We start from the raw sequence: 57,671 nt of genomic DNA, 5'->3' as shown, positions 1-57,671 counted from the left end.
CTTCTTCTGACAGAGAGGCAACCATGCCGGCCATGACGGCGTTATTTCGGCCTTGAGCGCCACCAGAGGTCATTCCCAACTTAAAATCTTTAAGTTGCTTCAAAAGATATTTTTCGTGCTGGCCTGCCAAAACTGGGTTTGCAGCGATGAGGCTGTTACCATCAGCGCCATGACAAGCTGCGCAAGTGGCTGATTTTGCTTTACCTGCTTCTGCATCACCCTGTGCATAGACGGTAAAACTCGCAAGTAAGGTGAGTAATAGCGCTAATTTCTTCATGACATTCCATTTATAATTATCAAGCTTCCAATACCACGATGCTCGCGCCATCATGATACAATCATTGAGCAAAAACCGAGCACGGATATTTTACACAATTTCACATAAAAGTAATCAGTCGACTACATAAAGTCGAGACGGAGTTAACAGTGAATCCTTCACTCAACTATCGCAATACCCACTTTATTACCAGTGCACCGGACATTCGTGCCCTGCCAGCTGATACCGGGATCGAGGTTGCCTTTGCAGGCAGATCGAACGCGGGTAAATCGAGCTCTATTAACAGACTATGTGATCATAAGGGTCTGGTAAAGGTGAGTAAGACACCAGGTCGCACTCAATTAATTAACCTTTTCAAAGTGGATGAGGGATGCCACATCGTTGACTTACCTGGGTATGGCTTTGCGCAAGTCCCCCTGGAAATGAAGAAAAAATGGCAAAAATCCCTTGGGGAATATTTGCAAAAACGTGATCAGCTCAAGGGCTTGGTGGTGCTAATGGATATCCGCCACCCACTGAAAGAGCTCGATCAGCAACTGATTTTCTGGGCGGTAGATTCGAACCTTCCTGTTCTTGCTCTGCTCACCAAGTGTGACAAGCTGAAAAGCGGCGCACGTAAAGCAGAGCTGGTGAAAGTTCGTGAAGCAGCAAAAGACTTTGGCGGCGATGTGGAAGTCGAACTCTACTCATCACTCAAAGGTGTTGGCGTAGATAAGCTGCGCAAAAAACTTGATGGCTGGTACTTCCCATATCATGAAAGCGGTGTTGAGACTGACGTTGAAGACAGCGCTGACGCAGTGCCAGCGGACGTTGATTCTGCGGAATAAGCACGCCAAATAAAAACCCCACCTCATGGGTGGGGTAACGGGAGAGAAATAGGAGGTTTTTTTATTCGTTATAGAATCAGTGTCAGCAATGATTCTCATCCTCGCAAGTCCACACCACCCGCATCACCTGTTTTTTTGCCTTACTTAACAGACAGCTAATTCATTCCGCCTTTTAACCTTATGATTCATCATGTTTTTAGTTATCCAAAAAAATCTTATTTTTTTAAAAGAATTATCATGATTCAAACATGTTTTTTGGCTACAGAATTACTGGAATTGAGTTACAGAATAAAAGGTAAAAAAATGGCCGAACTGAGAGTCAGATCGGCCAGAATCAACATGGAGATGCACTGTCTTAAACACTACCGCAGTGAGTCTCTACACATTAAGAATAAGAAGCAGTGGTTATTATAGCGTCAACATTGATAATTTAAAGTAATTACTCTAATTTTGTTTACTCAAAGACAACAACACACAGAAAAACAAGACTAAATCATTGTTATTTAATCAATTAAAGAAATAGAAAGAGACGAATGAAAGGTTGGATTCGCCACATAAAAAATGCCCCGGTCGATATACATCGACCGGGGCTGCTGAATCAGCTAAATCCAATAACGTGAAACAAAAGGTCTGAAAGATAGAACATCTTACCTCTGTACCCTACGCGAATAACTGTATACCAAATGTTCGATTAAGAAAACCCTTTACGTAATTTTTTTTCATAAAATTATAAAAAAGAACACGAGATGTATTCATCTTGTTTCATTGGGTCGAAAAAAAAGCCCACTATCGTGGACTTTTTTCGCGTTAAATTTTAAGTGTTTACCAATTCAACATCGCTAAGTCGCCCGGTTTTAGTGGGCTTGGTCCCAGTTAATACCGCTACCTGATTCAGCAATCAAAGGCACTTCAAGCATTGCCGCCGACTCCATGAGCCTGCAAACCATCGCTTCTACCTCAGGCAGGTGTTCGGTATCGACTTCCAACACCAATTCATCGTGCACTTGCATGATGAGAGAAACACGTCCTTCAGGCTGCTGCTGAATCCAACTATCTACAAAAATCATCGCACGTTTAATGATATCAGCCGCCGTACCTTGCATCGGTGCGTTAATCGCCGCACGTTCCGCTGCTTTACGGCGCATACCATTGCTTGATTTGATCTCTGGCAGGTGTAATCGACGTCCAAAGATAGTTTCAACATACCCTTGCTCCGCCGCCTGCAAACGTGTGATTTCCATGTATTGCTTCACGCCAGGGTAGCGTTCAAAATAACGCTCCATGTATTGTTGCGCTTCACCGCGTGGAATCCCCAACTGCTTCGCGAGACCGAATGCACTCATGCCGTAGATCAAACCAAAGTTAATCGCCTTCGCACGTCGACGCATTTCAGACGTCACATCCGAAATATCAATGCCCATCACTTCTGCAGCAGTGGCACTGTGGATGTCTTTACCATGTCGGAATGCATCAATTAACGCTTCATCACCCGACAAGTGCGCCATGATACGCAGTTCGATTTGAGAGTAATCGACAGCAAGAATGGTTTTACCTGCAGGTGCAATGAAGGCTTGGCGAATGCGACGACCTTCTTCATTACGAATTGGAATGTTCTGCAAGTTAGGATCGGTTGAAGACAAACGTCCTGTCGCTGTTACTGCTTGGTGATATGACGTGTGAACACGCTTGGTGGCTGGGTTCACCATCTTCGGCAATTTGTCAGTGTAGGTGGATTTTAGCTTCGCCAATCCACGGTATTCCAAAATGCGTTTTGGTAGTGGGTAATCCAACGCCAGCTCTTGCAACACTTCTTCATTGGTTGAAGGTGTGCCTGACGGTGTTTTTTTGATGACCGGCAGCCCCATTTTTTCAAACAGAATGGCTTGCAGCTGTTTTGGCGAGCTGAGATTAAACTCTTCACCTGCCAGTTCAAACGTCTCTTTTTCAAGGACGGCCAAACGTGCTGCAATTTCTATCGATTGCTTGCCAAGCATGTCGCTATCAATCAACACACCGTGGCGTTCAATACGCGAAAGCACAGGCACTAACGGCATCTCATATTGCTCGAAAATGGCTTTGAGCTTGTCATCACCATTGAGATGGACAATCAACGCAAGGTGCAAGCGCAACGTCACATCGGCGTCTTCCGCAGCATACGCAGCCGCCTGCTCCAGCTCAATTTGGTTGAACGTTAGCTGCTTTTTACCTTTACCCGCAATGTCTTCAAAGCTGATGCACTTATGCTGCAGGTAACGCGTGGCAAGGCTATCCATATCATGACGGCCAGCCACACTGTTATACACGTAAGATTCCAACATGGTATCGAACGCAATACCCTTCATGTTGATGTCGTAACGCGCCAACACACTGGCATCGTATTTGAGGTTTTGACCTACCTTCAATGCGCCAGCATCTTCCAGCCAGCCCTTCATTTCAGCAATCACCCAATCACGATCCAATTGACTAGGCGCATCAAGGTAATCGTGAGCAACGGGGACATAAGCCGCTTCACCCGGTGCAATGGCAAAGGAAAGACCAACCAAGTTAGCTTCCATGTAATTCAGGCTGTCTGTTTCGGTATCGAAAGCAACCACATCAGCGGCGCGCAGTTTGTCCATCCACGCGTGGAACGCTTCTTCGGTCAATACCGTGTCATATTGGCTGCGATCGATAGCAGCCGCAGAGAATTCAGCGTCTTTCGCGGCAGCGGTTGATGAAGTACCCGCAGATGCAGAAGAAGAGGCACCAGCCGCGACGGAGTCAATACCAGCATTGCCGCTTTGCGCTTCTGCAAGCCAACGCTTGAAGTTCAATTCTGTAAACAGCGTCACCAGCTTTTCGTTATCAGCGGTGCCATTGATCAACGCTTCAGGGCGAGCAGGCAATTCACAATCCAGCTTAATGGTTGCTAGTTCATAAGACAGGTAAGCATGTTCACGGTTGTCTTCGAGCTTTTTCGCCATGGTTTTAGAGCCACGGAAACCTAAGCCTGCAATTTGGTCAAGGTTGTCATACAACGTATCCAAACCACCGATGCCCGCGATCAAGGCCGTTGCTGTTTTTTCACCCACACCAGGAACACCCGGAATGTTATCGACTTTATCGCCCATCAGTGCGAGGTAATCGATGATGTGCTCAGGGCCGAAGCCGTACTTATCATGCACACCCTGTGGATCCATGATGACATTGGTCATGGTGTTGATCAGCGTGACGTTTTCATCAACCAGCTGCGCCATGTCTTTATCGCCCGTACTGATCAAGATCGGCATACCCGCCGCCGAACCTTGTGTCGCGAGCGTACCGATCACGTCGTCCGCTTCCACGCCTTCGATCACCATCATTGGGAAGCCCATGGCTTCAATGATCTCGTGCAATGGCGCGATCTGACCGCGAAGATCATCCGGCATTGGCGGACGATTCGCTTTGTACTCACTGTACATGTCGTCGCGGAAGGTCTTTCCTTTGGCGTCAAAAATCACCGCCACATTTGATTTTGGGTACTGCTTCACCAAACTGCGTAGCATGTTGACTACGCCATACACGGCACCCGTCGGTTCACCTTTTGCATTGGTGAGATTAGGAGAAGCGTGGTACGCGCGGTAAAGGTAGGAAGAGCCGTCGACCAAAATCAACGGGTTTTCAGGATTCATGGCCATAACTGTCTTAGCTAACCGGAAAATGATGGATAGGTAAGGATGCCATGACTAAGGAAATCTGTTAACCCACGATTGAGAGATAGTTACCCAAACATCCATAAGTTGAAGGATTCAGCGTACTTTACACCCCATAGTCAGCGAGAAAATGGTTTATACCCAAACAACCTAAATCCTGCATCCTCAGGTCGTTTGGGTATAAGTGGCCGATTGGCTTAAAATTAATGCTGGAAATTCACACAGTAGGCCGAAAAGGACGACCATTTAAAACCCTACGTTGAGTTATACAACACACGCCGTTCTGTGGATAAGTTTGTTGGTATTTATTTTTAACGTGTTAGATCGCTTGTGTATATTTATAAAATAAGAAAATTAATTCCTTATTTTATAAATAGTTAACACCAACACTTTGATCGTGATCAGGATCGTGATCAGATCATCGACTGTGGAAAAAGAAATTATTCTTCTCTCAACTCGACGAAAAACCAAATTTTCGTCCTGAAATGAAAGGATGTGATCTCGTTGCATTCAAATACACATCGCTTTGCTCATAATCTGAACTTCTTTTGATGATTAGATAGGCATCATTCCGCTGCCACTCTTTTCGATTATCCACTGATACGAGGTGCTGAGAATGAAAAATATTGCCGTGATTTTATCCGGGTGTGGTGTCTTTGATGGCACAGAAATTCACGAAGCGGTGCTATCCCTCCTCGCGATAGAGCAAGCTGGCGCGAAATGGCATTGCTTCGCACCGGATATTGAAAAGCGTCACGTGCTTAATCATCAAACAGGCGAAGAAAGCGGCGCACCACGGAATGTGCTGGAAGAATCGGCACGCATTGCGCGTGGCGAGGTGCGCCCTCTCTCTACGCTAGATGTTCGAGAATTCAATGCATTGCTGCTACCGGGCGGTTTTGGTGTGGCAAAGAACTTGTGTGATTTCGCCGTCAATGGCACGGCAATGACAGTACAAGAAGACGTATTGGCGGCATGTAAAGCCTTCGCTGAAGCAGAGAAACCGGCAGGCTACTTGTGTATTTCTCCCATACTGATCCCTGCGATCTATGGCCCTGGCGCTAAAGGCACCATAGGGAATGATCCTGAGACGGCTGCCGCATTCAATGCGATGGGCGGTGAACACATCCAATGCCCTGTCGATGACTTCGTTTTGGATCAAAGCCGTCGTGTGCTTTCAACCCCTGCTTATATGCTGGCTAACAGTGTCAGTGAGGCGGCGTCAGGCATTAACAAATTGGTCGCGAAATTGGTGGAGTTGGGATAATTCGAACTCAAGGGGTAAAAGAGGTAAGCCAAAAAGAAAAAAGCGACGCCGGAAGGGGCGTCGCCTGCATCAGGGTAAACTGCTAGAAAAGGCGCAGTCTAATGCAAATACATATACTGGAAGCAATGTGAGCAATGTCGTGTGCCCCTCAGCGAAGATATCGCGTTTCGCCTTAGGACGAGATAATAATAACCATTCTCATTATCATCTGACAAGCCCTTTCGTTCAATTTTTCTTCAGTCTTTAGTTAGATGTGATCTTTTTCACAAAATGTAGGCGGTACTGCGCCAATTCATCTTTCTTTTCTAAATGCTCTATGTGGTAGTGATTATTCAGTAACAAGCACAGCATGCCCGCATAGCAGTTGCGAGACTTCACGCGAATGGTTTGGTAGCCATGGTTTGCCACCCAACGCTCCTGCGCATGCAGTAAGCCTTGTGCAATGCCTCGACGACGCCCTTGCTTAGTCACACCGCCGATCCAGCTATAAAAGCAATCGTCATCCAGTTGATAGCCAAGTTTAACGCCAACCAATTCGCCATCGTCGTCAGCCACCAACACAAGACATGCTTTGTCGCCTATGCGCCGTTTAAGAGATGCTAACGTTTCAACACGCGCGAACTCTTCAATTTTCCCGAGCACGTTCACGGCTTCTGCCAGCGTGCCTTCTCGAATAATCATGGTAAACATCCTCATTACAAAAGCGTCCAAGCGCCCGTCTAGCGAGTATAGTTATTCCGACGTGACACGATATGTTTCGGAGCAATAAAGCCCCAGCTCCAAACCTGGAGCATAAAAAAAGCCGATCTCCCGATCGGCTCCTCTTCCCTCAAAACTGTGTGTTTGCGTTAGACGCGGCTTGAACTCGGCTGCTCAATCGCAACGCTCGCCTCCACCTTGGTGATCCGACTGACAACATAATTCAGCAGCACACCGTACATCGGCACAAACAATCCAAGGCTGATCACCAGCTTGAATGCGTAATCCACCAGCGCGATTTCTTTCCAGTTTTCCGCCATAAAAGCATCAGGACTGTTGTAAAACGCAATGGCAAAAAACGCCAAGGTATCAATCGCATTACCAAACAACGTTGAGCAGCTAGGCGCAACCCACCATTTCTTGGTTTGACGCAGACGATTGAACACATGAATGTCGAGGATTTGTCCCAGCATGTATGCCATGAAACTTGCGGCGGCAATACGGGCGACAAACAGGTTAAATTCCGTCAGATGTGCGAGACCTTGATACTGTCCTTGATAAAACAGCACGGATAACACATAAGAAATCAGCAGTGACGGCACCATGACACTGAAGATGATCCGACGCGCCATGCCTGCACCATAGATACGTACCGTTAAATCTGTTGCCAGAAAAATAAACGGAAAGGTAAATGCGCCCCAAGTGGTATGAAAACCAAAAATGGTGAAAGGCAGCTGAACCAAATAGTTGCTAGATGCAATGATGACGAGGTGGAAAACCACCAAGTATGAAAGGGCTTTGCGCTGTTGCGCGGGCGTAAAAGTGCTCATTGTGAACCTTTTTGTCATTGGGGGCGAGGGAACCCAAATTAACTACAAATGCTAAGCCTTTGGACTTAACACCTTATTTTTCACTGATTCGCGAACCTATTTGGCGCGCTCATTCTTAACGAATGGATCAGAAGGTGGCGAATTATACAGCAAATCGTTCGATTGCCAACTGCCTTTAGGAGTGTGAGGAAAGGAGTTGATTAGAGAGCCATTGATTCAAGAATGAAAGTTCGTCATCGCCGTCAGCACCAAGGCGTTCTAGCCATAAACTTGCGCTGTAATGCTCGGCTTTTAACATAAATTGCACGCCCTCAAAATCGACCAACCAGCTCATCAAATCGGCATCCATTTGCTTTTCAATGATGGCAGCATCAATCAATTGGCAAAACGCAGCGGCATAAGCGTCTGCATTGTCGAAATCAAGATCATCAATGGCCAACACAAAGCGCCCTTCTTCGATATCAAAAAGGGCAACACTGGCGCGTGTCAGAATGCGGTTATCCGTAACTGGCATCGTTTGAGTCCATGGTGATGTGATCTTCAATCACGTCCAAAAAGACATTGCCGTATTTTTCGAGCTTACGTTGACCCACGCCGTTCACTGCGAGCAGCTCACCTTGCGAGGTTGGGATCATCTCCGCCATCTCAATCAAGGTGGCATCGTTAAAGACCACGTACGGCGGCACATCTTCTTCATCTGCAATGGCTTTACGCAATTTACGCAGTTTTGCGAAGAGCTTTTTATCGTAATTTCGTTTGCCAAGCTTGTCTGCTTTGCTGCGCGGCGACAAACCTAAACGCGGTACGGCCAATTCCAGCGCAATTTCACCACGTAATAATGGACGCGCTTCTTCGGTCAATTGCAGCACGGAGCTTCGAGCAATGTTCTGCACTAAATACCCACGATGAATCAACTGACGGTAAATGCTAACCCAATATTCATGGCTGTTATCTTTACCCAATCCATAGGTGCTGAGCTTTTCATGGGCATGATCTTTGATGCGTTGGTTTTGCATGCCGCGAAGCACTTCCACCACATAACCCACACCAAAGCTTTGGTTCACGCGGTACACACAAGACAGCGCCTTTTGCGCCTGCTCAGTACCATCAAACAAAGTCGGTGGGTCTAGGCAGATATCACAGTTGCCGCACGGCTTCTCTCGATATTCACCAAAGTAGTTTAGTAGCACCAAACGGCGACACGTTAAGGCTTCAGCAAAAGCCCCCATGGCATTCAGCTTGTGGCTTTCCACCTGCTTTTGCGGGCCTTCTGGCTTTTCTTGCAAGCAGCGATGTAGCCAACCAATGTCTGACGGGTCATAGAACATCACCGCTTCTGCTGGCAACCCATCGCGCCCCGCGCGGCCCGTTTCCTGATAGTAGGATTCGATGTTTCTCGGAATGTCGTAATGCACCACAAACCGCACGTTGGGTTTGTTGATCCCCATGCCGAAAGCCACGGTTGCCACCACGATTTGAATATCATCGCGTTGAAAAGCATCTTGCACAAAGCCGCGTTGCTCGTTGCTCATGCCGGCGTGGTAGCCCGCAGCACGAATGTTTTGGTCACACAGTTTTTCCGCGACCTGCTCAACACGCTTTCGACTATTGCAGTAAATAATGCCGCTTTGGCCAGACTGGGTAGTCAGAAATTGAGTGAGCTGCGCGAGGGGCTTGTGCTTTTCAAGCAAGGTGTAGCGAATGTTAGGTCTGTCGAAACTGCCGAGGTAAATGTTTGGCGTATCCAAGGCCAAACGCTGGCAAATATCTTGGCGAGTGGTGTCATCGGCCGTTGCGGTCAGCGCCATTACGGGCACATCAACAAAGTGTTGTTTCAACATGCCAAGTTGCGCGTACTCTGGGCGGAAATCATGCCCCCACTGTGACACACAGTGCGCTTCATCCACGGCGATCAGCCCAACCTGAATCGATTGCAGACGTTCGATGAAATCTCGCATCAACACACGTTCAGGCGACACATACAAAAGTTTCAGGTTGCCTTCACGCAGTGATTTCCACGTTTCGCTTTGTTCGTCTGGTGTCATCGAAGAGTTCAAGCACGCTGCCTGCACACCGTTTGCGAGCAATTGGTCGACCTGATCTTTCATTAAAGAGATCAGCGGGGAAATGACAATCGTGATGCCATCACGCATCAAGGCAGGAATTTGATAGCACAGGCTCTTACCGCCGCCTGTGGGCATAATGACCAAGCAATCTTGACCTGCAATCACAGCATCAATGATTTCTTTCTGACCGTCGCGATAGCTGTGGTAACCGAATACCGTCTGCAGAACAGAGTGATCGTGAGCGATTTCCGACGTTAACGCGGCCGAATCAGTAGGGGTCATAGCGCCTCTCTTCGAAGAATTGGCGCTCATTCTAAACGCACCAAGGCAATGTTGAAAGCGATGCTGGCGTTGTACGAAATTTTCTCACCTATTTGTCACTCTGAGGGTGTGATTAAACTCGCATCATCCATATACTGACCAAAGCAGCAAAACAATTTGCATTCAATGCCATTGCTCAGCCGTTCGGCAGTGACAATGCCACTTCATCCTTATATTTCGCTGCTTATTTCGTCATATATCGACATTTATTCTTTAAACCACCCTTCCATTTGCCGCACAGGCAGTCGCTTTAACCATGGAAGGAAAATAACACGAGATACCGCAGTGAATGATGCGCAACAAACCCGCCGTGGCGTTTTACTCGCCCTTGGCGCGTATACCATGTGGGGTATTGCCCCCATTTACTTTAAATCGCTGACTGACGTTCCTGCTCTTGAAGTCGTCATGCATCGAATACTCTGGTCGTTTTTCTTTTTAGCCGCCATTGTTTATATGAGCAGCGGCTTTGCGCGTGTTCGTCTGTTATTTAAAGACAAAAAACGCATGGCATTGCTCGCGATAACGGCCATTGTCATTGCCAGTAACTGGCTCATATTTATTTGGGCCGTTGGCAGTAACCGCATGCTCGACGCCAGTTTAGGGTACTACATCAACCCATTGTTGAATGTCGTGCTGGGTATGGTGTTTCTCGGCGAACGTTTTCGAAAGCTGCAATGGCTTGCTGTTGCGCTCGCTACCGCAGGCGTGGGGATTCAGTTGATCACCTTCGGCTCGCTGCCTTGGGTCGCGTTGGTGCTCGCGAGCAGCTTCGGCGTTTACGGATTGCTGCGTAAGAAAATCAATGTGGATGCGGCGACAGGTCTTTTCATCGAGACCTTGGTGTTATTACCCGCCTCTATCATTTACCTGTTTTTCATCGCAGAGAGCACAACATCCAACTTGCTCAATAACAGCATCGGCATGAATGTCTTACTGATCGCAGCGGGTGTCGTCACGACACTGCCTCTGCTTTGTTTTAACGGCGCTGCCACTAAACTACGTTTGTCGACATTGGGCTTTTTCCAATACATCGGTCCAAGCATCATGTTCTTGTTGGCGATCGGTTTGTACAACGAACCGTTTACCGCTGACAAAGCGACGACCTTCATCTTCATTTGGACAGCACTGGTGGTCTTTACGTTTGATGCGGTGAAGCAGCAGCGAAAACAACGACACGAAAAGAAAGCGCAGCCTTAACGCGATACCGTGTTCATTCGTACGTCATGTTCAAAACGGCACTTAAAGTGCCGTTTTTCTTTCACCGCCTTCCGTCTCTATCTTTCCGTAACTTCTCAATAAATTTCCCTTTTGCCTCGACTTTCCGACACATCACTATAGCGATGGCGAACTATACTGAAAGACCAATCGTTCAGGTGGCAAAAGGAATTCCAATGAAAAAGCTCCCCTCTCTCTCACTCTCCGCACTTTTGCTGAGTCTTGCCTTCGGCGGTACCGCCAACGCGACTAGCGAAGGGCAAGCAACAGATGCGATTGCCCCCGAACTTGCCACTGGCAGTGTCATGCGTAAAAGCGTGAAAGGTGAACAATGGATGGTGGCCTCTGCCAACCCTCATGCCAGTAAGGCAGGCGAACAAATGCTGCTTGCCGGCGGTAACGCCATTGATGCCATGGTCGCGGTACAAACTGTCCTTGGATTGGTTGAGCCACAAAGCTCAGGGATCGGTGGCGGTGCCTTGTTGGTGTTTTGGGATGAACAAAAACAAGCGCTGACCACTTATGATGGACGCGAAACCGCGCCATTGGATGCCACACCAAGCCTGTTCCTCGATGACAATGGTCAACCGCTGAAATTCTACGATGCTGTCGTGGGTGGTTTGTCCGTGGGTACACCGGGCACCATGCGTTTAATGCATGACACCCACGCCAAGCTTGGCAATCTGTCTTGGCGTAAAGTGCTCGCACCAGCGATCGCATTGGCGGAGAGCGGCTTTGAAGTGTCCCCCCGTCTTGCTGCTTTGATTGAAGGCGATGCAGACAGACTGCGCCGCTACCCAAGCACTTACCGCTATTTCTTTGATGGCACCGGCAACCCACTCAACGTTGGCGATCGTTTAGTGAACCAAGAGTATGCTGATACGCTGAAATTGGTCGCGGAAGATATCGACAACTTCTATGAAGGTGACATCGCCGATGACATCGTTGCCACCGTGCAAAATGCCGCGGGCAATCCAGGCATTTTGAGCAAGAAAGATCTCGCGAATTACCGCGTGATTGAGCGCAATCCAGTGTGCGCGCCTTATCACCAATACAAAATCTGTGGCATGGGCCCACCGACGTCTGGCGGTATTACCGTTGGCCAAATCCTCGGTATTTTAAGCAACTACCCAATGAAAACCTTGGGCAAAGACAACCCTGAAAGCTGGCGTTTGATTGGCGATGCCTCTCGTCTCGCCTTTGCTGACCGTGGTCGTTACATCGCAGACAGCGACTTTGTGCCAGTGCCAACTGAGGGCTTGTTATCGCCTGAGTACCTCAAAACACGCGCAGATCTGATTAGCGGTGATGCAGCATTAGACAATGCAGCACCGGGCAAACCTGTATTTACTCACGCTAGAGTCGCGCCAGAGTGGGCCGATGACCAATCCATTGAGCTGCCTTCCACCAGCCACTTTTCTATCGTGGATAAAGAAGGCAACGTTGTGTCGATTACCACCACCATCGAAAACGGGTTTGGCTCGCGCTTGATGACACGCGGCTTCTTACTCAATAACGAGCTGACCGACTTCTCTTTCGCAACCCACAAAGATGGCATGCCCATCGCCAACCGAGTCGAGCCGGGTAAACGTCCACGCTCGTCGATGGCACCGACTATCGTTATGCGCGATGGCAAACCCTACATGGCCGTTGGTTCACCGGGTGGTAGCCGTATCATCGGTTATGTGGCGAAAACATTGGTTGCACACCTAGACTGGGGATTGGATGTACAGTCAGCCATCGATCTCCCACATCTCGTTAACCGATTTGGCGCCTATGATATAGAGGCAGGAACAGATGCTGAAAGCTTCAAACCCGCCCTGGAAGAGATGGGGTTTGAGGTAAATATTCGTGACTTAACCTCTGGCATACACGGTATTGTTATCGATAGTGGCACTTTGGAAGGCGGAGCCGACCCAAGGCGCGAAGGACTTGTAACGGCGCAGTAGCCAGAAATAACGCCCCTCAGGAGGAGCACAATGTTACGTAAACTAAATGTGATGGCACTTTCAGCCGTATTGACCATGGCCGCGTTGCCAGCACATGCACTGAGCCTCGATGGCTTGGTGGGTGAAGCGACAAAAGAAGCAAGCAACCTACTGACTGGCGTGAGTAAAGAAGCGGCAGACAACCCGCTGACGTCGCAGATTGCCGAAGGCTTGAAAGTGAATGACGAGCAAGCGGCAGGCGGTGCAGGTGCGCTTCTTGCAATGGCTTATCAGGAACTCGGCACGGACCAAGCGAGCGAGCTGACCAAAATGGTTCCAGGTTTAGATTCTCTGACAAGTGCAATCCCTGGCGACCTCGGCAGCATGCTCAACAACATGGAGTCAGTAAACAAAGTCTTTACGGCTTTGGGTCTCGACCCTGCCATGGTGCAAGAGTATGCACCAATGATCTTGAAGTTCTTGGGTAACGAAGGCGCGAGCGAATCTCTGCTTAGCGATTTGTCTAGCCTTTGGGGTCAAGCGGCGTAATCGCTTCTGCTCTCTCTGCGATAAACGTTGTCTTTCAACGGTAGACGCAGTAAGACGTAAAAAGGGTGGTCATCATGACCACCCTTTTTTATTGTCGCTTTTCAGTCATTCAAACCTTGTTTACAAGGCTTCAAGCTTGGCGTATTGCGTCACCAGCCACTTAATGCCTTCGCCATTAAAGGCGACTTGCACACGGCTTTGACCGCCACTGCCTTCAAAGTTAATGATGGTGCCTTCACCAAATTTAGGATGCTGAACACGTTGTCCAAGCGCAAAGCCCGTTTGGTTGAAGTTTGATTGGGTCTGCGTTTGCGAGAAACGACCGCTAGACGCTGCTGGGCGTGTTACTTTCGCGCGCATCCGCACTTCTTCTAGGCACTCTTCCGGTAATTCACGGATAAAGCGAGATGCTTTATGGAACATGTCTTTGCCGTAAACACGGCGCATTTCTGCGTAAGTAATGAAGAGCTTTTTCATTGCACGGGTCATGCCGACATAACAAAGGCGGCGTTCTTCTTCCAAACGCCCCGCTTCTTCGGACGACATTTGGCTTGGGAACATGCCCTCTTCCACACCGACCATGAAGACCAATGGGAATTCGAGACCTTTGGCGCTGTGCAACGTCATTAATTGCACCGCATCTTCAAACTCATCGGCTTGGCCTTCACCGGCTTCAAGCGCCGCATGAGACAAGAACGCCGACAATGGCGACATGGTTTCCTGCACCTCTTCAGGCACTTCGTATTGGCGGGTAGCCGTTACCAGCTCTTCCAAGTTATCAATACGCGCTTGGGCTTTTTCGCCCTTTTCCGCTTCGTACATCGCACGAAGGCCAGAGTGTTTGGTTACGTAATCCGTTTGTTGGAACAGGGCCATTTCACGGGTATCGTCTTCCAGTGCGTTCACCAACTCGATAAAACGGCGCAGTGAGTTTGCTGCACGGCCTGCCAGCACTTGCTCTTCCAGAAGTTGTGTACTGGCTTCCCACATTGTCGCGCCGCGATCACGCGCTGCCAGACGAATGGTTTCTAAGGTGCGATCGCCCAAACCACGGGTGGGGGTATTCACCACGCGTTCAAAGGCAGCATCATCAAAACGGTTCGCCATCAGACGCAGGTAAGCCAACGCATCTTTGATCTCTTGGCGCTCGAAGAATCGCATGCCACCGTAAATACGGTAAGGCAAACCCGCTTGAATTAACGCTTCTTCCAGCACACGCGATTGGGCGTTATTTCGGTACAACATGGCGCAATCATTCAGTGCCGCACCATCGTCATGCCAAGCTTTGATTTTACCGACAACAAAACGCGCTTCATCCAATTCATTAAACGCGCTGTAAACCGAAATCAACTCACCTTCTTTGCCATCCGTCCACAGGCTCTTGCCCATGCGTTCGGCATTGTTTTCAATCAAGTGGTTAGAGGCTTTTAGAATGTTGCCCGTTGAGCGGTAGTTCTGCTCAAGACGAATGGTTTTCGCGGCCGTGAAATCATCCAAGAAACGTTGAATGTTTTCAATTTTCGCACCGCGCCAGCCGTAGATAGACTGATCATCATCGCCCACGATCGTAACGCTGGCTTGTGTGCCCGCCATCATGCGAAGCCATGCGTATTGGATGTTGTTGGTATCTTGGAATTCGTCCACCAAGATGTGCTTAAAGCGCGCTTGGTAGTGCTCGCGAATGTGGGCTTTATCACGCAGCAATTCATGACAACGCAACAGGAGTTCAGCGAAATCAACCAAACCCGCACGATCACACGCTTCTTGGTAGGCGCTGTAAACGCGCAACCAGGTTTTCTCTACGGGATCGAATTGCGCATCGATGTGTTGTGGGCGTAGCCCTTCATCTTTTTTGGCATTGATGTACCAAGACGCCTGACGCGCTGGCCAATGTTTTTCATCCAAGTTTTGCGCTTTGATCAAACGACGCAGCAAACGCTGTTGGTCATCTGAATCGAGAATTTGGAAATCCTGCGGCAAGCTCGCATCCAGATGATGCGCGCGCAGAATGCGGTGACACAAGCCGTGGAAGGTCCCGCACCAAAGTCCTGACGCCGTACCATGCATCAGTTGTTCGATACGACCACGCATTTCTGCCGCCGCCTTATTGGTGAAGGTTACCGCCAACACAGAAAAAGGCGATGACTGCTCCACTTGCATTAACCAAGCGATGCGATGAACAAGCACACGGGTTTTACCACTTCCCGCTCCCGCCAGAACCAAGTAGTTGCCAAGCGGCGCAGCCACGGCTTCGCGTTGTTTGTCGTTGAGACCATCTATGAGGTGGGATACGTCCATCGTTCATTCACTGGTTATTTATACACTGGTTGAGGATTATATACCCAAAGTGGCGTGCGTTGCTCGCTTCACGCCGATTTTCTGAGCTCAAAATGGAAACCAACCCTCTCATTCATCATCTTCACCCAAGTGATCACCGAAAAAGCATCATGTTTGTGAATATTTTTTCTTTTTTTACCGCATGATGTTTTAAAGATATATATCATAAACTTAAAAAACATTTTTCTTAAAAAACCCACGAAAGCGGTGTGTTAATGGCGAAAAAATGGACGCTAATGCGAAAGTTTTTGTCCTCACAGCCTATCTTTTTAATTGAGCGCGTTATTGAAGACTCGCCCTACCACAACCGATTGATAATCTTGAGGACTGCTGAGTCCTAAGAGTGAGGATTAAACATGAAAAAGACCAATCTTGCTGTTGCTGCTGCTGTTACCGGTTTACTTGCTGTGGGTGCAACGACCCTGACCACGACCGCAGTTCACGCTGCAGAAAAAGAGAAATGCTATGGCGTAGCCAAAGCCGGTAAAAATGATTGTGCAACAAACACCAGTTCATGTGCAGGTACCTCTACTAAAGACGCACAATCTGATGCATTCATCGTTGTACCAAAAGGCCTATGTGATCGTTTGTCAGGTAGCTCAAGCACCTCATCATAAGCTGACAATTACGGAAGAAAAGGTATGGAAAAAATATCTCCTTGGGTCGGTGTTGGGTTACGTCATCCACACCACGACTACTTCGAACAAGAATCCCCGGATATTGGATGGTTAGAAGTACACAGTGAGAATTTTTTCCAACCTGATTCCGAGGCGTTTCAGGCGCTGCATTCTTTGCAGCGCCGATACCCCATCAGCTGCCATGGCGTTGGGTTATCACTTGGGTCGACTGACCCCATTAATGTTCAACACCTTCAACAGCTCAAGCATTTGATTGATGCCATTGACCCATTGTTTGTGTCAGAGCATTTAAGTTGGAGTTCGGTTAACGGGGAGTACTTCAATGACCTGTTGCCCCTGCCGTATACCGAAGAAGCCCTCGATGTGTTTTGCACCAATGTCGACAAAACGCAGGACTACTTAAATCGCCAAATCTTGGTTGAAAACCCATCCAGTTATTTGAGTTTCAGTCATTCGACCTTGTCGGAATGGGATTTTCTCACCGAAGTCTCTCGTCGAACGGGGTGCGGCCTATTGCTCGACCTTAACAATATTCACGTCAGTGCCTTTAACCATGGCTTTGACGCGCAGCACTACCTCGATGCGATTGACCCTAACAGCGTGAAAGAAATTCACTTGGCAGGTTTTACCGTTAATCCACTGCCAGAAGGCGAGATTTGGATTGATACGCACAGCCAGCCCGTATCTGCGCCCGTTTGGGCACTCTACGAACAGTGGATTTCTCGACATGGCCCAAGGCACACCTTGATTGAGTGGGACAGAGACATCCCGGCACCAGAGGTGTTAATGGCGGAAGCAGCGAAGGCAGACCGTATTGTTAAAGCCGTCGCTTCAATAGTGCGTAAGGAGGCTTCATGAGTGACTCACCGTCATTGGCCTCGTTACAACAACAATTCAGCCAAGCGCTGCACTATCAAACCTATACGCTCCCTGTTGAAGAGGGTGTCGCGGATCCCGATGCACTGCTCCAGGTGTATCGCAATAACTTCGTGATGACGCTATCGGAGTACCTTGAAGTCGTGTATCCCGTGGTACACGCTCTTGTCGGTGAAGACTGCTTCAATGCCTTAGCGCGACACCATGTATTGAATACACCCATGCTTGATGCGCGTGCCGACCAATATGGCGATGGTTTTGACGCCACCATTAATGCCATTCCTAACATCATTGATGCCGTGCCCTACCTTGCCGACATCGCGACGTTAGAGTGGTTAATACAAGCGGTAAACAAACACGCATCTTGCGCCACGGATTTCCCTTTGGACGCCCTCGCGCAGGTTGCTCCCGAAGACTTTGATGCGTTGAAACTAACTGTCGCGCCGTCTGTACGACTGCTTCAAAGCCGCTTTCCTGCTGCCAGTATTTGGCACGCAGTGACAGACAATGATGGGAATGCACTGCAAGCCCTCGACTTATCAGAAAGTGAAACCGTGCTTTTGTTGATGAATGAGCAAGGCATTCAGTTGCAAGCCATTGATGCAGAGGAAGCCTCACTGATCGTGGCGAGCAATGAAAGCACCTTAGGTGGCATTGACCCAGAACTGCTTAAACATATCGCACCCGCGGTTCAGCGTGGTGTGTTTGAACACTTTGATATTGCTGACCAACCTTAGCCTACGCACTTATTTAGCTTGGCACAGCACGTTATTTGATGACTGAGAATGAAAAGGAAATAGCAGATGATTGCTGTATTAAATAAAATTGATAGCCTTATGGAATCCGCGCTAAAGCCTTTGGTTCCAGTACTGTTACTTGTAAGTCGCCTTTGGGTGGCGTGGGTGTTTTTCCGTGCAGGCCAAACAAAGATCGCCAGTTGGGACAGCACCTTATACTTGTTTGAATATGAGTACCAAGTGCCCGTGCTACCTTGGGAGCTTGCGGCTTATCTTGGCACCGCGGCTGAATTGATCCTTCCCGTTTTCTTGGTATTGGGTTTGTTGACACGCCCTGCTGCGCTTGCACTGTTTGTGTTCAACATCGTCGCGGTTGTGTCATACCCAGCGCTGTGGGAAAAAGGGTTCTACGATCACCAAATGTGGGGCGTTATGATGCTCGCGACCGTTATCCTTGGTCCGGGTTTGGCGGCAGTGGATAATTTTCTTAAGCGACGTGGCTAGTAACGTCAGCAAGAAAGACAAAAAAAAGCGCCTAGGCGCTTTTTTTGTTTGGACGAGCAGATGTGGGGCGAGAAACACTGCCCGCCCTAAGACTCTCCACACCCTGTCAGCGTCAGAAGCTGACTGAGGTGAGAAATTTCCACATCAGGTAAGAGTGACGCACGACGCTGCTGCGTCAAAGGTTGGTGCGTGTCATTAAACCAGCACGCTTTAAAACCTGCCAACACCGCTCCACGCACATCCGATTTCAAATGGTCGCCCACATGAAGAATGTCAGAGGCGGGCATGGCCAACGCTTGTTGGGCTTTTACAAACAACGCGCCGTCAGGCTTAGCCGCGCCATCAGGCCCAGCTCTCAACACTTGTTTAAAATACGGCGTTAAACCAAGCTTATCGCTGTCCACATTGCCATTGGTGATCGCCACCAACGGGTAACGAGACGCAAGCAAAGACAAAGTTTCTAACGCCTCATCAGGCACAGTGAAGTTGCTGCGCTCAAACAAGAAGAATGCCACTGCGTCATCAGCCAACAAGCGTGCTTCCGGTGCATGCAAGCCACATCGAGTGGCTGCCAGCACGATCTGTGCGCGGCGTATTTCAGTGACAAACCCAATCAATGACGGATTCTCATCAATCACTTGTTGGCGCATCACTTGCCATTGTGACCAATCAAAAGCCGCCATGGCCTCACAGCGGTCTTCCAACCAATCGAGCAACAACTGTTCAGCGCGCACGATGACCACACGGTTATCGTAAAGCGTGTCATCAAGATCAAACGTCAAAGCGTTCACAGGTTGCCAGCGTCGATAGAACTTCATGATTTAGACATCACTCCCCTTTACGCTTTCGAGCCCTTGGGTGCGCGGCATCGTATACCTTCGCCAAATGCTGAAAATCGAGGTGGGTGTACACTTGGGTTGTCGACAAGTCGGCGTGCCCAAGCAACTCTTGCACCGCACGCAAATCACCGGATGATTCCAGCATGTGCGTGGCAAAACTGTGTCGAAGCTTGTGGGGATTAATGTGGCTGCTAACCGCTTGTTTCTGTCCCCACTCCGCCATACGTTTTTGTACGCTGCGTGGCGAAATACGGTTTCCAAGTTTGGAAATAAACAAGGCCTCTTCCGGCCCTTTCAGCAATTGGTTACGCACTTTTAGCCAGTTAACCAACCACTCTTGCGCTTTACCTGTAAACGGCACGACGCGTTCTTTATCGCCCTTACCGATCACGCGTATATCCCCTTTGCGCACCGCCACATCACGAAGGTTCAATCCGATCAGTTCCGACAAACGCAGACCTGCACCGTACATCAATTCCATCATGGCGCGATCGCGGATCGACAACGGGTCATCGTCGTTAACCGACAATAACTGGTCAATTTCATCCACATCGAGGTTTTTAGGTAAGGTTCGGCCTTGCTTGGGAGCAGCAACTCCTTTCGCAGGGTTTGCACCCATCGCGCCATCTCTCACCATGAAATCAAAGAAGCTACGCAGCGCAGACAGCCGAAGGGCAATGCTGCCGGGTTTGAGCTTGTCGCGCTTGGCTTGGCTGGCAATTTGGCGTACCCATGCCGAATCCACATCCTGCCAATGGGTCACTTCAGAGCGAACCAAAAATTCGGCACACGCCTGCAATTGCTGACGGTAATTAGATTCAGTATGACGACTTAAACCGCGCTCGCGGATCATGTAGTCAAAGAAACGGACGAGGGGTTTTTCCAGCGTGGCTGGCAAGCTCATTCAGCCGCCTGCCACTTGGAAAGAAGAATGGCGATATGCTCGGCGATTTGTTCCACGAACAAGGTATCCATGCTCGGTTGGAAATGTCCGCCGTCTTTGCTGGCAAACGATAAAAAGCCCAACTCTTTTCCTTTGTATACAGGAACCAGCGCGTACGAACCTAACTCTGGTGCTGCATGAACGAAGTACTCGCCGTCATTCTTGCGTAATCGACCGAGGTAAATGCGTTGACCACAAAAATGCGCCGCTTTTACCGCATCGACCCCCTGACGGTTCAACCCTTTGTCGCCATCGTAAAGGCGCAAGGTTACCGTCAGGTTCAACGACGCGGCAAGTTCGCGCAGCGCTTGGTGAATACCACTTTCACTGTCAGCAGCAAACAAGGCTTTATGGGCATGAGAAAATGCACGGAACAAGTTTTCATTGCCCGCAGCAATGCTCATTAGCTGTGTGATGTCTTCTTCTAACTCGCCAACACGATCGCGCAAGCGACCCAGTTGGATTTCGACCAAAGACACCGCACCACGCTCAGTGTGAGGGATACGCAATTGTGTCAGCAACTGAGGCTGACGCTGGAAAAAATCAGGGTTATCTTTCAAAAAGCTGGCCACGGCATCTTCGGTAAGTGCTTGTGCCAATGGCCCTTCGAGCTTGGAAAGCTCCGTCATACGGTTATTTGTCCATCATATACATGAGAAGCAGGACCCGACATAAACAGCGGATGACCGAGCCCACGCCAACGAATGTGTAATGAACCGCCCGGCAAATGCACGGTGACAGATTCATCCAACAAACCTTGAGTGATACCAACAGCCACGGCTGCACACGCGCCGCTTCCACATGCTTGGGTTTCGCCCGCACCGCGTTCATACACGCGAAGTCGGATTTCGTTACGCGAGACCACTTGCATGAATCCCGCATTCACACGCTCTGGGAATCGCTCGTGCGATTCAACCAACGGGCCAAGGGTTTCCACGTCAGCGGTATCAACATCATCAACAACCGTCACACAGTGAGGGTTGCCCATGCTGACAGCGCCAACAAACAAGGTTTTATCGTCTACACGTAAAATATAGGTTTTTTCTTCCGCATTTGCGCGAAACGGAATTTTCGCAGGTGACCAAATCGGTTCACCCATGTTGGCCGTCACCGCATCATCACTGTCAATTTTCAGCACCATCTTGCCAGATTTGGTGCTGACATTGATTTGATGCTTGTTGGTGAGGCCCTTCATTCGCACAAAGCGCGCAAAACAGCGGGCACCGTTGCCACACTGCTCTACTTCACTGCTGTCCGCATTAAAGATCCGGTAGTGAAAGTCACTTTCCGGATCGTACGGAGGCTCAACAACCAAAAGTTGGTCGAAGCCCACACCGGTGTTTCTGTCCGCCAATCGACGGATCATATCCGGGGAGAAATATGCATTTTGCGTCACGCAGTCAACGACCATAAAGTCGTTGCCAAGCCCATGCATTTTCGAAAATTGTATCTGCATCCGGATCCTTTACTCAGGCAATACTTGCTCTAATTCCCACAGTGACTCAAGCACTTCACGCTTACGCACTAAATGGGCAGTGTTACCATCGACCATGATTTCAGCCGCGCGTGCACGAGTGTTGTAGTTCGATGACATCACAAACCCGTATGCGCCAGATGAACGTACGGCCAACAAATCGCCCGGCTCAATATTCAATGCACGGTCTTTACCGAGGTAATCGCCCGTTTCACAGATTGGGCCAACCAGATCATACGTTTTCGGCTCGCCCGCACGCGGTGCTACAGGCACGATGTCTTGCCACGCTTGATATAGCGCAGGACGGAGTAAATCATTCATCGCCGCATCAATGATGGCGAAATTCTTTTCTTCATTGTGCTTGAGGAACTCTACACGCGTCAGCAACACGCCCGCGTTAGCCGCAATCGCACGACCCGGTTCAAACACCAGCTCAATGCCTTGGTGATTTGATAAACGGTCAAGCAAGGCTTTTGCGTAATCAGATGGCTCTGGTGGCTTCTCGTCGTGGTAGGTCACGCCCAAGCCGCCGCCCACATCAAGGTGCGAGATTTCAATGCCGTCTTGACCCAATTGGTCAATCAAAGACAACAAGCGATCGGTCGATTCAATAAACGGTGCAAGGTTGGTCAATTGAGAGCCGATGTGGCAATCGATACCATGCACATTGAGGTTTGGCAGGCTGTTGGCGTAATTATACACCTCACGTGCGCGGTCAAAGGCGATACCGAATTTGTTTTCTTTCAGGCCTGTCGAAATGTACGGGTGGGTTTTTGCATCAACATCTGGGTTAATGCGAAGGCTAACCGGCGCCACTTTGCCCAACTCGCCAGCGACGTGGTTGAGACGGTCCAGTTCAGCTTCTGATTCCACATTAAAGCACTTGATGCCAAGCGACAGTGCGCGTGCCATTTCATCTGCTTTTTTGCCCACACCAGAGAACACGACTTTTGCCGGATCGCCACCTGCGGCCAATACACGCTCAAGTTCACCCAGCGACACAATGTCGAAACCTGAACCTAAACGCGCCAGTACATTCAATACACCTAAATTGCTGTTTGCCTTCACGGCATAACAAATCAGATGCGGGTGATCGCCTACAGCACTGTCAAACGCATGCCAGTGACGCTCAAGCGTCGCACGTGAATAAACGTAAAGTGGAGTGCCGTATGTGTCAGCCAACTGCGCAAGCGGCAAATCTTCTGCCCACAGTTGTCCGTCATTCTGATAGTTAAAATAGTCCAACGTTGTCCTTCCCTGTCCAGATTGGGTTATGGCTGACTGGCGGCCTGAGGCTGTGTATCCTGAGTGGTATCCGAAGTTGCTGGCGCAGAATTTTGCGCAGGTGCATCTTCTGGAAAGTAAAGTGGGCCTTGCTGACCACAGGCTGACAACACGGTGACGGCTGCCAGCACAAAGAGTTTCAGGGTAGTTCGCATCATTAATGCCAGTGATCCAAAAGTTAATGCCCTCTATAATCGCATCAACACACTGAAAAGCAATAGGACGGAATGCAATGAACACAACCCAATACCACGAACTGGTTGATGCAGAATGGATGACCATCGAAGAAGGCATCGACGAGAGTGGTGCGGATATCGATTATGAGACGTCTGGGAACGTGCTCACCATCGATTTTGAAGACCGCAGCCAGATCATTATCAACCGTCAAGAGCCTATGTCAGAGATTTGGTTGGCGTCCCGCTCAGGTGGATTCCATTTCGCTTACAAAGACGGAAAGTGGATTTGCAGCAAGTCAGGCGTTGAATTCATGGACATGGTCAAGCAAGAGTGCAGCAAGCACGCTGGCGAAGACGTGAATTGGTAAGACGCATAGATCGGCTTTTGAAGAGATGCTGATAGCGGGACATCGCTATCAGCATTTTTTTTGCCGCACGTTTGGCGGCAAAAGAAATCAGAGAGGGGTTTAACGCGACGCGTATTGCGACGTTTCTGCGTTCGCTTCGGCGCTACGCTGCCAAGGACCACTCTTGTAAGGAATAACCTGAGCACGGCCATCAGCATGATGAATAATGTCGTAGAACTGTGGCAGGTTGAAGTTAACCGCCTGACCTGTGAACGACACCTTGTCTTGTGACGACGTGTAGAAGCGGTTTACGCCCTGCACCATTTCATCTTTATCACCGCTAAATTGGCGATACACTTCGACGCGGTTATTTTCATCTAGCACGTAAATATTGAAGCCTTGGTCGCAATCTTCGAAGAAGAATTGGATAAGCCCTTCACTCGCGAACGCATCAACCACTTCAGGCGGATGCACTTCACCGTCTTTATCAAGCACAACCACTGGCGAACCATTGATTTTATTGGTCGAGATAGAGCGGTAGAAATCGACAGAATTCTCGAGTTTCTGCACAGACACGCCACGGCGCTCAAAGAACAGGCCGAACGTTTGGTCTGCCACACGAATCGCTTTAAAGCGACGGCGTTTTTCCTGATCAACCGGCTTCAAGCGCATATCGATACACTCTGCAACCAATTGGTATACCAAGTTTCTGATCAAACCACGCATCTTACCGGCATAGCAGAACACATCGACCGACTCGGGTGGAATGGCGTCTTGATGCATTTTACCCAACAAGGTTTTCAACACATCCAGCATGGCGTTCTCACCCTTAAAGTTAAGGGTTCGCACTTCGTTCCAACTGTTGCGGTAAACCAAGTCAACGCTACCGACCAAGCACTCTTGCTCAGGTCCATAGCTGAAAATATCGGTGTTTTTAAAATCGAAACGCACAGCAGGCTGCTTGAGTTCAGACGTTGGGTCTTGCTCAAGGTTGATAAACAGCGCCAGTTTGCGAATTTCACACGGGCTAGACAACGCCTGCAATGACGGCTGAGGACGGCGCACCGAGAAGGTGTTTCGCATGTCACTCACTAATTGATACAGCTTATCAATGTCCACATTGCTGTTGCGCGCCACGGAGTGCAAACACGTCGATTCGGTCAACATGCCATTGAAATACGCCCATGCGACTAACTTCGACAAATACCGGTTATGTTCGAGCGGCGAACGGCCGATGATGTCGACAGGCTTGAGTGATTGCTTGTAAAGGTACCAACCCGGCGGGTTGCTACGGCCTTCTGGCACTTGGATCAATGTCAGGTTCGGCTCATGCAAATCTGGCGACAGTTGCGGGTTCAGCAAGGTCACTTTGCCCGGCAACACTTCAAACGCGGCATACAGCTTACGCGCCAAAATGCTGATGTCTTCAGGGCTGATTGCCGAGGTAATGTCATTACGACGCGCAAAGCGAATCAAGTTTCGGTAGCTCAACATCAGCGCTTCAAGCAGCTCGTTGTGCGCCTCTTTAACTTCTTCCACTTTCCAATTGCGGCGGTTATCTAAACGCGCAACGTCGTCTTGGCTCCATCCCCACTCACGGGTCAATACACACAGCACTTCACGGCGCCATGGCACGGAACCAGGTCCCGGCTCGCGGGTCAATTTTTCGTGGGTTTTGAGGTAGAAGCAACGACGCACCAAATCCAAACGGCGGTGATCGTCAATACGCTCAAGGTAACGCGTCACTTTTTCCAGCATCAAGTAATACGCGTCAGATTGGTAAACATCTAACATGCCAGAATAAAAACGGCGTTTACCATCCACGCTCAGAAGCTGTGTACCTGGGTATTCCCATGAATATGCTTCGAGCAGGATGGCTTTCAGTACCGACTTATAAGGAGAGTCGATACTTTTATAAAGCTGCCATAGGCTTGAGCCGAAGTATTCTTCAGCAGGGATCGACGGCAGTCCGCCAAAGTCGACCCAATCATCGCGGCAAATTGCGCCGCTTGCGATCATCTCGCCCACATACTCTTCGTAGCAATCTTCCATTTCTGGCGGCACGAGATACCACAGCAGTTGTTGACCTGCGAGGTGCAGCGCAGAGCGGTAGAATTCATCGAGAAGAAGGTAATGCTGGCTTGACCCACAGTTATCGGAGGTCATGGCTTGGGCAAGGTTTTTGCGGAAACGTTGTTCGCACATCACGAAGAAGTTCACTTCAACGCCTTGTGCCATCGCCCAATCTGAAATCATCGAGCATTTACTGTCGAGCATTGCGCGCTGATCTTCACTCACCCATTGCTGAACACACACCCAAATATCGAGATCGCTCGACAGGCTTTGTCCCATCGAGGCTGTGCTGCCCATGGAGAAAAGACCTTTGATTGGGAATTCGTCAGAAAGGGGTTTGTCTGGGATCGCGGTGTCGACGGCAAGTGCACAGTCATTCACGAAATCGCGCTGCAAATCAGAAAGGGTAAAACTAGAAATTCCGTGGACGACGCTACGTTCCAAATAGCCCGGAATGGCTGGATGGTTAAAGTGCAGCAAGACAGGCAAAACGTTAAACACGTTAATGGCCTGTGAGTGCATAGCGCTTCGAGCACGTTCCAACCTTACTTGGTTGAAAGCATCGAGGCGCTCTATTTGCTGATCAACATAGTTTTGCAAGATAAACATCCAAAGTTGCCGACATCCGAGTCAACGTAGCGGGGGTCGAGAATAAAGAAGACATCGACACCCATGGACAAAAACGTGATCAATCTAACAGTTTTTAGCTGGAGCGTAAAGCGAGCAATGGTTTCTTGTTTTCCCATCACTTCGTTCACTATATGAGCAAAACTGTGAGAGAGACAACACGCTATCTCATAATAGATTCAAAGGAAGGTGAACCGCGTTCTATTTCGCCTTCTGAATCAGCCCTAAAAAATAGATCCTCGTCACACAAGACTAGCCCATCCTGCCACACTTCGCACGTTTTAACCTTCGCCATCACCTTCAGTTATCAAGGACGATGAAGCGATGATACGATTAGCGTAATAGAAACAAATGGAAGCCAACATGAACTCAACACCGATCCGCATCGCGACACGACAAAGCCCGCTTGCTCTTTGGCAGGCTGAATATGTAAAAGCAGCCCTCGAATCCACTCACCCAGGTTTGGTGGTTGAACTTGTTCCTATGGTGACCAAAGGTGACATTATTCTTGATACGCCATTGGCAAAAGTTGGCGGGAAAGGGTTGTTCGTGAAAGAGCTTGAACAAGCCATGTTGGAAGGTCGTGCGGATATCGCCGTGCATTCCATGAAAGACGTGCCTGTTGAGTTTCCAGAAGGCCTTGGCCTTGTCACGATTTGTGAGCGTGAAGACCCGCGTGATGCGTTTGTCTCTAACAAATACAACGGTTTTGCAGATCTGCCAAAAGGCGCGGTTGTGGGCACATCAAGTCTTCGTCGCCAATGTCAGGTTCGCGAAATGCGCCCAGATTTAGTGGTGAAGGATTTGCGCGGTAACGTCGGCACGCGTTTAGGCAAACTGGATAAAGGTGAGTATGACGCGATCATTTTGGCAGCCGCAGGCCTAAAACGTTTGAACCTTCACGACCGTATTCGTGCTGAAATCGAACCCGAAGAAATTCTTCCTGCCGTCGGTCAAGGCGCTGTGGGCATCGAGTGTCGTCTTGATGACGAACGTGTTCGCACGCTGTTAGAGCCTTTGGCAGATGCGAACACCACGTTCCGCGTGCTGTGCGAACGCGCCATGAACAATCGCCTACAAGGCGGTTGTCAGGTACCTATCGGCAGCTATTCAGTGATTCAAGGCGATCAGATTTTCCTTCGTGCGCTTGTCGGCGAGCCTGATGGTAGCCAAATCATTCGCGGCGAAGTGACAGGCCCACTAGAAAAAGCAGAAGAGTTGGGAACCGGTCTGGCGGAACAACTGCTTGAAGACGGCGCACGCCCTATTCTTGAAAAGTTGTATCAGGACGAAATATGACGGTATTGGTTGTTCGCCCAGCTCCTGCGTGTCACGAGCTGGCTGATAGCCTTAACCAAGCAGGAATAAAGGCGCTGCCCGCGCCTTTATTGTCTTTTTCTGACGGAAAAGATCTGCACACCCTCAGCGACACCTTGGCGGCATTGCCTTCCAACAGCGTGGTGGTCGCGGTAAGCCCTCGTGCGGTCGACTATGCGCATCGCCACCTTCGCGAACAAAATCAGCCTTGGCGACACGATTTACATTATGTCGCAGTGGGTGAAAAAACCGCGGTCACATGGAAAGAACTTAGCGCCATTGAGGCTTACCTTCCCCACACCGAAGACAGCGAAGGCATGTTAGCACTGCCTGTATTTTCTGCACCCAGCACACTGTCGGTTCTTATTCTACGGGGGAATGGTGGCCGCGCATTGTTAGGGGAAACCCTTCACGCGCAAGGCGCGCACATCCACTATTTTGAAGCATATCAACGACACTGGGAGAGTGAGCACTTATCATCACTTACAGAACAGTGGCGTCGTGAACATGTCGACACTATTGTGGTGACCAGTGGTGAGCAACTCTCACTTTTGTGTCAGACAATCTCAGAGTGTGACCAGCAATGGCTAAAAGAATGCCATATACTGGTGCCTAGCAAACGGATTTACAATCAAGCAATTGGCCTTGGTTTTTCCACGATTAGCTGTGTAAACAGTGCCGCCAACCGCACACTGTTTCACGTATTACACGAGATGAACAACTCGGGACATTCGGATGACAGACAAGAATAAAACATCAGGCACGGATAAAAACACGTCGGCGCCAGCATCCTCTTCAGGCAAGGAGACGCCTAGTTCGTCAAACACTGCTGCCAGCTCTCAATCCTCTAACAGCAAGCCTTCAAATGCTGAGAAGAAAACGGCATCAACGCCGCCTGAAGCAAAACCTGCCAAAGAACAAAAACGTGGCGGAAACAAGTTAGCGGCTGTTGCCATTATTTTGGTGATTGCGTTAGGCGCAGGCCTTTACTATCACGGCCACCAGCAGTCACAGCAATACAATGCTGACATATCGGCGCTGGCATCCCAAGTCGATGCACTGAAAAGCGCACTGTCTGATAGCGAGCAACAAAACCAAGCGGCACTGGCAAGTGCAGCGCAAAACACGCAAGTGCTTATCGAGCAACAAGACAAAACCATCGTCAGCCTACAATCTGCATTGGCCGACATGAAAGGTCGTCGCCCGAACGATTGGCTGCTTGCTGAGGCGGAATACCTGGTAAACCAAGCGGGTCGTCAGCTTTGGTTGGTACACGACGTTCTAACAGCAACCACCTTGATGGAAAATGCTGACCAACGTATTGCCGAACTCAACGACCCTTCAATGACACCTATTCGCCAAGCCATGGCAAAAGACATCATGCAATTGAAAGCACTCAAGCGTATTGACCGAGATGGTCTGGTGCTGCGTTTGAACAGCCTTCAGCAAGAAGTTGATACGTTGCCGTTTGCGAACGCCATCATGCCGCAAGCCGAAGAGGTTGCGCCTGAGAAAGTCTCTACAGATGTCAGCGATTGGGAGCAAAACCTGAAAGCGTCGATGAATGACTTTGTGGGTAAATTCATCACGTACCGCAAACGCGAAGGTGATGTGGTACCGCTGCTGACGCCAGCCCAAACCTTCTACTTACAAGAAAACCTCAAAGCGAAGCTAGACCAAGCCATCACGGCGGTGTATCGCGAAAATGGTCGTTTGTACGCAGAATCATTGAGCACAGCAAAAGCATGGGCAGAGCGTTTCTATAACCAAGACGCGAAATCGACAGAAGCTTTCATCACGACTCTGACACACTTGAGCGAGCAAACCATTTCCGTGAATTACCCGGAAGTGCTGCACAGCCAAGATTTGATCAGCGAAGCGCTGTCTGACCGCTTGCGTCGTGATTTGTCGCCACTGCCGGCGGAAGCTGAGGCACTCCCAACAGAGGAGAGCACCCAATGATCAAAATTCTTTTACTGGTCATTGCGCTGATTGCAGGCTTAATCGTGGGGCCCGATCTTGCGGGCAACCAAGGTTATGTTCTGATCTCCGCGGCCAACCAAACCATTGAAATGAGCTTAACCACGTTGATCATTTTGGTCATCGCCGCGTTTGCTGCTTTTTTCATTCTCGAGTTTCTTGTGCGCAAACTGTTTTCGATTTCGAGTTCAACCCGCGGTTGGTTCTCTGGTCGTAAGAACAAGAAAGCACGTAAGCTGACCAACGATGGCTTAATGAAATTGCTGGAAGGCGATTGGAAGCAAGCGGAGAAATTGGTCGTCAAAGGCGCTTCACATAGCGATGCTCCTTTGTTGAACTGCCTTGCCGCTGCGGAAGCCGCACAAGGGCGTGGTGATGTCGAAAGCCGTGACCGCTACCTACAAAAAGCGGCGGACTTTGGCTCCGACAATTTGGCGACGTCTCTGACACGCGCCAAGCTTCAATACCGCCAAGGGCAGTACGAAGAGGCACTCGCCAGTCTGCAAGGTTTGATTGATGCACACCCGCGCAATGCGATTTTGCTGACACTGCTAAAAGATACCTATCTGCAACTGCAAGATTGGCAGGCTCTCATTCGCTTATTGCCGTCTCTGAAGCGCGTTAAAGCGCTCTCTGATGAAGAAGTCCATAAGCTTGAGATAAAGGCGGAATGTGGTCTGATGGCTTACATCGCGACCCAGAAAGGCAGCGATGGCTTACTGGCACACTGGAACAGTTTGTCACGCGCGGCACGTCAGCAAACGTCATTGATTGCGTGTTTGGTGAAACAGTTGATTGCTCGCCGTGCAGATTCAGAAGCGTATGTAATTTTACGTGAAAACCTGAAGAAGCAGCCTGACGAGTCGCTGATCAGCTTGATTCCTGAGCTTACGCTGCCTGATTACCACCCAGTGATCTTAAAACTTCGAGAGTTGCTGCGTTACAACGAAAACAACCCAGTGACCAACAGTGCATTGGGACAATTGTATTTCCGAGAAGGAAAATGGGCTGAGGCAAGACAGCACTTTGAGCGCGCGCTGGAAGCTCGCCCAGACGTGACCGACTATGCTTGGCTGGTTGATACGTTGGAGAAGCTCAACGAATCAGGCATTGCCAACAGCGTTTCACGTGAAGCGTTGAAGCTGGCATTGCCTCCAACGTCTTCGTCGTAGCATCGGCAAATCGCCTAAAGCAGGCGAAAAATCACAGATACAAAAAACGCCCAAACGGGCGTTTTTTTATTCACAAATTTAGCAAATAGACCGATTAACAACCCCATGTGTTTCAAGTCGTTAATAATGATTAACTGCTATTTACAGCGTATTGTTAAGGCAAGGTAACTGGTATCAAATAGAACGGTAACAAAAACTATAACGCTAAAATTTGTAAAGTGAGCTCAACTGATCATGGATATGTTACCTTGGATGATCATCTCAGGCCTGTTGGTATCGGTAGTTACCGGTCTGCTAACGGTACTGATGGTCAAAGGCATGGAGTAAACCCCACGCCCTTCAAACGCCTCCGACTCGGGGGCGTTATCATTTGTACGTTATATTGTATTCGCTAAACCTAATCACTTGAGTGATATGGGTTTGCACAGCACTTTTTTGGTGTTCGCTACCCGTGCGCACTTCTTGCACACGAACTCTGGTTTTTTGACCAGTTTTGTCAGTTCTGACAAATCGCCTTCAATGTCTCGGCTCTTCCAGTCACACAGTGTTTTTGCCAACGCTTCAGTCTCCGGTTTTCAGCTCTTGATGACGCGATCAGCGCATTGCTGCTTTTACATACACATCAAAGCGATTCTTCTTGGTTTCTATCTGCGTCGATGGCGTTTTATCGGCAAGAAATTCCGCGTAATCAGGACGCTTCACGACCACTCGTTTGGTCGCAAGCTCATAAGCTGGCGCAAACAAGCCATCGGCATCGTTGTCAGCACCGACCAATGATTGAAAGACACGCATTTCTTTTTTCACCAGTGCCGATTTCTTTTTATGCGGATACATAGGGTCGAGGTATACAACATCTGGGCGAGTCAACGTGGCGTCACTCACCAATTGGTTTAACGCATCATGGCTAGAAGCATGCACCATCGACAAACGTTCACTGACCCAGCCGCCGATGTCCGCATCCGCTTTAGCACGCATTAATCCATCTTCAAGCAATGCAGCCACCACAGGGTGACGCTCAACCATTTGCACCTTACAGCCTAACGACGCCAATACGAATGCATCACGACCCAAACCCGCCGTGGCATCAAGCACCGTCGGTGTCGCGCCTTTGTTCAACCCAACCGCTTTGGCGATGGATTGCCCTTTGCCACCACCAAATTTGCGTCGATGTCCCGCCGCACCGCCAACCAAATCAACGTATACCGCGCCCAACTTAGGCTCATCAAGCTTACGAAGCTCTAAACGGGATTCGGTTAAAACGAGGGCGAATATGGCATCCGCATCATGGGTAAGACCCCAGCGCTGAGCAATCTCAGCCAGGGTATCTGCACGCGCTGGCGCGTCGCAAGATAAAGCAATGTGCACCTGAACTCTCCGGAAAAGTAATCTCGGCGAGTATATCAGGCTCATACAAGGAACACAGAGCAAAAACGCGCCACACCACCGTGAATAAGCCCATGAAAAAAGCAGCTCATAAGCTGCTTTTTAAGAAACAAACCCAAGGTCATAGCCTTAGCTTGTCGATACATCCAAATGAATGCCCACATGATCTTCAATCAAATGCTGCATCGGCTTAGGAATACTGAAGTGATAGCCCTGGGCGTAATCCACGCCGAGCGATTTGAGGCGCGTCAAAATGGCTTCGTTCTCGACAAATTCCGCCACTGTCTTTTTACCCATTTGGCTAGCAAGTTGATGGATAGCCCGCACCATGACGTAATCTGTTTCATCATCCACGATGTCTTTCACAAACAGACCATCAATTTTAATGATGTCGACAGGTAAGCGTTTGAGATAACCGAAAGAGGAAAGCCCTGAGCCGAAATCATCCAACGCAATGGTGCATCCCAACGCTTTGAGTTTGGTGAACAACTCTATCGCATCAGATAAATTACCGATGGCCGCTGTTTCTGTAATCTCCAAACAAACACGATTGCTTGGCAAGACGCTGTTTTGCAGCGCATCGAGCAGGAAGGTGATAAAGCTTTGATCGCTCATAGAGCGACCGGATAAGTTCACTGAAATCATGGCGATTTCGTCAACAAAGACGGGATGGGCTTCAAACCAACCCAAGGTTTTTTCAATCACGCGCTTATCAATCAAGTGCGCCATGTTGTAGCGCTCAGCAGCAGGAATGAATTGCCCCGGAGCCACATGGTTACCGTCTTCATCGCGCATACGCACCAAGACTTCGAAATACATTTTTTCCTTCAGCCTTGAACTCACGCTCACAATCGGTTGGGCATAAACCTCAAGCCTGTCTTCTGCGAGCGCTGCGTAGATTTTGTTTACAAAGGCCATTTCGCGCTCATGACGGCGAAGCTCTTGGTCATCAGGGCGATAAAGGTGCATTCGGCTTCGGCCATCATGCTTAGCGGCGTAACACGCCGTGTCGACCTGTGCGTGCACTTGCTGTGGCGTACCTGCGGTTTTATCCAGCAACCTGATCCCGACAGAACACCCTAACGCGAGGCGCGTGTTGTCCCAGTAGAAATCCATACCACTCAACGAGTCGAGAATTTTCTCGCCTTGCGCCAAGGCCGCTACTTCATTGCAGTGGTAACAAATTACCGCAAACTCATCACCACCAAGACGCGCTAACGTCGCACCATGAGGCAAGATGCTACGAAGCACCTGACCCGTTTGTTTGAGAGCCTCATCGCCAGCTTCGTGACCCACGGTGTCATTAATGACGCGGAACTGATCAAGGTCGATGTAGAACAAGGCATGCACCGATTCGGTGTCTGCCGATTCTTGCAGCGCATCCACGAGGCGCATTTCAAAATAGGTGCGGTTAAGCAGCCCTGTCAGGAAGTCATGCTGTGCTTGATAACGAAGCTGCGATTCCATGCGGCGGTTTTCGGTGATGTCCTCACCCACCAGAAGCAACTGTGATTTCACTTGCGTTGAACGCACACTTTCGCGTATCCAGCGCTCTTGCCCATCACTGGTGACATAACGAATATCGCGTCGCCAAATGCCAAAGCGTTCACGATTATTTTCACTCACAAGAGATTGCGGCGGCAAACTTTCATCGGCATAGAACTCCGTCACTTTATGTCCGAGCATATGACGCTTGGAAAAGCCAAGCCACTCAGATGCACACTGATTAACGGACTGAATGCGAGACTGTTGGTCGATGGTCAGCAACATCACGGGCTGTTGCTCATAGAGCATGCGATATTCCACTTCGCTACGCTGCAGCTTTTGCTCGGCATTTTTGCGCTGGCTGATATCACGGGCTTCAAACAGAATTTGCGCATCCGCATGGCTGTGATCAGGCAACGCCTTGAGCGCAACATCCAGAATGATTTCGTTTTGCTCTTCAGAAATTATGCAGATTTCAAAGCGACTGGTTTGTCCTTCAATCAAGGACTCAATGTGCAGTTTTAAGCGGTCTGAACTAAGCCAATCAGACCAACGCCAGATCGGCAGCATTTCGCGCGACAACATGTCAGGGAATAAGAATTGAAATGCACTGTTTGCTGAAACGACGCGCCCGCGATAATCCAACATGGCGATATATTGGTGGCTTTGGTCAAACACCCCTTTAAACAAGGCACGGCTTTGCGCCAATGCGCGCTCGCTTTGTCGTTGTTTATTCATCTGCTTGGTCAGCATGGCGATGATCACGCCCGAGACGAACATGATCGCTAAGCTGCTCATTACCGCATCTTGGTTCGAGACCCAGAAAGAGGGAGGACGATCAACAACGATAGCGTCAGAAAATTGGGATATATCAATCGCATTGCGCTTAGCGGTATCGTATTGGAACATCAGTTGGTTTGCATCGTCGATAACAGTAGGCATGTTGTATTTATTCAGTGCATCTCCTAACAAAGAGGCCTGCACCTCGCCATGATACTCACCGTCCACCATGATGCCGCCAATCACCCCGTAAGGCAGCATGAAGCTACTCGCGCCGTAGATTGGTACTAATGAGGTGGCTGATATTTGGCGCAACAAATCTTTGTGCTCCATAAACGCGCCGCTCGCATCTTTAAAATACGAGACAAAAAACACCACATCACCTGCTTCTAGGGTCGATATCCGTGTCACAAGTTCATCAAATCGCATGTTGTGAAGACGATTTACTGTCACATCCAACGTTGGCACGCCATCGAGCTGTTCTTCAATGGCATTCCAATATTGATTGCTTGAATAGCCATCATCTAATGCAACCCAAACACGTTTCGTGTCGGGATGAAGGGTCTTTATCAAGGCAATGTTATCAGGGACATTGACCAGTTCTTTCACACCGCTTAAACGTGGGATTCTTTCAAAGGATTGTGCGGTATCAATATTCAGGCCAGAAAAGATGACAGGGGTATCCCCTAAGGTGTCGCCGAGTTCATCCACTAACCACATCGCAACATTATCTGTGGTTAATATCGCGTCGTAGTGGTGATCTTGTAGGCGAGACTGATAAAGTTGTTTAAGTTGCGAAAGGTAGTCGGGTGTTTGAATGCGTTTTGTATCAAGATACGTGTGTTCAACCACAATGTCCTGCCCTTCAACCCCCTTTTCTATCCCTTTGACGAGCGATTCCGTCCAGAAAAAATCAGGGTGATAAGAATGTATGGCAAGGACCTGATCAGCAGCCAACAGAAGGCTGCTTTTCAGCATCAATACGAGTAGAAAAAAACACTTAATTATCTGATGCATAAAAATGGATTTGGATGATTTCATCACTGTGTGAAATGTCAGTACACCGTATTGGCTAGACAATGAAGTGGTCAAGTTTCATGCACGAAAACTGCGGGTAACATGGAGTTTAGCGATACCAATGAATGAAATTGTTAAGTTAGATGATTTAGATCGTCAGATACTTCACACCTTGATGAGCGATGCAAAAGTCCCTTACGCGGAGATGGGTAAACGCTTTTCCGTTAGCCCTGCCACAGTGCATGTTCGCGTCGAAAAAATGAAAGCCGCAGGCATTATCACGGGGACCGAAGTGTTGGTGAACACCAAGGCGCTCGGCTATGACGTATGTTGTTTTATTGGCATCAACCTCTACGCCGCTCGCGATTACCACTCAGCCATTGAAAAACTGCAGCAATTGGATGAAGTGGTTGAAGCCTATTACACGACAGGGGCCTACAACATCTTCGTTAAACTGATGTGCCGTTCCATTGAAGAACTGCAGTATGTGCTGATCGACAAGCTACAAGCCATCGATGAAGTGCAATCCACCGAAACGCTGATCTCGCTGCAAAACCCCATCAAACGGAATGTGGCACCTTAAGCCGAGAAACGAGAAACGAGAAACGAGAAACGAGAAACGAGAAAGATGCATCCCAGAATGAAAAATGCCAGCGTAAGCTGGCATTTTGTCTTTGGAGGGCGAGAAGCACTACTCAGCACTGTCCTGATTAGGCAGGGCGGGAATGTCCATTTGTTGGTCTTCCGCTAGCCAGCGCGCCACGTCTTTGGCAAAGTAGGTCAAGATGCCGTCTGCGCCTGCACGCTTGAAGCACATGAGTGATTCCATGACGGTCTCACGCTCGTTCAACCAGCCGTTTTGTGCCGCGGCTTTGTGCATCGCATACTCACCAGACACTTGGTAAGCAAACGTCGGCACTTTCAGCTCGCTCTTCACGCGACGAACCACATCCAGATATGGCATGCCCGGTTTCACCATGACCATGTCCGCACCTTCGTTAATGTCCATGGCCACTTCGTGAATGGCTTCATCGCTGTTTGCAGGATCCATCTGATAGGTTTTCTTGTTGCCCCCTTTCAGATTTGCCGCTGAACCGACGGCATCACGGAAAGGACCGTAGTAAGCAGACGCATACTTGGCAGAATACGCCATGATTTGGGTGTGAATGTAACCCGCCTCTTCAAGCGCTTCGCGGATAGCACCGATACGACCATCCATCATGTCTGACGGTGCGACAATATCAGCTCCCGCTTCAGCATGAGACAGCGCCTGCTGAATCAGTACTTCTGCGGTTTCATCATTCAACACGTAGCCGCCTTCATCCGTCAGACCATCCTGACCAGATAAAGTGTACGGGTCGAGCGCCACATCCGTGATCACGCCCATTTGTGGCACGTGCTCTTTCAGCAAACGCACAGCACGTTGCACAAGACCTTCTGGGTTATGTGCTTCGTTAGCATCTGTTGATTTAAATTCTTTTGGTACAACGGGGAACAGCGCAATTGCTGGCACACCCAAAGTTGCCAAATACTCTGCTTCATACAGCATCAGGTCGATAGACAGACGCTCGATGCCGGGCATGGATTCAATGCTCTCGCGACGGTTTTTTCCCATCAAAATGAACATTGGGTAAATCAGATCGCTCGCGGAAAGTTGGTTTTCAGCCATCAAACGGCGGCTAAAGTCATGCTTGCGCAGTCGGCGCATACGACGGGCCGGAAACGCGCCCTGAGTGGATACAGTCATGGCATCCTCCTTAATCCAAATGCTTTGAACGCATGATAGCGCTTACAGTCTGAAGAATCGACGACTGTTCTGTGTGGTTATTGTGATCAACTGCTCAGTGTCCTGCTGACGCAATGTCGCGATCTCGTTGGCGATATGCGGCAAATAACATGGCTCGTTACGACGAGATTTCGGCTTTGGTGAGAGATCGCGCGGCAGCAAATACGGCGCATCGGTTTCAATCATCAAGCGGTCATCAGGAATCAAAGGCACAATTTCACGTAGCGCTTGCCCGCGTCGTTCATCACACACCCACCCGGTGATGCCAATGTGTAAGCCCAGCTCAAGACACGCTTTCAACTCGTCTTCTGAGCCCGTAAAACAATGTAGAACAGCGCCCGGCAGTTTGCTTATCCACGGCGAGAGAATGGCCATGAAACGCGCGTGAGCATCACGACAGTGCAGAAAAACGGGCATGTTAAGTTCTGCAGCCAATGCCAAGTGCGCTTCAAAGACAGCTTCTTGCTGCGGTCTTGGTGAAAAGTCGCGATTAAAATCTAATCCACATTCACCGACAGCCACAACATGGGGCAAGGATGCTAATTCTCGAATGCTCGGTAACGATAGGTCCTCCACGCTTTTTGCATCATGAGGATGGACGCCAGCGGTGGAATACGCAAATCCCGGATATTGCTCCGCAAGCTTCGCAGCAGCAGGGCTAGATTCAAGATCAGTCCCCGTCAGCACCATGGCTGTGATACCGGCCTCTTGAGAACGAAGGACAACCTCTTCTCGATCGGCATCAAATTGGCTGCTGGTGAGGTTCACTCCAATATCAATCACTGTGTATGTCCTTTATTCAAACGTGGTGTCGGCGGCAATGTCGTGGTGAAACTTCATGGCAACAGATAAAGAAAAAGCCAGTATAAAACTGGCTTTTAGGGATTGAAAACGCTTAGTTCTGGCCTTCACTTTCTTCTTCATTGAGGTCTTCACGTGGCTTGTAAAAGCGAGAGAAGAACAAACCGACTTCAAACAGAAAACACATTGGAATCGCCAATAATGTTTGCGAAATGATGTCTGGCGGCGTGAGGAACATGCCCACCACGAATGCCGCAACAATGATGTAAGGGCGCTTAGTGCGTAATTCATCTGGATCTACCGCGCCTGTCCACACCAACAAAATGATGGCAACAGGGATTTCAAACGCGATACCAAAGGCCATGAACAGGGCCAAGATAAAATCCAGATAGCTCGCAATGTCAGTGGCAATTTCGACATCCACGGGGGCAATTGACGTAAAGAAGCCAAACACCAGCGGGAACACAACGAAGTAAGCAAAAGACACGCCGCAGTAAAACAGCAGTGAGCTCGACGCTAACAAAGGCATGATCAAGCGCTTCTCATGCTTGTATAAGCCTGGCGCGACAAACGCCCACACTTGATACAAGATCATTGGAACCGCAACGAATACCGATACCACCAGCGTTAATTTGATTGGCGTAAAGAAGGGCGATGCCACATCTGTTGCAATCATGCTGGTGCCTTCCGGCAAGCGATCGACCAACGGCGCAGAAATAAAGGTGTAAATGTCGTTGGCGAAATACACCAGACCTAAAAAAACCACCAGCACGGCCAACAAAGCACGTAACAGGCGATCTCTTAGTTCGACAAGATGACTAATGAGCGGTTGGGTATCTTCTACAGATGACATAGTTTCTCGACAAAAAACTGGAGCCCGACCAAAAACCGTTATTCGGTTTTATCTTTGGCTGGGCTGGAAGCAGGAGCAGAATCGGTGTTGGCGATAGGTTCACCTGCGTTCTTATTTTCATAAGGTCGCTGCACGTCTTCAGCTGCTTTTTTTAGCTCATCAACAGACTGCTGTAGATCCGGTGACAGGTTTTGCATTCCCATCTGCTCGGCTTTTTTCAGGTTATCTTGCAACTCTTGAATCTTGAGCTCTTGCTCAAGTTCATCGCGCACAGACCCTGCCATTCTTCGTGCCGCACCAATCCAGCGAGACACATTACGAATAGCCACGGGTAACCTTTCAGGGCCGAGAACCACCAGACCAACAACCGCGATCAGGATCAGCTCCCAAAAACCGATATCAAACACGGATTATGCCTGCTCTTTGTCTTTCGCTTCACTTTTCTGTGCAGTGCTGTCTTTCTCTTCCAGTTTTTCCTGGACGAAATCAGCGTCTTTTTTCTCGTCGTCAGTCATGGCTTTTTTGAAGCCTTTCACTGCTGAGCCGAGGTCACCGCCAATATTACGCAATTTCTTCGTTCCGAATAAAAGAACTACGATCACTGCGACAATCAGCAGTTGCCAAATACTAATACCACCCATGCTAGTGCTACCTCTGCGTTATGTGGTGTAAAAAAAGTAACAGGAGTCTACGCGCTCAATGTTACAACTTATTTGATATGCCCCAATCTACTTCACGTTGATAGGACAATGGAATCATTTATTAAATGCTCGCCATGCGAATAACCAACTCAACAATGCCGTACCACCAGCAACGTGAGGGAGAAGATCCACGTGATTGCTATATAGTATGGCAGAGGTAACGAGCAATGTAGCACCCACCCCAAGTAAGAAGCGAGCGCGGTTATGCTGTCGGCGTGCCAGCATAAACTCTTGGTACATAGCGTCCATGCGTTGGTTTACCTGACGTCCCTGCTTTAAGCTATCGTAAACAAGTTCAGGTAACTCCGGCAGTTTTTCAGCCCAAAATGGTGCTTTTTCTTTAATTGCGTTTATCAACGCTTTTGGACCTAGCTGTCGAGACATCCAGTCTTCAAGGAAAGGTTTGGCGGTATCCCACAAATCGAGCTGCGGATAAAGCTGACGCCCTAGCCCTTCTACATACAACAGGGTTTTCTGCAACAAGACAAGTTGTGGCTGCACTTCCATATTAAAGCGACGCGCGGTGTTAAACAGGTTCAACAGCACATGGCCGAAGGAAATCTCACACAGCGGCTTTTCGAAAATAGGTTCACACACGGTGCGAATCGCAAATTCAAACTCATCCACATTGGTGTCATGTGGTACCCAGCCTGAATCAACGTGCAGTTCGGCGACTTTACGGTAGTCTCGATTGAAAAACGCCAAGAAATTCTCTGCAAGGTAGCGTTTGTCTTCACGGTTTAACGTACCAACAATGCCACAGTCCAATCCAATCCATTGCGGGTCTTCAGGGTGGTCGTAAGACACGAACACATTGCCCGGGTGCATGTCAGCGTGGAAGAAGCTATCACGGAAAACTTGTGTGAAAAACACCTGAACGCCTCGTTCAGCAAGGAGTTTTAAATCGGTTCCGTTTTCTCTCAGGCCTTCCATGTCTGACACTTGAATGCCATAGATGCGCTCTGACACCATCAATCGAGTGCGGCAATAATCACTGAAGACTTCCGGCACATAGAGAATATGGTCATTTTCGAAGTTACGACGAAGCTGGATGGCATTGGCCGCTTCACGCATCAAATCGAGCTCATCAAGCAGTGTTTTTTCGTATTCACGCACCACTTCGACCGGCTTTAAACGCCGCGCTTCTGGCAAGAAACGGGCGACGATGCGCGCCATACGGTACATCAGATTAATGTCGGCTTGAATAACAGGAAGGATGTCAGGGCGAATAACTTTGAGCACGACCTCGCGACCATTTTCTTTCAATATCGCGGTGTGCACCTGCGCAATAGATGCAGATGCCAAGGGCGTTTCATCAAAATCATCAAACCAGGTTTCAATCGGCCCACCCAGCGCTTCTTCCATCTGCGATTTCGCCAACTTGCCGTCAAATGGGGCAACCTGGTCTTGCAGCATGGCGAGTTGGTCAGCAATCGCTGGCGGAAACAGATCTCGACGCGTTGACATCATCTGTCCGAACTTTATCCAGACCGGCCCGAGCTCTTGCAATGCCAACCGTAGGCGCTCGCCCAGCACTTTGTCTTCATGACAATTTTTTAGCCAAAACAGCATTTTTCGCATGAGGTGAGGCCCACGCGTAATCGGTTGTTTTGGTAAAAGCTCATCAAGACCGTAATTTAGCTGAACTTTTGTGATTTGGTATAAACGGCGAATTTCGCTGGGTGTCATGCGCTCTCCACCTTAGCGACTACGTTTAACTTTTTTTCAAACGCATCAATACGTGCTTGAAGGCGCGAGGCATGGCTTTGCACATCATCCACTTGGTCAGCGAAATACGCGACTTCCAATGCGCCGGGCGCTAAACGCCACTCTTCAACCACCAATTCTGCGGCATAACGCTGCTGGCGCTTACCGACATCTTTGAGAAACGCGATGCCTTGTTGTGCCGTTCTCACCACGGTATGTGCAACCACATCACCGGTATAGTGAGACAACCACTCTGCAATGTCTGGGTTTAGCCCATTCAACAAGCTAGAAAAATGCTGAGCAATGTCGATATCACCGTCTAAATGCAGTTTGTCTTGTTTGATCAAACGGGTCAGGTTGGCTTTGTCTTTTAGCTGAGGCAGCACGGAAACCGCAAGCGCAAGGTCGCAATCGGCTTCACCTTCAAACGCGGCCAACACATCAACTTGCTGACTAAACACAAACACCAACTGTTTGTTGATGTCGGTCAGTTTGACGCGCAGCACTTTACCTTTTAGGCGTGCTAAACGGCGTTGGCTCTCGCTGTCTTGACGGATCAGCGTATTGAGGCTGGTTTCGACAACGGCGGTCACTAACGGATCGAGTGGCATAGCAGCACCTTAGAATTTGTAACCGCGGTGCAAGGCAACAATGCCACCGGTCAGGTTGAAATATTTCGTTTGCTCGAAACCGGCATCTTCCATCATCCCTTTCAAGGTTTCTTGATCTGGGTGCATGCGAATAGACTCTGCAAGATAGCGGTAGCTTTCCGCATCGTTAGCAATGAGTTCGCCCATTTTCGGCAACAGGTGGAAGGAGTAGGCGTCGTACACTTTCGACAGTGGTTCTACGATTGGCTTTGAGAATTCCAGCACCAACAAGCGGCCACCGGGTTTCAACACCCGATACATAGAGCGCAATGCTTTGTCTTTGTCGGTGACGTTACGCAAACCAAAACCAATGGTGATGCAGTCAAAATAATCGTCTGGGAATGGCAATTCTTCGGCGTTGGCTTGCACGTAATTCACGTTGCCAACAATGCCGATGTCACGCAGTTTATCGCGGCCAACATTGAGCATCGAGTTGTTGATATCAGCCAAAATCACCTGACCTTTATCACCGACGATGCGGGAAAATTTTGCTGTCAGATCGCCGGTTCCACCAGCCAAGTCCAACACGCGGTGACCTGGACGCACACCACTGCAATCGATGGTGAAGCGTTTCCAAATCCGATGAATACCCATAGACATAACATCATTCATGATGTCGTATTTAGCCGCCACATTATGGAAGACATTCGCCACCATGCTGACTTTGTCTTCTTTGGCGATCGTTTGAAAGCCAAAGTGAGTGGTATTCTGATCCGCGTCTTGCGTCACGCCCTGTGTCGTATCTGTCATCGTAAACCCCTGAGTAATAGCGGACGTGCTAAGAAAATGCCCGTTATTTTTGCTGCTTAGTGTACTTTATACCCACAAAGGCGAAAAGCGGTTCGTGCCGCGGATAAGAGGTCAGGCTTAATCACGAGATGCCGACAAGGCTGGCGCGTCGTCTTCATCGTCTGACGCATCTCTTTTTAGCATCGCCACACTAATATCCCGTTTTACTTCCACACCCAGCGTTTTAAAGCCTTCCGCCTGACGCAATATGTTCCCGCGCCCAGTTGAAAGCTTATTGAGCGCACCTTGGTAACTGTCGGTCGCTTTGTCCAACGCACCGCCCAGCACTTCAATGTCTACGACAAACAAACGAATTTTGTCGTAAAGCTTGGCGGCTTTTTCCGCAATTAAACGGGCATTTTGGTTTTGGTGCTCATACCGCCATAAATTATTGATGGTACGAAGTGCCACCAGCAAAGTGGTCGGACTCACAAGCATGATATTGTTATCGAGGGCTTCCCGAATCAATGAGGGCTCGGCTTCAAGGGCAATTTGGAACGCTGGCTCAACCGGAATAAACATGAGCACATAATCCAAACTCTGAATGCCGTGAAGCTGATGATAATCTTTACGCCCAAGGCCACGGATATGCCCGCGAATCGCCGCTACATGCTCTCGAAGAGCACTGTCTTTGTCCGCTAATGTTTCCGCATGGTAGTAGCGTTCGTAAGCCACCAGCGCCATTTTGGCGTCGATAACTACGTCTTTCCCTTGGGGTAGACGCACTATCACATCCGGCTGATATCGCTTGCCTTGTTCATTTTCGAGGCTGACCTGCGTTTGGTATTCATGCCCTTCACGTAATCCTGATTCTTCCAGCACACGTGCAAGCACCACTTCGCCCCAGTTTCCTTGCTGCTTATTGTCGCCTTTTAATGCTTGAGTGAGGTTCACCGCTTCTCGGGTCATGTCTTCATTCAATTTCTGCAGGCTTTTGATTTCATGGATCAGGGTGTGGCGCTCTTTGGCTTGTTCGCCAAAACTGTCCGAGACTTGTTTATGAAAGCCTTCAAGTTGGCTTTTCAGTGGCCCGAGTAAGCTTTCTAAACTCTGACGGTTCTGCTCATCCACGGTGCGGGTTTTATGGTCAAACACTTTGTTCGCTAAGCTTTCAAACTGAACACGCAAACGCTCTTCCGCACCTTCAAGCAATCGAATTTTTGCATCAGCGGCTTCAAGTTGTTCTTCTGTACGGGTTTGTTGCTCTCGAAGAGAAAGTTCTAACGCGGCTTTGTGGTCTCGAAGGGTTTCAACGGTGTCAGTCAGCTGGTCTTTTTCACTGCGGATAATGTCCATCTGACGCAGTTTTTCCGCCGCGGCAGTCAGCTTGCCATATTGGTTTCGAAGTTCATTGCTCAATCGGTCACGCTCTAAGTCCATGCCATCGAGCTCACCCTGCAAGGTGCGCGTTTCGGCTTCAAGACGTAAAATAGTGGATTGGCTGATTTTCTCATCGGCTTCTTGTTGCTGCATCATCAGATCGCGAAGGTTTCGCTGTGAGAGCCGATGAAATATTGTGCCAACAATCGCCGTGACTCCAGCGCCTGCTGCAGCCCAAATCATTCCATCCGAAAGCAGGCTTTCTATCTGCATGCGATAACCTTTTCATTTCACGCCATAACCAGTATTGAAGGCTAATAAGACACTGGATAAATGTCCAGCTTTTCTAATGGTCACCGATTGCTCTAGACTGCATGCTCTCTCTTTCTCAATGGAATGATTCGTCATGAACGACCGCCTTGCGATCGGCTACGGATTGGCTGCGGTGTTGCTGTGGTCAACCGTCGCAACAGCCTTCAAGATCACCCTCACTTACATGGACCCCATCCAAATGCTTGCCGCAGCGAGTGTCGTGTCAGCCCTGTCTCTTGCGGCAATTGCGGCATGGAAAGGCACACTGAACACGCTCGCAGCCACACTGTCGAAGCGCCCACTGTATTATTTGATGTTGGGTTTAATTAACCCACTGGTTTATTACTTGGTGCTTTTTAAAGCCTACGATTTGTTGCCCGCCTCTCAAGCCCAACCCCTTAATTACAGCTGGGCAATTACGCTCACACTGATGGCGGCCATTTTTATGGGCCAAAAAATCCGTAAACAAGATTGGATTGCTGCAGTACTTGGCTATGCAGGTGTGGTGGTGATCGCGACCAAAGGGGATGTATTTGCGTTGAACTTTGACAGCCCATTAGGCGTTGGGCTAGCGCTATTATCAACGTTACTGTGGGCCGGGTATTGGATTTTAAATGCAAAAAACCAAGCTGACCCGGTTATAGGTCTACTGCTTGGTTTTCTTCTGTCACTGCCCTTTTCGATTGGACTGAGCCTTTATACCAGTGATTGGAGCGGCATTCCGTGGCAAGGCTGGTTAGCGGTTAGCTATGTTGGCTTGTTCGAAATGGGGATCACTTTCGTGCTTTGGTTAAATGCCATTAAATTGGCTTCAAATACGGCACGTATCAGCAATCTCATTTTTATTTCGCCATTTATTTCTTTATTACTGCTTACCACAATCATAGGCGAACAAATCCATCCAACAACGCTGATCGGATTGTTAATGATTGTTGCAGGTCTTTTGGTTCAACAGCGAAAAAGTAAAACGTAGTTCAGAGTAACAATTAAGATTAGCGAGTACGCTGCGCTAAATACTGGCGCAGCTCTTCTGCTGAAATGCCATCATTAGCCATTTCTTGCGCAAGCTCTTGAACGCGCTCACCACGACGGTCGTGAATCACTTTATTGAACTGATGTACCAGTTCACGTAGACCGCTGATAGGCACTTGGCGTGCTGCACGCTGAACACGTTCTTCACTCATACCGCTTAATTCAGTAAGAAGTTTTCCGAACATCATTTTCTCTGGCGATTCTTCAAGCATTTCCAGATGACGTGCTAATTCGATTGTCGACATCGACATAAATTATGACTGCCTATTAGTGTATGTAGGGGTGGAAAGGAAAAGGTTGCACACTAAATATACTCCCTTTGCTTATTAAGCAACAAAAAAATGCCCGCACAATAAGAATTGGCGGGCGAAGATTTGTTATTGGGTTGTCGAGACCCTGCGCTTTTCGCGTCTTATCATTTTGTATTCTTTAACACTTAGTCAGCAGGATTAGCATTCAGCCGTGTGCCAGCGCTTACCGGCTGATGACCAAAGAACAAATAGGCCTGGTGCTAGTAACAGCATGTGGAAGACCAGTAAGTGCGGCTCACTCAAACCAGCACGTTGTGTCAAACTCACCAAGGTGCCAGCGCCACTCATTTGGAATAAACCCAACAATGCCGCGGCCGTACCTGCGCGCTGACCAAATGGCTCAAGGGCTTTACCTGCGGCTGAACCTAAGATCCACGCAAAACCAAATGAAGACACAATCACTGGCAACATAAATGCCCACGCCTGTTGTGTGCCACTCAATGCCGCCATCAAGCAGCCCGCAAACAACAAGGTCACCATGCCTGCATTCAGTGTTTTACGACTGCCAAATTTTTCGATGACTTTTGGCGCTGTCATTGACGCGAAAATATTGAAGGCCGCATTGGTACCAAACCACAAGGTGAAGGCTTCCATGGATAAGCCAAGTTCCGAAATCAATCTCACGGGTGCCGAGGTGACATACGCAAGAATGACAGACATCGCCAGCAAGCAAAGTACCGCATGGTAAACAAACACAGGCTCTTTAAGCACTTGCCAATAACGTGAAGGGCTTAGTAGGCGACCACTGGTATCGGTGTCTGCTGGTCGGGTTTCACGGAACAGCGTCATCACCAACACAAATGCCACAACCGCATACGCCATCATGAAACTGAAATTTGAACGCCAGCCGAACATGTGCGTAAGCCAACTACCGAGAAGTGGCGCAAGCGCAGGAATAAAACAGATAGCACCGTTAAGGTAGCTGATCATTTGGCCGCTTTTTTTCGCACCAAAGCTGTCTCGAACCGCCGCAAATGCACACACAGACGTTGCGCAAGCACCCGCACCTTGCAGTAATCGGGCAATTAAGAGTGCGTCGAGTGATTGAGCTACCCATGCCATGCCTGAGCTAACGGCATAAATCGCAATGCCTGCCATAGCAACAGGACGACGGCCAAAGCGATCAGCCAATGGGCCTGCCAAGAGTTGACCCACACCGAGGCTCACCAAGAACCATGAAATGGTGTCTTGAATACGCGTTGGCGCGACATCAAATTCAGTGGCCATTAGCGGCATAGCAGGTAGATAGATATCAATAGCCAGTGGGCTGAAAAGCACCAGCAAGACCATTAACGCAACAAGGCGACTATCAGGTTTTGAAGAAGGGGCGGACATAACGTACTCCTGATTATTTAACGCGGAGTGTAGTCGCATTCAGATATGAACAAAAATGGTTTATATTCAGGTTAGACATGACCATTTGGAATATCACTTAATGAACCTCAACCAGTTGCTTCGTTACGATCTCAGCCTCCTGATTTGCCTCCATGTATTGATCGAAGAATGCAACGTCACGCGCGCAGCACAAAGGTTGAACCTTAGCCAATCCGCGGTAAGTAAGAACCTCGCAAAATTACGTACGCAGTTTGATGACCCACTGTTTAACCGCACTTCGCGAGGGCTTCACCCCACCCCGAAGGCCATTTCTTTAAAGGCAGGACTGAAGAATTTACTTGGCCATATCGAAGGGTTAACAGTGACCGACGAATTCAGTCCAGCAACCAGCGACCGTCGCTTTCATTTTGCCTTGGTTGAAAGCGCGTATCCGTTGTTGCTTCCTCGCTTTCTCAGTGAAATTCTTGATGCCGCGCCATCCATCACGTTAGACACAGAAGCATGGGGACCGCATACCTTTGATGCCATGGCGAGAGGAGAAGTCGACTTTGGCATCACAGGGAAAGACCTAAACCCTGCGGATGCCATGCTGACGCTGATGCCACCAAAGGGCATTATCTATGAAGAACTCTATCAAGATCAGCAACGTGTCATCGTAAGGAAAGACCACCCGATTCTTAGTGCTGACTGGAACATGGACACCTACTTGAAACAGCGGCATGTGCAAGTTCGGTGTGATGGCAGTGATCGTTGGTTACTAGACTATAAACTGGCTGAGCGAGGCCTTGAGCGGGATATCGCTATGTATGTGCCAGACTTTAATAGTGCGGCAAGCCTTTGTACGCACACCGATCTCGTGTTTACTGCCCCCTCGCATTTTGCGTATTCGGTCGCCAAACAACTCGACATGATGGTGCTGACGCTTCCAGAACCTCTCCCTCCCATGGCATACACCTTGTTTTGGCATCAAAGCCGACAAAGCGATCCTGGGCACCATTGGTTAAGGGAGTTAATTATTTCACGTTGCAGACATATGACAGAAATTGCAGCGGCAGAGGAAAACAGATAGCGTAGAGGTTAAGAAACCACAGGGTTTCAACCCATTTAGAACGTTACGATCATTCAAACAGATAATAATAGGACGATACATGCACACTACGACTGCTGAACGCGTCGAGGCTTTACGACGTTGGCTAGATGACCAGTCTCTGGACGCGCTGATCATCCCACATGAAGACGAATTTCTTGGCGAATACATTCCTGAACACAACGAACGCCTCCTCTGGGTAACAGGATTTACAGGCTCGGCAGGCGCAGCGGTGATCACTCGCGAAAACGCGGCGATGTTTGTCGATGGTCGCTACACGGTGCAAGTGCGTAAGCAAGTCCCTGCGGATACCTTTGAATACCGCCATCTGATTGAAGAGCCGGCACTGCAGTGGCTACTTAATACATTGCCACTTGGCAGCAAAGTGGCCGTTGACCCGCGCCTTCACAGCGCAAATTGGCTCGCACAAGCGGAATCCGTGGTAGACGGTGCCCTCGAACTCATTCCCATCGAAAGCAACCCTATAGATACCTTGTGGCATGATCGTCCAGCCCCTTTGCTTACCGACGCACGATTGATGGGCAATAATTTTGTGGGTCAGAGCTGTGAAGACAAACGTCACGTCATCGGTCAAGCCCTTGCAACATCAGGCGCAGACGCAGCACTGTTAAGTCAGCTTGATAGCATTTGTTGGCTGCTTAATATCCGCGGCGGCGATGTATCGCGCCTGCCCGTGTTACTTTCAAGCGCTTTAATCAAAGCCAACGGTAACGTGACCTTTTTCATCGACCCTGCTCGCCTGCCAAACGCTTTCGCTGCACATGTTGGAAAGGGTGTTTCCGTTCAAGCACCTGACGCTCTCGAAGCTTCTTTAGCCTCTTTGAGCGGAAAGACAGTCTTGGTTGATCCACAAACAAGCAATGCATGGGCAAGCCAAGTACTTACCCAACATGGCGCGAACATCGTGCATGCCGCCGATCCCTGCATGCTGCCAAAAGCCGCTAAAAACAGCACTGAAATCGCAGGTATCAAAGCCTGCCACATTCGCGACGGTGTTGCAGTGAGCCGCTTCCTCGCATGGGTCGATGCACAAGTTGCAGCGGGAAGCCTTCCTAATGAGGCCGAGCTTTCTGACACGCTTCTCAGCTTCCGTGAAAAAGATGACACCCTTGCCGATTTGAGCTTTGACACTATATCTGCCGCAGGCGGAAACGCAGCAATGTGTCATTACAATCACCTAAACCAACCAAAGCCGGGTGAGCTTGAGCTTAACAACGTGTATTTGGTGGATTCAGGTGGTCAGTACCCAGATGGCACCACCGACATCACGCGCACCATTTCCATTGGTGAATGCTCAGAAGAAGTGAAAACCGCGTTCACCTTGGTATTGAAAGGCCATATCGCATTGGGTACAGCACGCTTCCCGAAAGGCACCAGTGGCAGCCAATTAGATGCACTTGCCCGTCAACACCTATGGGCGCACGGTTTTGATTACGACCACGGCACAGGCCATGGCGTCGGTCACTTCCTTAGCGTGCATGAAGGCCCTCAACGTATCTCAAAAGCGCCAAACACCGTCGCATTGCTTCCGGGTATGGTGCTTTCGAATGAGCCTGGTTACTACCGCGCAGACGCATTCGGTATCCGCATTGAGAACTTGGAAATCGTCGTGGAAGTGCCAACGAAAGGTGATATGACGGTGCTGGGTTTTGAATCACTGACCCGCGCACCGATTGATCGCAGACTCGTTGACGTTTCATTGCTGACTGACAGTGAAGTCACATGGTGGAACGATTACCACCAGAAAGTATGGCAAGACGTGAGTCCGTCTCTCGAAGGTGAAGACTTAATGTGGCTTAAGCAAGCCACAGCACCGATAAACCAATAAATTGAAAAGGGCTCTTCAAGAGCCCTTATTTTAAATATCAAGGTTGGTAGGTGCGCCCTCGGAACACCTTTCGGTGTTGTAGAACTCACTGCTACCACCACGCCCTTGAGCCTGCACGTTAACAACGAACCCTCGTTCAACATACCATCCAAGCCAATCACAAGATGTATCATATGCATATTGGCGCATGTATATTTTATCCCATTTGTAGCCACTTTGAACTCTATGGCTAACTACGATATAGCCACCATCTTCCACTTTAATAAAGTCATACTTTGACAATGTTTGTTTTGCTGATTCAACATCATCCACATTAGCACTAGGCTGATAGGGGCTATTTTCAGCGGTTGAGATACAAGCACTAAGGGATGCTGTTAAAAACAGAGGGATAATCACTTTCTTTATCATTATATTCTTCCTTGAGGCCAACTAGTAGAAGACAGTCTAATCACGAAGAAAAAAACAAACTCTGTAAAATTCTCTCAACATAGGGTTCTTTACATGCAATCTCATAGTTAAAACAAAAACAGTAGTTAATTTAAGCCTGAATACGATGCATCCCAGTCTTTCCACACCACTTCAAACCCCGCCTGTTTAACAGCCGTTGCGACTTCTCTGGCGCTGCGTTCGTCAGACACGGCAAATTGCTCTAGCTCTTCTTCTTCGTCGGCATATCCACCGGGTTGTGTTTTCGATGCCGCAGACATCGACGTAATACCCAGCGGCAGTACTTTGTCACGAAAAGCCGGTGACTCTCGGGTCGATAAGGAAAGCTCAACCTCAGGATTTAACAGTCGATAGGCACAAATGAGTTGCACCAACTGGCGATCTGTCATTACCGACTTAGGCTGAACAGCGCCTTCACAGGGACGTAAACGGGGGAAAGAAATCGAATAACGACTGCGCCAATAGGTGCGCTCTAAGTAATCAAGATGGTTAGCGACAAAAAAGCAGTCCGTGCGCCATTCATCCAGCCCGATCAATGCGCCAATGCCGATTTTATCTATGCCGGCACGCGCCAATCGATCCGGCGTATCGAGTCGGTATGCAAAATCCCTTTTATTCCCACGAAGGTGATGTTCTGCGTAAGTAGCGCGGTTATACGTTTCTTGATACACCATCACCGCATCCAAACCAAGGCTACGCAACTCGGCATACTCTTGCTCTTCCATCGGCTGAACTTCCATCGCCAAATAGCTGAAGTGCTGCTTAATCACAGGCACTGCATCTCTGAAATATTTCATACCCACCTTGGTTTGATGCTCACCTGTGACGAGCAAAATACTGTCGAAGTTCATGGCTTTGATTGCATTGCATTCACGCTCTATTTCGCTCATCGACAAGGTTTTGCGTTTTATGCGGTTTTCCATCGAAAAACCACAATAGGTACAAGCATTGGCACATAGATTTGATAGATAAAGCGGTACGTAGAAATTCACCGTATACCCGAAACGACGCCGTGTCGCCGCGGCTGCTTGTTGCGCCATTTGCTCTAGAAAAGGCTCAGCGGCCGGCGATATCAGCGCTTTGAAATCTTCAAGATCGCGTTTCGGCTTCGCCAACGCGCACGACACATCGTTGGCTGTTTTACTGTAAATAGACAGCCGAATGTCGTCCCATTCGAGATCTGCCCATTGCTCTGAAAAACCCATGTCGTCTCCCTATTATCAAGCAAGCTCATCTAAGAAAGCCGTTAAAGGGCTAGACGCCACCGCGTGTTGTGCTTTACCTGCCAACCCAGCTTCATAGGCCATTCGGCCACTTTCAACCGCCAATTTAAACGCATGCGCCATGGCGACAGGGTTTGCTGCGGTGGCGATAGCCGTATTGACGAGCACAGCATCCGCACCTTTTTCCATTGCAAATGCAGCATGAGAAGGTGCGCCTATCCCAGCATCCACCACAACCGGCACTTTCGCTTGATCGATAATGATGTCGAGAAAGTCGCTAGAAACCAGCCCCTTATTACTTCCAATTGGCGCACCAAGCGGCATAACAGCAGCACACCCAACCTCTTCAAGTCGCTTGCACAGCACCGGATCTGCATGGCAGTAAGGCAACACAATAAAGCCCTCTTGGACTAACTGTTCGGCAGCCTTGAGCGTTTCAATTGGATCGGGCATCAAATATTTAGGGTCTGGATGAATTTCCAGTTTTAGCCAGTTTGTGCCCAATGCCTCACGCGCCAAACGCGCCGCGAATATTGCCTCTTTTGCCGTTTTAGCGCCTGACGTGTTGGGTAGCAAATGGATATCAGAGGCTAAAAGAGGTGCAAGAATGTCATCATCTCGATTTCTAACATCAACACGTTTAAGTGCCATAGTGACCAGTTCTGAACCACTCTTCGCAATGCTTTCTGCCATCACTTTGGTGCTTGAAAACTTGCCTGTTCCCGTAAAAAGGCGAGAAGCGAAAACTTTATCTGCAACTCTCAACATGGTTATCCTCCTGCAATAGCCTGAAAAACGGCAATTTGAAGACCTTCCTCTAATGGCGTGTCTTGCCACTGGTGACGCGGGACAATATCGCCATTAATTGCTACCGCGACGGCGTTAATGGGTAACGAAAGCTCCACAATAAGTGCTTCAACATTGCCCGCACTTTCCGCTTTATACGCTTGCTCATTAAGCCAAATTTTCATCTGGCACCTCCAATTTTCGGACCTGACAGATCTGGCAAGAAGGAGCATGAGGAATCGTCATCGCCCGCCATGCCAAGGTGTGTCCATCAAGTTGATAAAAACGTGTTGAGGGTTTTTCTTCTTGCGTAAGGTACTGCAGCGCAACAAGAGCCTGAAAATTGCCAATCACACCCACAACAGGCCCAATAACGCCCGCAGTTTGGCAATTTCGTGTCGTTTCATCGTATTGCACGGGGAACAAACAGTGGTAGCAAGGTGTATTCGCGCTAGCAAAATCAAACACCATCAATTGGCCATTCCAACCGATTGCTGCACCAGAGATAAGGGGTGTTTTTGAGGTAACACACGCCTCATTGATGGCTTGCCGCGTCTCCAGGTTATCGCTGCAATCCAATACCAGATCGGCAAGAGACACTTCCAAAGAGAGCGATTTTCCAGAGAGACGACGCTCAACAGGTCGACAATGAATACGATGATTCAACGCGCTGAGTTGGGCACTCAGCGCTTTGGCTTTGGGGGTGCCTACATCCGTTTCGCGATAAGCAACCTGACGAGGCAAATTTGAAGATTCGACATCATCATCATCGGCTAATACAAGATGCCCCACCCCTGCTCCAGCAAGATACAGTCCCGCCACGGTCCCTAGCCCGCCACACCCAACAATCAATACCTTGGCTACCGCGAGTTTTTGTTGAGATTTCTCCCCCCAATCAGCCAGCATGATTTGACGGCTGTATCGATCAAACGCGTCATCAGAGAGCGGTGGAAAGTTCATTTCTCGCCTCCTCTGTCAGAATGTATGCAAAAGAGTGAAGTGTTGCGGCTAGATCTTCGGATTGAGTGATAGCACGAACGACAGCAATGGCATCAACGCCTGATTGCCATACCTCTGACGCGACAGACAGATCGATACCGCCAATGGCCACGGTCGGAACTTTTCCATTCACAGTCCGTAAATGTGTTTTTAGTTGCTCAATGCCTTGAGGAGGGGTTGGCATCTGCTTGGTAGGGGTAGGAAATATATGTCCAATCGCCAAGTAGCTCGGATTTAAAGATAAGGCTAATTGCAGTTCCTCTGCCGTTCTTGTCGACACACCTAAGCGAATCCCTGCTTTCGCAATGGCATTCAGATCAGCACTTTTTAGATCATCCTGTCCCAAATGTATGCCGTAAGCGCCGGCAGATAAGGCTTTTTCCCAGTGGTCATTAATGAACACCTGTGCGTTATAGAGCTCACCGTACCCAACCGCGTCTTTTATCATTGCTTCGAGATGAGGATGGTTTTGGTCTTTAACCCGAAGCTGCACTGTTCGTACGCCATGCGCCAACAATCTCTTAAGCAGCGTAATGTCATCAACCACAGGGTAAAGAGGGCCTAAGCCCTCCTCCATTTTTTCAAAAGGCTGACTGACGAATACATTCGAAGCCTTCATACCGACTCCTTACGCCTTTTGATGATAAAGTTCGCTGCCTTTAGCAAGAAACTCAGCCGATTTCTGTTTCATGCCTTCAAGTGGATCATCGAGCATTTGCACTTCAATCGCTTCGCCAAGCTCTTGGTTTTTCGCGTACTCACGGACTTCTTGACTGATCTTCATTGAACAGAATTTAGGGCCACACATAGAGCAAAAGTGGGCCACTTTGCCGGATTCTTGCGGCAGAGTCTCGTCGTGGTATGCACGTGCAGTTTCTGGGTCTAGCGCTAAGTTAAATTGATCTTCCCAACGGAATTCAAAACGCGCTTTCGACAACGCGTTATCACGAACTTGTGCACCGGGATGGCCTTTCGCAAGATCAGCAGCATGTGCGCAGAGTTTGTAAGTAATCAAACCGACTTTCACGTCGTCTTTGTTTGGAAGGCCAAGGTGTTCTTTAGGCGTCACATAACAAAGCATTGCACAGCCAAACCAGCCAATCATTGCAGCGCCAATACCCGACGTGATGTGGTCATAACCAGGTGCAACATCCGTCGTTAGCGGACCAAGCGTGTAGAACGGTGCTTCATGACAGTGTTTAAGCTGCTCATCCATGTTCTCTTTGATCATGTGCATCGGCACATGTCCAGGCCCTTCTATCATGACCTGAACATCGTATTCCCACGCAACTTTGGTCAATTCGCCCAAGGTGCGTAACTCTGAGAATTGGGCTTCATCATTCGCATCAGCCACAGAGCCGGGGCGCAGGCCATCGCCAAGAGACAGCGCGACATCATATTGAGCACAGATTTCACAGATTTCGCGGAAGTGAGTATACAGAAAACTCTCGGTGTGATGAGCAAGACACCATTTGGCAATGATGGAGCCGCCACGGGACACAATCCCCGTTACGCGTTTAGCGGTCATAGGCACATAGCGAAGAAGCACGCCAGCATGAATGGTGAAGTAGTCGACACCTTGCTCGGCTTGCTCAATTAAGGTGTCACGCATAACCTCCCAAGTCAGGTTTTCAGCAACACCATTCACTTTCTCAAGTGCTTGATACATAGGTACTGTACCAATAGGGACCGGGCTATTTCGTAAAATCCACTCTCGCGTTTCATGGATATTTCGTCCCGTAGAAAGATCCATGACGGTATCGCCACCCCAACGTGTCGACCAGATCAGTTTCTCGGTTTCTTCTTCAATGGATGAACTCACGGAAGAGTTACCAATATTGGCATTAACCTTTACCAGAAAATTTCTACCAATAATCATCGGTTCAGATTCTGGGTGGTTGATATTGGATGGAATGATCGCTCGTCCTTCCGCCACTTCATTACGCACAAACTCGGATGTGATTTCTTTAGGTAAATTAGCCCCAAAGCTTTCACCTGGATGCTGACGGTTTAACTGCTCATCAGAATACTTAGGACTTCCCATATTCTCACGAATGGCGATGTACTCCATTTCTGGAGTAATGATCCCTTGGCGTGCATAGTGAAGTTGGGTAACACAACGACCTTTTTGAGCTTTTCGAACCGTTGGTAAATGACCAAAACGCAACTCATCTAAAGTGTCATCATCAAGACGGGTCTGCGCGAATTCAGAAGAGACGGTGTCTAACAGTTCAGTATCAGAACGTTCTTCTATCCAACGTTCGCGGAGTTTAGGCAAGCCTGAATATATATCTATATCGTAATCAGGATCAGTATAAACACCGGACGTGTCATAAACACGAACCGCTTCATTGTCTTCAAGTTGAGGATTATCTTTGCTGCCACCTATGAGGCTTGGGGCAAGAGAAATTTCACGCATACCTACGCGAATATCAGGGCGAGAGCCTTGTACATGGACTTTTTGAGAATTGGGGAAAGGTTTTACCGACAGGTTGTCGATGAAAGCTTTAGCTTCGCTTCTAGATTGTTTACGACTCGACATAGCATTACTCCAAATTTATGTGGGAATAAATGCTTGCCGGATAGGCGCTTCAAGAGTGATGTTTGCACATAATTACACCTATCCAAAAAATAGATATACCTACGGCATGTAAGTTTGCTTCTCTTGTTTCCTTCGCAGGTATTAGCCTGATCAGGTTCAACGGATCCCGCTCTCGCAGTCTCAGCCAAATGGCACTCCGACAAGTATCATCGAGCAGTATAGGTAATCGGGTAAACCTTCTCAACCGCAGAAGGTGTGATTAGGCGCGCATTAAAAGCTGAAAACCCGCCCATGCAGCAAAAATACACACCACAACATTGAGTACAACGTTCAGCCCCATCTTCAACCATTCACCTTGCTGAATCATCAATACATTATCCATTGAGAAAGTGGAAAACGTCGTCAATGCACCTAAGAAACCCAACCCAATAAGATGCTTCCAGGGCCCTGGAGCAAAGGTTTCTTGTTCTAGAGCAGCAACGAGGAGCCCCATTGCAAGAGATCCAATGATATTAACGGTCAATGTGCCAAAGGGAAACCCGCGTCCTAGCAAGACGACACACAGTTCTGAAATAAGGTATCGAGAGCAGGCACCAACAGCACCGCCTAACGCGATAAATGAGAGTAGGACAGCTTGATTCATGGTTCTTGACCGTGATGATGAGAAACAATAGCCGTATGATACGCCTTAAACCTTCGAAGCGCTAAGGCAGGGAGATAAATGCTCTATGTTGGAATAGCTATCTTTAGGATGAAAAAATAATTCTCGACGGCTGGCGTTTCAGCTCAAACATCACTTTGAAAAAGTGACAGAAATGAAAAAGGCTCCAGCATTTCTGCTAGAGCCTTAAATGTGGCAGGGGTGGAGAGATTCGAACTCCCAACACGCGGATTTGGAATCCGCTGCTCTGCCAATTGGAGCTACACCCCTATAGGAGAAACATTCTATCCATTCTAAAAAAAATTGCTAGGACAGAATGCAAAAGCACACTCCAAGTGGCCAGTTTTCGAACAATCCTTCACTAATCAGCGAGATCTTTACTACTGCGATACTTATTAAATGCAAATAAACCAATAATCGCAGGCGTTGCAACAACCGCGGCTATCGCACTGCATAAAAGCGTCATTTGAATTAGCGCTGATAAGTCATTCATTATGATTGCTCTCCAATCCTCTTTCATCCACTGAAATAATATATCGATGGTATCGAATTACTCTCTCATTGATAAGAATGACGTTCTATAAATTAGGCTTTCACAACAATGGCGTTTAAAAGTGAGTAGTTAGCACTATGAGTTTTCAAACAAACTCATATTCAAAAGGAGGAACAGCAGGAGGGAGAGATTGTTTAGTTTTAAAACCTACAAACGATAAAAAGCCCCGCTATTGCTAGCGAGGCTTCTTAATAAATGGCGGAGCGGACGGGACTCGAACCCGCGACCCCCGGCGTGACAGGCCGGTATTCTAACCAACTGAACTACCGCTCCACACGGTGATAAACA

At 48.9% G+C, this 57,671-nt stretch carries 54 protein-coding genes, 2 tRNA genes and 1 riboswitch (1 of these 57 running past the window's edge); of the genes, 18 read left to right on the top strand and 38 right to left on the bottom strand.

Annotated elements, in window-relative coordinates; translation table 11 throughout:
- Window positions 1-277, bottom strand: the beginning of a protein-coding gene (locus BCT27_RS14505; protein WP_017011975.1) for a c-type cytochrome. 341 nt of this gene lie to the left of the window's left edge; the window shows 277 of its 618 coding nt (coding positions 1-277); it begins with the start codon at window positions 275-277; its stop codon lies off the left edge, out of view.
- A 149-nt stretch (window positions 278-426) separates the two neighbouring features.
- Between BCT27_RS14505 and yihA the strand changes: the two genes are divergently transcribed.
- A complete protein-coding gene (yihA, locus tag BCT27_RS14500) occupies window positions 427-1,104 on the top strand; it encodes a ribosome biogenesis GTP-binding protein YihA/YsxC (RefSeq protein WP_102319044.1) in 678 nt (225 codons plus the stop codon).
- A gap of 598 nt (window positions 1,105-1,702) precedes the next feature.
- Here the strand turns inward: yihA and spfP are convergent.
- Both spfP and polA read right to left on the bottom strand, forming a co-directional pair.
- Entirely contained in the window at window positions 1,703-1,750 is a 48-nt protein-coding gene (gene spfP / locus BCT27_RS26065; protein WP_438356882.1) for a small protein SpfP, read from the bottom strand.
- A gap of 208 nt (window positions 1,751-1,958) precedes the next feature.
- Window positions 1,959-4,760 carry a DNA polymerase I gene (polA, locus tag BCT27_RS14495; RefSeq protein ID WP_102396096.1) on the bottom strand — a complete coding sequence of 934 codons (2,802 nt, stop codon included), beginning with the start codon at window positions 4,758-4,760 and terminating at the stop codon, window positions 1,959-1,961.
- A gap of 631 nt (window positions 4,761-5,391) precedes the next feature.
- Here polA and elbB point away from each other — a divergent pair.
- A complete protein-coding gene (gene elbB / locus BCT27_RS14490) occupies window positions 5,392-6,042 on the top strand; it encodes an isoprenoid biosynthesis glyoxalase ElbB (protein ID WP_102396095.1) in 651 nt (216 codons plus the stop codon).
- Window positions 6,043-6,285: 243 nt separating this feature from the next.
- Here the strand turns inward: elbB and BCT27_RS14485 are convergent, their stop codons facing one another.
- The 4 genes from BCT27_RS14485 to recQ form a co-directional block, all read right to left on the bottom strand.
- A complete protein-coding gene (locus BCT27_RS14485; RefSeq protein WP_102319041.1) occupies window positions 6,286-6,723 on the bottom strand; it encodes a GNAT family N-acetyltransferase in 438 nt (145 codons plus the stop codon).
- 167 nt (window positions 6,724-6,890) lie between these two features.
- Entirely contained in the window at window positions 6,891-7,571 is a 681-nt protein-coding gene (locus BCT27_RS14480) for a 7-cyano-7-deazaguanine/7-aminomethyl-7-deazaguanine transporter (RefSeq protein ID WP_102396094.1), read from the bottom strand.
- 175 nt (window positions 7,572-7,746) lie between these two features.
- Complete coding sequence (locus tag BCT27_RS14475) at window positions 7,747-8,085, bottom strand: DUF3630 family protein (RefSeq protein WP_017013257.1); 339 nt, start codon at window positions 8,083-8,085, stop codon at window positions 7,747-7,749.
- Window positions 8,069-9,919 carry an ATP-dependent DNA helicase RecQ gene (gene recQ / locus BCT27_RS14470; RefSeq protein WP_102309277.1) on the bottom strand — a complete coding sequence of 617 codons (1,851 nt, stop codon included), beginning with the start codon at window positions 9,917-9,919 and terminating at the stop codon, window positions 8,069-8,071. Before recQ ends, BCT27_RS14475 begins: the two co-directional genes overlap by 17 nt.
- A 324-nt stretch (window positions 9,920-10,243) precedes the next feature.
- Between recQ and rarD the strand changes: the two genes are divergently transcribed.
- The 3 genes from rarD to BCT27_RS14455 all read left to right on the top strand — a co-directional run bounded on the left by rarD (window position 10,244) and on the right by BCT27_RS14455 (window position 13,650).
- Window positions 10,244-11,155: an EamA family transporter RarD gene (rarD, locus tag BCT27_RS14465; RefSeq protein ID WP_017016296.1), complete on the top strand. Its 912-nt coding sequence runs from the start codon at window positions 10,244-10,246 to the stop codon at window positions 11,153-11,155.
- Between the two features lie 194 nt (window positions 11,156-11,349).
- Window positions 11,350-13,122: a gamma-glutamyltransferase gene (gene ggt, locus BCT27_RS14460; RefSeq protein ID WP_102396093.1), complete on the top strand. Its 1,773-nt coding sequence runs from the start codon at window positions 11,350-11,352 to the stop codon at window positions 13,120-13,122.
- A gap of 30 nt (window positions 13,123-13,152) precedes the next feature.
- Window positions 13,153-13,650 (top strand): DUF2780 domain-containing protein, encoded by a 498-nt coding sequence (locus tag BCT27_RS14455; protein ID WP_102319039.1) that lies wholly within the window; start codon window positions 13,153-13,155, stop codon window positions 13,648-13,650.
- A gap of 120 nt (window positions 13,651-13,770) precedes the next feature.
- Here the strand turns inward: BCT27_RS14455 and uvrD are convergent, their stop codons facing one another.
- Window positions 13,771-15,948 carry a DNA helicase II gene (gene uvrD, locus BCT27_RS14450; protein WP_102319038.1) on the bottom strand — a complete coding sequence of 726 codons (2,178 nt, stop codon included), beginning with the start codon at window positions 15,946-15,948 and terminating at the stop codon, window positions 13,771-13,773.
- 395 nt (window positions 15,949-16,343) lie between these two features.
- On the opposite strand from uvrD, the gene BCT27_RS14440 reads away from it, so the two are divergent.
- From BCT27_RS14440 to BCT27_RS14425, 4 genes are all read left to right on the top strand, one after another.
- Window positions 16,344-16,604 (top strand): BufA1 family periplasmic bufferin-type metallophore, encoded by a 261-nt coding sequence (locus tag BCT27_RS14440; RefSeq protein ID WP_017011961.1) that lies wholly within the window; start codon window positions 16,344-16,346, stop codon window positions 16,602-16,604.
- Window positions 16,605-16,628: 24 nt separating this feature from the next.
- A complete protein-coding gene (bufB, locus tag BCT27_RS14435; protein ID WP_102396092.1) occupies window positions 16,629-17,483 on the top strand; it encodes an MNIO family bufferin maturase in 855 nt (284 codons plus the stop codon).
- Window positions 17,480-18,238, top strand: coding sequence for an HvfC/BufC N-terminal domain-containing protein (locus BCT27_RS14430; protein WP_102396091.1), 759 nt, complete (start codon window positions 17,480-17,482; stop codon window positions 18,236-18,238). Before bufB ends, BCT27_RS14430 begins: the two co-directional genes overlap by 4 nt.
- Before the next feature lie 66 nt (window positions 18,239-18,304).
- On the top strand, window positions 18,305-18,742 hold the full coding sequence (locus BCT27_RS14425) for a DoxX family protein (protein WP_017011958.1): 438 nt from the start codon (window positions 18,305-18,307) through the stop codon (window positions 18,740-18,742).
- A gap of 86 nt (window positions 18,743-18,828) precedes the next feature.
- Here the strand turns inward: BCT27_RS14425 and yigB are convergent, their stop codons facing one another.
- The 6 genes from yigB to lptM are packed head-to-tail and all read right to left on the bottom strand — an operon-like array spanning window position 18,829 to window position 23,440.
- Window positions 18,829-19,560: a 5-amino-6-(5-phospho-D-ribitylamino)uracil phosphatase YigB gene (yigB, locus tag BCT27_RS14420; RefSeq protein ID WP_102396090.1), complete on the bottom strand. Its 732-nt coding sequence runs from the start codon at window positions 19,558-19,560 to the stop codon at window positions 18,829-18,831.
- Between the two features lie 10 nt (window positions 19,561-19,570).
- Window positions 19,571-20,485, bottom strand: coding sequence for a tyrosine recombinase XerC (xerC, locus tag BCT27_RS14415; protein ID WP_102319034.1), 915 nt, complete (start codon window positions 20,483-20,485; stop codon window positions 19,571-19,573).
- A complete protein-coding gene (locus BCT27_RS14410) occupies window positions 20,482-21,153 on the bottom strand; it encodes a DUF484 family protein (RefSeq protein WP_102319033.1) in 672 nt (223 codons plus the stop codon). The genes xerC and BCT27_RS14410 overlap by 4 nt, the downstream gene beginning before the upstream one ends.
- Complete coding sequence (dapF, locus tag BCT27_RS14405; RefSeq protein ID WP_017013249.1) at window positions 21,150-21,980, bottom strand: diaminopimelate epimerase; 831 nt, start codon at window positions 21,978-21,980, stop codon at window positions 21,150-21,152. The genes BCT27_RS14410 and dapF overlap by 4 nt, the downstream gene beginning before the upstream one ends.
- 9 nt (window positions 21,981-21,989) lie before the next feature.
- On the bottom strand, window positions 21,990-23,243 hold the full coding sequence (lysA, locus tag BCT27_RS14400) for a diaminopimelate decarboxylase (RefSeq protein ID WP_102319032.1): 1,254 nt from the start codon (window positions 23,241-23,243) through the stop codon (window positions 21,990-21,992).
- 26 nt (window positions 23,244-23,269) lie between these two features.
- A complete protein-coding gene (gene lptM, locus BCT27_RS14395; protein WP_102319031.1) occupies window positions 23,270-23,440 on the bottom strand; it encodes an LPS translocon maturation chaperone LptM in 171 nt (56 codons plus the stop codon).
- Between the two features lie 74 nt (window positions 23,441-23,514).
- On the opposite strand from lptM, the gene cyaY reads away from it, so the two are divergent.
- Entirely contained in the window at window positions 23,515-23,826 is a 312-nt protein-coding gene (gene cyaY, locus BCT27_RS14390; RefSeq protein WP_017011883.1) for an iron donor protein CyaY, read from the top strand.
- 99 nt (window positions 23,827-23,925) lie between these two features.
- On the opposite strand, the gene BCT27_RS14385 is transcribed toward cyaY, so the two are convergent.
- Complete coding sequence (locus BCT27_RS14385) at window positions 23,926-26,478, bottom strand: class I adenylate cyclase (protein ID WP_479684312.1); 2,553 nt, start codon at window positions 26,476-26,478, stop codon at window positions 23,926-23,928.
- Between the two features lie 390 nt (window positions 26,479-26,868).
- Here BCT27_RS14385 and hemC point away from each other — a divergent pair, with 390 nt between their 5' ends.
- The 4 genes from hemC to BCT27_RS14365 are packed head-to-tail and all read left to right on the top strand — an operon-like array spanning window position 26,869 to window position 30,974.
- Entirely contained in the window at window positions 26,869-27,804 is a 936-nt protein-coding gene (gene hemC / locus BCT27_RS14380; protein WP_102319071.1) for a hydroxymethylbilane synthase, read from the top strand.
- Window positions 27,801-28,574: a uroporphyrinogen-III synthase gene (locus tag BCT27_RS14375; RefSeq protein ID WP_102396089.1), complete on the top strand. Its 774-nt coding sequence runs from the start codon at window positions 27,801-27,803 to the stop codon at window positions 28,572-28,574. The genes hemC and BCT27_RS14375 overlap by 4 nt, the downstream gene beginning before the upstream one ends.
- Complete coding sequence (locus BCT27_RS14370; protein WP_102319028.1) at window positions 28,558-29,784, top strand: uroporphyrinogen-III C-methyltransferase; 1,227 nt, start codon at window positions 28,558-28,560, stop codon at window positions 29,782-29,784. Before BCT27_RS14375 ends, BCT27_RS14370 begins: the two co-directional genes overlap by 17 nt.
- Window positions 29,781-30,974 carry a heme biosynthesis HemY N-terminal domain-containing protein gene (locus BCT27_RS14365; protein ID WP_102396088.1) on the top strand — a complete coding sequence of 398 codons (1,194 nt, stop codon included), beginning with the start codon at window positions 29,781-29,783 and terminating at the stop codon, window positions 30,972-30,974. The genes BCT27_RS14370 and BCT27_RS14365 overlap by 4 nt, the downstream gene beginning before the upstream one ends.
- Before the next feature lie 594 nt (window positions 30,975-31,568).
- Here the strand turns inward: BCT27_RS14365 and BCT27_RS14360 are convergent.
- Together BCT27_RS14360 and BCT27_RS14355 are read right to left on the bottom strand one after the other, a co-directional pair.
- Entirely contained in the window at window positions 31,569-32,339 is a 771-nt protein-coding gene (locus BCT27_RS14360) for a class I SAM-dependent methyltransferase (protein WP_102391566.1), read from the bottom strand.
- Window positions 32,340-32,486: 147 nt separating this feature from the next.
- Window positions 32,487-35,600, bottom strand: coding sequence for an EAL domain-containing protein (locus BCT27_RS14355; protein WP_102396087.1), 3,114 nt, complete (start codon window positions 35,598-35,600; stop codon window positions 32,487-32,489).
- 160 nt (window positions 35,601-35,760) lie between these two features.
- Between BCT27_RS14355 and asnC the strand changes: the two genes are divergently transcribed.
- Window positions 35,761-36,222, top strand: coding sequence for a transcriptional regulator AsnC (gene asnC / locus BCT27_RS14350; RefSeq protein WP_017011875.1), 462 nt, complete (start codon window positions 35,761-35,763; stop codon window positions 36,220-36,222).
- Between the two features lie 108 nt (window positions 36,223-36,330).
- Here asnC and hemB read toward each other — a convergent pair whose 3' ends face one another.
- The 9 genes from hemB to rmuC form a co-directional block, all read right to left on the bottom strand.
- Window positions 36,331-37,386 carry a porphobilinogen synthase gene (hemB, locus tag BCT27_RS14345; protein WP_102396086.1) on the bottom strand — a complete coding sequence of 352 codons (1,056 nt, stop codon included), beginning with the start codon at window positions 37,384-37,386 and terminating at the stop codon, window positions 36,331-36,333.
- Between the two features lie 42 nt (window positions 37,387-37,428).
- A complete protein-coding gene (tatD, locus tag BCT27_RS14340; protein WP_102396085.1) occupies window positions 37,429-38,208 on the bottom strand; it encodes a 3'-5' ssDNA/RNA exonuclease TatD in 780 nt (259 codons plus the stop codon).
- A gap of 112 nt (window positions 38,209-38,320) precedes the next feature.
- A complete protein-coding gene (gene tatC, locus BCT27_RS14335) occupies window positions 38,321-39,079 on the bottom strand; it encodes a twin-arginine translocase subunit TatC (RefSeq protein WP_102319022.1) in 759 nt (252 codons plus the stop codon).
- Between the two features lie 38 nt (window positions 39,080-39,117).
- Window positions 39,118-39,486 carry a Sec-independent protein translocase protein TatB gene (gene tatB / locus BCT27_RS14330; RefSeq protein ID WP_017010921.1) on the bottom strand — a complete coding sequence of 123 codons (369 nt, stop codon included), beginning with the start codon at window positions 39,484-39,486 and terminating at the stop codon, window positions 39,118-39,120.
- Between the two features lie 3 nt (window positions 39,487-39,489).
- Window positions 39,490-39,720 (bottom strand): Sec-independent protein translocase subunit TatA, encoded by a 231-nt coding sequence (gene tatA, locus BCT27_RS14325; RefSeq protein WP_017010919.1) that lies wholly within the window; start codon window positions 39,718-39,720, stop codon window positions 39,490-39,492.
- A gap of 114 nt (window positions 39,721-39,834) precedes the next feature.
- A complete protein-coding gene (ubiB, locus tag BCT27_RS14320; RefSeq protein ID WP_017010918.1) occupies window positions 39,835-41,469 on the bottom strand; it encodes a ubiquinone biosynthesis regulatory protein kinase UbiB in 1,635 nt (544 codons plus the stop codon).
- Window positions 41,466-42,098, bottom strand: coding sequence for a ubiquinone biosynthesis accessory factor UbiJ (locus tag BCT27_RS14315; protein ID WP_102396084.1), 633 nt, complete (start codon window positions 42,096-42,098; stop codon window positions 41,466-41,468). Before BCT27_RS14315 ends, ubiB begins: the two co-directional genes overlap by 4 nt.
- A 9-nt stretch (window positions 42,099-42,107) precedes the next feature.
- Window positions 42,108-42,887 carry a bifunctional demethylmenaquinone methyltransferase/2-methoxy-6-polyprenyl-1,4-benzoquinol methylase UbiE gene (gene ubiE / locus BCT27_RS14310; protein WP_102319020.1) on the bottom strand — a complete coding sequence of 260 codons (780 nt, stop codon included), beginning with the start codon at window positions 42,885-42,887 and terminating at the stop codon, window positions 42,108-42,110.
- A gap of 117 nt (window positions 42,888-43,004) precedes the next feature.
- The gene (rmuC, locus tag BCT27_RS14305; RefSeq protein WP_102319019.1) at window positions 43,005-44,519 is read right to left on the bottom strand and encodes a DNA recombination protein RmuC; all 1,515 of its coding nucleotides are present in this window, start codon (window positions 44,517-44,519) and stop codon (window positions 43,005-43,007) included.
- Between the two features lie 133 nt (window positions 44,520-44,652).
- Between rmuC and BCT27_RS14300 the strand changes: the two genes are divergently transcribed.
- On the top strand, window positions 44,653-45,531 hold the full coding sequence (locus tag BCT27_RS14300; protein WP_102319018.1) for a DMT family transporter: 879 nt from the start codon (window positions 44,653-44,655) through the stop codon (window positions 45,529-45,531).
- Between the two features lie 19 nt (window positions 45,532-45,550).
- On the opposite strand, the gene tsrA is transcribed toward BCT27_RS14300, so the two are convergent.
- Both tsrA and BCT27_RS14290 read right to left on the bottom strand, forming a co-directional pair.
- A complete protein-coding gene (gene tsrA, locus BCT27_RS14295) occupies window positions 45,551-45,841 on the bottom strand; it encodes an H-NS-like global regulator TsrA (RefSeq protein WP_017010913.1) in 291 nt (96 codons plus the stop codon).
- Between the two features lie 198 nt (window positions 45,842-46,039).
- Window positions 46,040-47,236, bottom strand: coding sequence for a multidrug effflux MFS transporter (locus BCT27_RS14290; RefSeq protein ID WP_017010912.1), 1,197 nt, complete (start codon window positions 47,234-47,236; stop codon window positions 46,040-46,042).
- A 100-nt stretch (window positions 47,237-47,336) separates the two neighbouring features.
- Between BCT27_RS14290 and BCT27_RS14285 the strand changes: the two genes are divergently transcribed.
- Both BCT27_RS14285 and BCT27_RS14280 read left to right on the top strand, forming a co-directional pair.
- The gene (locus BCT27_RS14285) at window positions 47,337-48,305 is read left to right on the top strand and encodes a LysR substrate-binding domain-containing protein (RefSeq protein WP_102319017.1); all 969 of its coding nucleotides are present in this window, start codon (window positions 47,337-47,339) and stop codon (window positions 48,303-48,305) included.
- Between the two features lie 79 nt (window positions 48,306-48,384).
- Window positions 48,385-50,172 carry an aminopeptidase P family protein gene (locus BCT27_RS14280; RefSeq protein ID WP_102396083.1) on the top strand — a complete coding sequence of 596 codons (1,788 nt, stop codon included), beginning with the start codon at window positions 48,385-48,387 and terminating at the stop codon, window positions 50,170-50,172.
- A gap of 30 nt (window positions 50,173-50,202) precedes the next feature.
- On the opposite strand, the gene BCT27_RS14275 is transcribed toward BCT27_RS14280, so the two are convergent.
- The 10 genes from BCT27_RS14275 to BCT27_RS14230 form a co-directional block, all read right to left on the bottom strand.
- Window positions 50,203-50,580, bottom strand: coding sequence for a hypothetical protein (locus tag BCT27_RS14275; protein WP_102319015.1), 378 nt, complete (start codon window positions 50,578-50,580; stop codon window positions 50,203-50,205).
- Between the two features lie 125 nt (window positions 50,581-50,705).
- Complete coding sequence (thiH, locus tag BCT27_RS14270) at window positions 50,706-51,824, bottom strand: 2-iminoacetate synthase ThiH (RefSeq protein ID WP_102396082.1); 1,119 nt, start codon at window positions 51,822-51,824, stop codon at window positions 50,706-50,708.
- A gap of 15 nt (window positions 51,825-51,839) precedes the next feature.
- On the bottom strand, window positions 51,840-52,610 hold the full coding sequence (locus BCT27_RS14265; RefSeq protein WP_102396081.1) for a thiazole synthase: 771 nt from the start codon (window positions 52,608-52,610) through the stop codon (window positions 51,840-51,842).
- Window positions 52,611-52,612: 2 nt separating this feature from the next.
- Entirely contained in the window at window positions 52,613-52,813 is a 201-nt protein-coding gene (gene thiS, locus BCT27_RS14260; RefSeq protein ID WP_102319012.1) for a sulfur carrier protein ThiS, read from the bottom strand.
- Window positions 52,797-53,588: a HesA/MoeB/ThiF family protein gene (locus tag BCT27_RS14255; protein WP_102396080.1), complete on the bottom strand. Its 792-nt coding sequence runs from the start codon at window positions 53,586-53,588 to the stop codon at window positions 52,797-52,799. The genes thiS and BCT27_RS14255 overlap by 17 nt, the downstream gene beginning before the upstream one ends.
- Window positions 53,566-54,246, bottom strand: coding sequence for a thiamine phosphate synthase (gene thiE, locus BCT27_RS14250; RefSeq protein ID WP_102396079.1), 681 nt, complete (start codon window positions 54,244-54,246; stop codon window positions 53,566-53,568). The genes BCT27_RS14255 and thiE overlap by 23 nt, the downstream gene beginning before the upstream one ends.
- 9 nt (window positions 54,247-54,255) lie before the next feature.
- Window positions 54,256-56,169 (bottom strand): phosphomethylpyrimidine synthase ThiC, encoded by a 1,914-nt coding sequence (gene thiC, locus BCT27_RS14245; RefSeq protein WP_102396078.1) that lies wholly within the window; start codon window positions 56,167-56,169, stop codon window positions 54,256-54,258.
- 110 nt (window positions 56,170-56,279) lie between these two features.
- A riboswitch (TPP riboswitch) is annotated at window positions 56,280-56,378 on the bottom strand.
- Between the two features lie 50 nt (window positions 56,379-56,428).
- Window positions 56,429-56,812, bottom strand: coding sequence for a fluoride efflux transporter CrcB (gene crcB, locus BCT27_RS14240; protein ID WP_102319008.1), 384 nt, complete (start codon window positions 56,810-56,812; stop codon window positions 56,429-56,431).
- 211 nt (window positions 56,813-57,023) lie between these two features.
- Window positions 57,024-57,100, bottom strand: a tRNA-Trp gene (locus BCT27_RS14235).
- A 479-nt stretch (window positions 57,101-57,579) separates the two neighbouring features.
- A tRNA-Asp gene (locus BCT27_RS14230) sits at window positions 57,580-57,656 on the bottom strand.
- Window positions 57,657-57,671: the final 15 nt, after the last annotated feature.

The sequence above is a fragment of the Enterovibrio norvegicus genome (genome assembly GCF_002876705.1).
Classification (GTDB): Bacteria; Pseudomonadota; Gammaproteobacteria; order Enterobacterales; family Vibrionaceae; genus Enterovibrio; species Enterovibrio norvegicus_B.
The sequence above is the reverse complement of the archived record's forward strand: the minus strand, read 5'-3'. Positions and strand labels throughout refer to the sequence as shown.

Coding starts and splice junctions, on each gene's coding strand:
- tatA (WP_017010919.1), bottom strand. CDS start 39,720: ATGGGTGGTATTAGTATTTGGCAACTGCTGATTGTCGCAGTGATCGTA.
- asnC (WP_017011875.1), top strand. CDS start 35,761: ATGAATGAAATTGTTAAGTTAGATGATTTAGATCGTCAGATACTTCAC.
- BCT27_RS14425 (WP_017011958.1), top strand. CDS start 18,305: ATGATTGCTGTATTAAATAAAATTGATAGCCTTATGGAATCCGCGCTA.
- BCT27_RS14370 (WP_102319028.1), top strand. CDS start 28,558: ATGACAGACAAGAATAAAACATCAGGCACGGATAAAAACACGTCGGCG.
- thiC (WP_102396078.1), bottom strand. CDS start 56,169: ATGTCGAGTCGTAAACAATCTAGAAGCGAAGCTAAAGCTTTCATCGAC.
- dapF (WP_017013249.1), bottom strand. CDS start 21,980: ATGCAGATACAATTTTCGAAAATGCATGGGCTTGGCAACGACTTTATG.
- crcB (WP_102319008.1), bottom strand. CDS start 56,812: ATGAATCAAGCTGTCCTACTCTCATTTATCGCGTTAGGCGGTGCTGTT.
- BCT27_RS14485 (WP_102319041.1), bottom strand. CDS start 6,723: ATGATTATTCGAGAAGGCACGCTGGCAGAAGCCGTGAACGTGCTCGGG.
- ggt (WP_102396093.1), top strand. CDS start 11,350: ATGAAAAAGCTCCCCTCTCTCTCACTCTCCGCACTTTTGCTGAGTCTT.
- BCT27_RS14480 (WP_102396094.1), bottom strand. CDS start 7,571: ATGAGCACTTTTACGCCCGCGCAACAGCGCAAAGCCCTTTCATACTTG.
- ubiB (WP_017010918.1), bottom strand. CDS start 41,469: ATGACACCCAGCGAAATTCGCCGTTTATACCAAATCACAAAAGTTCAG.
- BCT27_RS14275 (WP_102319015.1), bottom strand. CDS start 50,580: ATGATAAAGAAAGTGATTATCCCTCTGTTTTTAACAGCATCCCTTAGT.
- elbB (WP_102396095.1), top strand. CDS start 5,392: ATGAAAAATATTGCCGTGATTTTATCCGGGTGTGGTGTCTTTGATGGC.
- xerC (WP_102319034.1), bottom strand. CDS start 20,485: ATGAGCTTGCCAGCCACGCTGGAAAAACCCCTCGTCCGTTTCTTTGAC.
- BCT27_RS14455 (WP_102319039.1), top strand. CDS start 13,153: ATGTTACGTAAACTAAATGTGATGGCACTTTCAGCCGTATTGACCATG.
- thiS (WP_102319012.1), bottom strand. CDS start 52,813: ATGAAAATTTGGCTTAATGAGCAAGCGTATAAAGCGGAAAGTGCGGGC.
- tatC (WP_102319022.1), bottom strand. CDS start 39,079: ATGTCATCTGTAGAAGATACCCAACCGCTCATTAGTCATCTTGTCGAA.
- BCT27_RS14410 (WP_102319033.1), bottom strand. CDS start 21,153: ATGACGGAGCTTTCCAAGCTCGAAGGGCCATTGGCACAAGCACTTACC.
- BCT27_RS14375 (WP_102396089.1), top strand. CDS start 27,801: ATGACGGTATTGGTTGTTCGCCCAGCTCCTGCGTGTCACGAGCTGGCT.
- BCT27_RS14300 (WP_102319018.1), top strand. CDS start 44,653: ATGAACGACCGCCTTGCGATCGGCTACGGATTGGCTGCGGTGTTGCTG.
- BCT27_RS14315 (WP_102396084.1), bottom strand. CDS start 42,098: ATGCCACTCGATCCGTTAGTGACCGCCGTTGTCGAAACCAGCCTCAAT.
- BCT27_RS14280 (WP_102396083.1), top strand. CDS start 48,385: ATGCACACTACGACTGCTGAACGCGTCGAGGCTTTACGACGTTGGCTA.
- polA (WP_102396096.1), bottom strand. CDS start 4,760: ATGGCCATGAATCCTGAAAACCCGTTGATTTTGGTCGACGGCTCTTCC.
- bufB (WP_102396092.1), top strand. CDS start 16,629: ATGGAAAAAATATCTCCTTGGGTCGGTGTTGGGTTACGTCATCCACAC.
- thiE (WP_102396079.1), bottom strand. CDS start 54,246: ATGAAGGCTTCGAATGTATTCGTCAGTCAGCCTTTTGAAAAAATGGAG.
- thiH (WP_102396082.1), bottom strand. CDS start 51,824: ATGGGTTTTTCAGAGCAATGGGCAGATCTCGAATGGGACGACATTCGG.
- BCT27_RS14290 (WP_017010912.1), bottom strand. CDS start 47,236: ATGTCCGCCCCTTCTTCAAAACCTGATAGTCGCCTTGTTGCGTTAATG.
- uvrD (WP_102319038.1), bottom strand. CDS start 15,948: ATGGACGTATCCCACCTCATAGATGGTCTCAACGACAAACAACGCGAA.
- rmuC (WP_102319019.1), bottom strand. CDS start 44,519: ATGCAGATAGAAAGCCTGCTTTCGGATGGAATGATTTGGGCTGCAGCA.
- tsrA (WP_017010913.1), bottom strand. CDS start 45,841: ATGTCGATGTCGACAATCGAATTAGCACGTCATCTGGAAATGCTTGAA.
- ubiE (WP_102319020.1), bottom strand. CDS start 42,887: ATGACAGATACGACACAGGGCGTGACGCAAGACGCGGATCAGAATACC.
- recQ (WP_102309277.1), bottom strand. CDS start 9,919: ATGACCCCTACTGATTCGGCCGCGTTAACGTCGGAAATCGCTCACGAT.
- BCT27_RS14285 (WP_102319017.1), top strand. CDS start 47,337: ATGAACCTCAACCAGTTGCTTCGTTACGATCTCAGCCTCCTGATTTGC.
- BCT27_RS14265 (WP_102396081.1), bottom strand. CDS start 52,610: ATGTTGAGAGTTGCAGATAAAGTTTTCGCTTCTCGCCTTTTTACGGGA.
- BCT27_RS14430 (WP_102396091.1), top strand. CDS start 17,480: ATGAGTGACTCACCGTCATTGGCCTCGTTACAACAACAATTCAGCCAA.
- BCT27_RS14255 (WP_102396080.1), bottom strand. CDS start 53,588: ATGAACTTTCCACCGCTCTCTGATGACGCGTTTGATCGATACAGCCGT.
- lptM (WP_102319031.1), bottom strand. CDS start 23,440: ATGATGCGAACTACCCTGAAACTCTTTGTGCTGGCAGCCGTCACCGTG.
- BCT27_RS14355 (WP_102396087.1), bottom strand. CDS start 35,600: ATGCTGAAAAGCAGCCTTCTGTTGGCTGCTGATCAGGTCCTTGCCATA.
- hemB (WP_102396086.1), bottom strand. CDS start 37,386: ATGACTGTATCCACTCAGGGCGCGTTTCCGGCCCGTCGTATGCGCCGA.
- BCT27_RS14475 (WP_017013257.1), bottom strand. CDS start 8,085: ATGCCAGTTACGGATAACCGCATTCTGACACGCGCCAGTGTTGCCCTT.
- hemC (WP_102319071.1), top strand. CDS start 26,869: ATGAACTCAACACCGATCCGCATCGCGACACGACAAAGCCCGCTTGCT.
- cyaY (WP_017011883.1), top strand. CDS start 23,515: ATGAACACAACCCAATACCACGAACTGGTTGATGCAGAATGGATGACC.
- BCT27_RS14440 (WP_017011961.1), top strand. CDS start 16,344: ATGAAAAAGACCAATCTTGCTGTTGCTGCTGCTGTTACCGGTTTACTT.
- yigB (WP_102396090.1), bottom strand. CDS start 19,560: ATGAAGTTCTATCGACGCTGGCAACCTGTGAACGCTTTGACGTTTGAT.
- BCT27_RS14365 (WP_102396088.1), top strand. CDS start 29,781: ATGATCAAAATTCTTTTACTGGTCATTGCGCTGATTGCAGGCTTAATC.